This window comes from Nocardia sp. GCM10030253 (assembly GCF_042675075.1).
GTDB lineage: Bacteria > Actinomycetota > Actinomycetes > Mycobacteriales > Mycobacteriaceae > Nocardia.
This window is the reverse complement of sequence record NZ_JBHTDL010000006.1, coordinates 566,282-621,210: the sequence shown is the minus strand read 5'-3', so window position 1 is coordinate 621,210 and position 54,929 is coordinate 566,282. Positions and strand designations below refer to the sequence as shown.

At 65.3% G+C, this 54,929-nt stretch carries 50 protein-coding genes and 1 tRNA gene (1 of these 51 cut by a window edge); 30 read left to right on the top strand and 21 right to left on the bottom strand.

The window, feature by feature from the left end; all coding sequences use genetic code 11:
* The first annotated feature begins 33 nt into the window (after positions 1–33).
* Positions 34–8,598: an SDR family NAD(P)-dependent oxidoreductase gene (locus ACFQZZ_RS15215; RefSeq protein ID WP_378679991.1), complete on the top strand. Its 8,565-nt coding sequence runs from the start codon at positions 34–36 to the stop codon at positions 8,596–8,598.
* Between the two features lie 44 nt (positions 8,599–8,642).
* Here ACFQZZ_RS15215 and ACFQZZ_RS15210 read toward each other — a convergent pair whose 3' ends face one another.
* Together ACFQZZ_RS15210 and ACFQZZ_RS15205 are read right to left on the bottom strand one after the other, a co-directional pair.
* Complete coding sequence (locus ACFQZZ_RS15210) at positions 8,643–9,401, bottom strand: thioesterase II family protein (RefSeq protein WP_378679988.1); 759 nt, start codon at positions 9,399–9,401, stop codon at positions 8,643–8,645.
* 28 nt (positions 9,402–9,429) lie between these two features.
* Positions 9,430–10,299: a class I SAM-dependent methyltransferase gene (locus ACFQZZ_RS15205; RefSeq protein ID WP_378679985.1), complete on the bottom strand. Its 870-nt coding sequence runs from the start codon at positions 10,297–10,299 to the stop codon at positions 9,430–9,432.
* Positions 10,300–10,685: 386 nt separating this feature from the next.
* Between ACFQZZ_RS15205 and ACFQZZ_RS15200 the strand changes: the two genes are divergently transcribed.
* Both ACFQZZ_RS15200 and ACFQZZ_RS15195 read left to right on the top strand, forming a co-directional pair.
* The gene (locus ACFQZZ_RS15200) at positions 10,686–11,807 is read left to right on the top strand and encodes a serine hydrolase domain-containing protein (protein ID WP_378679983.1); all 1,122 of its coding nucleotides are present in this window, start codon (positions 10,686–10,688) and stop codon (positions 11,805–11,807) included.
* Positions 11,808–11,854: 47 nt separating this feature from the next.
* Positions 11,855–12,862 (top strand): hypothetical protein, encoded by a 1,008-nt coding sequence (locus tag ACFQZZ_RS15195; protein WP_378679980.1) that lies wholly within the window; start codon positions 11,855–11,857, stop codon positions 12,860–12,862.
* Between the two features lie 206 nt (positions 12,863–13,068).
* On the opposite strand, the gene ACFQZZ_RS15190 is transcribed toward ACFQZZ_RS15195, so the two are convergent.
* Both ACFQZZ_RS15190 and ACFQZZ_RS15185 read right to left on the bottom strand, forming a co-directional pair.
* Positions 13,069–13,314, bottom strand: coding sequence for a hypothetical protein (locus ACFQZZ_RS15190; RefSeq protein WP_378679978.1), 246 nt, complete (start codon positions 13,312–13,314; stop codon positions 13,069–13,071).
* The gene (locus ACFQZZ_RS15185; protein ID WP_378679975.1) at positions 13,311–13,565 is read right to left on the bottom strand and encodes a hypothetical protein; all 255 of its coding nucleotides are present in this window, start codon (positions 13,563–13,565) and stop codon (positions 13,311–13,313) included. Before ACFQZZ_RS15185 ends, ACFQZZ_RS15190 begins: the two co-directional genes overlap by 4 nt.
* Before the next feature lie 1,000 nt (positions 13,566–14,565).
* Between ACFQZZ_RS15185 and ACFQZZ_RS15180 the strand changes: the two genes are divergently transcribed.
* From ACFQZZ_RS15180 to ACFQZZ_RS15160, 5 genes are all read left to right on the top strand, one after another.
* A complete protein-coding gene (locus ACFQZZ_RS15180) occupies positions 14,566–15,456 on the top strand; it encodes a helix-turn-helix domain-containing protein (protein ID WP_378679973.1) in 891 nt (296 codons plus the stop codon).
* A complete protein-coding gene (locus tag ACFQZZ_RS15175) occupies positions 15,453–15,659 on the top strand; it encodes a DUF397 domain-containing protein (protein WP_378679970.1) in 207 nt (68 codons plus the stop codon). Before ACFQZZ_RS15180 ends, ACFQZZ_RS15175 begins: the two co-directional genes overlap by 4 nt.
* 96 nt (positions 15,660–15,755) lie before the next feature.
* Positions 15,756–15,962 carry a DUF397 domain-containing protein gene (locus ACFQZZ_RS15170; protein WP_378679968.1) on the top strand — a complete coding sequence of 69 codons (207 nt, stop codon included), beginning with the start codon at positions 15,756–15,758 and terminating at the stop codon, positions 15,960–15,962.
* A 90-nt stretch (positions 15,963–16,052) separates the two neighbouring features.
* On the top strand, positions 16,053–16,259 hold the full coding sequence (locus tag ACFQZZ_RS15165) for a DUF397 domain-containing protein (protein WP_378679965.1): 207 nt from the start codon (positions 16,053–16,055) through the stop codon (positions 16,257–16,259).
* A gap of 99 nt (positions 16,260–16,358) precedes the next feature.
* Positions 16,359–16,565, top strand: a complete 207-nt coding sequence (locus ACFQZZ_RS15160; protein ID WP_378679962.1) for a DUF397 domain-containing protein — start codon at positions 16,359–16,361, stop codon at positions 16,563–16,565.
* A gap of 138 nt (positions 16,566–16,703) precedes the next feature.
* On the opposite strand, the gene ACFQZZ_RS15155 is transcribed toward ACFQZZ_RS15160, so the two are convergent.
* Genes ACFQZZ_RS15155 through ACFQZZ_RS15145 form a run of 3 tightly spaced genes read right to left on the bottom strand, consistent with a single transcriptional unit; the run spans position 16,704 to position 17,624 of the window.
* Positions 16,704–17,081, bottom strand: a complete 378-nt coding sequence (locus ACFQZZ_RS15155; protein ID WP_378679959.1) for a RidA family protein — start codon at positions 17,079–17,081, stop codon at positions 16,704–16,706.
* Positions 17,082–17,112: 31 nt separating this feature from the next.
* Positions 17,113–17,364, bottom strand: a complete 252-nt coding sequence (locus tag ACFQZZ_RS15150) for a hypothetical protein (RefSeq protein ID WP_378679957.1) — start codon at positions 17,362–17,364, stop codon at positions 17,113–17,115.
* Positions 17,361–17,624, bottom strand: coding sequence for a hypothetical protein (locus tag ACFQZZ_RS15145; RefSeq protein ID WP_378679955.1), 264 nt, complete (start codon positions 17,622–17,624; stop codon positions 17,361–17,363). Before ACFQZZ_RS15145 ends, ACFQZZ_RS15150 begins: the two co-directional genes overlap by 4 nt.
* Before the next feature lie 160 nt (positions 17,625–17,784).
* On the opposite strand from ACFQZZ_RS15145, the gene ACFQZZ_RS15140 reads away from it, so the two are divergent.
* The 6 genes from ACFQZZ_RS15140 to ACFQZZ_RS15115 all read left to right on the top strand — a co-directional run bounded on the left by ACFQZZ_RS15140 (position 17,785) and on the right by ACFQZZ_RS15115 (position 24,331).
* Positions 17,785–18,957: a hypothetical protein gene (locus ACFQZZ_RS15140; protein WP_378679952.1), complete on the top strand. Its 1,173-nt coding sequence runs from the start codon at positions 17,785–17,787 to the stop codon at positions 18,955–18,957.
* Between the two features lie 48 nt (positions 18,958–19,005).
* Complete coding sequence (locus ACFQZZ_RS15135) at positions 19,006–19,509, top strand: SUKH-4 family immunity protein (protein ID WP_378679949.1); 504 nt, start codon at positions 19,006–19,008, stop codon at positions 19,507–19,509.
* A 62-nt stretch (positions 19,510–19,571) separates the two neighbouring features.
* A complete protein-coding gene (locus tag ACFQZZ_RS15130) occupies positions 19,572–22,085 on the top strand; it encodes an MmpS family transport accessory protein (protein WP_378680558.1) in 2,514 nt (837 codons plus the stop codon).
* Positions 22,086–22,136: 51 nt separating this feature from the next.
* Positions 22,137–22,946: a DUF6585 family protein gene (locus ACFQZZ_RS15125; protein ID WP_378679947.1), complete on the top strand. Its 810-nt coding sequence runs from the start codon at positions 22,137–22,139 to the stop codon at positions 22,944–22,946.
* A 26-nt stretch (positions 22,947–22,972) separates the two neighbouring features.
* Positions 22,973–23,452 (top strand): hypothetical protein, encoded by a 480-nt coding sequence (locus ACFQZZ_RS15120; RefSeq protein ID WP_378679944.1) that lies wholly within the window; start codon positions 22,973–22,975, stop codon positions 23,450–23,452.
* Between the two features lie 72 nt (positions 23,453–23,524).
* Positions 23,525–24,331 carry an N-acetylmuramoyl-L-alanine amidase gene (locus ACFQZZ_RS15115; protein ID WP_378679942.1) on the top strand — a complete coding sequence of 269 codons (807 nt, stop codon included), beginning with the start codon at positions 23,525–23,527 and terminating at the stop codon, positions 24,329–24,331.
* Positions 24,332–24,468: 137 nt separating this feature from the next.
* On the opposite strand, the gene ACFQZZ_RS15110 is transcribed toward ACFQZZ_RS15115, so the two are convergent.
* Positions 24,469–25,377, bottom strand: a complete 909-nt coding sequence (locus tag ACFQZZ_RS15110; RefSeq protein ID WP_378679939.1) for a LysR family transcriptional regulator ArgP — start codon at positions 25,375–25,377, stop codon at positions 24,469–24,471.
* Between the two features lie 71 nt (positions 25,378–25,448).
* Here ACFQZZ_RS15110 and ACFQZZ_RS15105 point away from each other — a divergent pair, with 71 nt between their 5' ends.
* On the top strand, positions 25,449–26,072 hold the full coding sequence (locus tag ACFQZZ_RS15105) for a LysE/ArgO family amino acid transporter (RefSeq protein ID WP_378679936.1): 624 nt from the start codon (positions 25,449–25,451) through the stop codon (positions 26,070–26,072).
* Between the two features lie 14 nt (positions 26,073–26,086).
* Here the strand turns inward: ACFQZZ_RS15105 and ACFQZZ_RS15100 are convergent, their stop codons facing one another.
* Entirely contained in the window at positions 26,087–27,568 is a 1,482-nt protein-coding gene (locus ACFQZZ_RS15100; RefSeq protein WP_378679933.1) for a carotenoid oxygenase family protein, read from the bottom strand.
* A gap of 70 nt (positions 27,569–27,638) precedes the next feature.
* Between ACFQZZ_RS15100 and ACFQZZ_RS15095 the strand changes: the two genes are divergently transcribed.
* A complete protein-coding gene (locus ACFQZZ_RS15095) occupies positions 27,639–28,268 on the top strand; it encodes a TetR/AcrR family transcriptional regulator (RefSeq protein ID WP_378679931.1) in 630 nt (209 codons plus the stop codon).
* 21 nt (positions 28,269–28,289) lie between these two features.
* Here the strand turns inward: ACFQZZ_RS15095 and ACFQZZ_RS15090 are convergent, their stop codons facing one another.
* Positions 28,290–29,846: an AMP-binding protein gene (locus ACFQZZ_RS15090; RefSeq protein WP_378679928.1), complete on the bottom strand. Its 1,557-nt coding sequence runs from the start codon at positions 29,844–29,846 to the stop codon at positions 28,290–28,292.
* Positions 29,847–30,199: 353 nt separating this feature from the next.
* Here ACFQZZ_RS15090 and ACFQZZ_RS15085 point away from each other — a divergent pair, with 353 nt between their 5' ends.
* The gene (locus tag ACFQZZ_RS15085) at positions 30,200–32,455 is read left to right on the top strand and encodes an MMPL family transporter (RefSeq protein WP_378679925.1); all 2,256 of its coding nucleotides are present in this window, start codon (positions 30,200–30,202) and stop codon (positions 32,453–32,455) included.
* Entirely contained in the window at positions 32,452–33,132 is a 681-nt protein-coding gene (locus tag ACFQZZ_RS15080) for a TetR/AcrR family transcriptional regulator (protein ID WP_378679922.1), read from the top strand. Before ACFQZZ_RS15085 ends, ACFQZZ_RS15080 begins: the two co-directional genes overlap by 4 nt.
* 580 nt (positions 33,133–33,712) lie before the next feature.
* Here the strand turns inward: ACFQZZ_RS15080 and ACFQZZ_RS15075 are convergent.
* The 6 genes from ACFQZZ_RS15075 to ACFQZZ_RS15050 form a co-directional block, all read right to left on the bottom strand.
* The gene (locus ACFQZZ_RS15075) at positions 33,713–34,327 is read right to left on the bottom strand and encodes an MspA family porin (RefSeq protein WP_378679920.1); all 615 of its coding nucleotides are present in this window, start codon (positions 34,325–34,327) and stop codon (positions 33,713–33,715) included.
* Between the two features lie 127 nt (positions 34,328–34,454).
* The gene (locus tag ACFQZZ_RS15070) at positions 34,455–34,910 is read right to left on the bottom strand and encodes a hypothetical protein (protein ID WP_378679918.1); all 456 of its coding nucleotides are present in this window, start codon (positions 34,908–34,910) and stop codon (positions 34,455–34,457) included.
* Positions 34,911–34,930: 20 nt separating this feature from the next.
* Positions 34,931–36,022: a DUF6745 domain-containing protein gene (locus ACFQZZ_RS15065; RefSeq protein WP_378679916.1), complete on the bottom strand. Its 1,092-nt coding sequence runs from the start codon at positions 36,020–36,022 to the stop codon at positions 34,931–34,933.
* Between the two features lie 374 nt (positions 36,023–36,396).
* The gene (locus tag ACFQZZ_RS15060) at positions 36,397–36,786 is read right to left on the bottom strand and encodes a hypothetical protein (RefSeq protein WP_378679913.1); all 390 of its coding nucleotides are present in this window, start codon (positions 36,784–36,786) and stop codon (positions 36,397–36,399) included.
* 21 nt (positions 36,787–36,807) lie between these two features.
* Positions 36,808–38,574, bottom strand: a complete 1,767-nt coding sequence (locus tag ACFQZZ_RS15055) for a hypothetical protein (RefSeq protein WP_378679910.1) — start codon at positions 38,572–38,574, stop codon at positions 36,808–36,810.
* Positions 38,575–38,781: 207 nt separating this feature from the next.
* On the bottom strand, positions 38,782–39,522 hold the full coding sequence (locus ACFQZZ_RS15050; RefSeq protein ID WP_378679907.1) for a glucose 1-dehydrogenase: 741 nt from the start codon (positions 39,520–39,522) through the stop codon (positions 38,782–38,784).
* A gap of 156 nt (positions 39,523–39,678) precedes the next feature.
* On the opposite strand from ACFQZZ_RS15050, the gene ACFQZZ_RS15045 reads away from it, so the two are divergent.
* The gene (locus ACFQZZ_RS15045; protein WP_378679904.1) at positions 39,679–40,137 is read left to right on the top strand and encodes a MaoC family dehydratase; all 459 of its coding nucleotides are present in this window, start codon (positions 39,679–39,681) and stop codon (positions 40,135–40,137) included.
* A 101-nt stretch (positions 40,138–40,238) separates the two neighbouring features.
* Positions 40,239–41,174, top strand: coding sequence for an alpha/beta fold hydrolase (locus tag ACFQZZ_RS15040; protein ID WP_378679901.1), 936 nt, complete (start codon positions 40,239–40,241; stop codon positions 41,172–41,174).
* Positions 41,175–41,357: 183 nt separating this feature from the next.
* Here the strand turns inward: ACFQZZ_RS15040 and ACFQZZ_RS15035 are convergent, their stop codons facing one another.
* On the bottom strand, positions 41,358–42,755 hold the full coding sequence (locus ACFQZZ_RS15035; protein WP_378679899.1) for a wax ester/triacylglycerol synthase family O-acyltransferase: 1,398 nt from the start codon (positions 42,753–42,755) through the stop codon (positions 41,358–41,360).
* A 268-nt stretch (positions 42,756–43,023) separates the two neighbouring features.
* Between ACFQZZ_RS15035 and ACFQZZ_RS15030 the strand changes: the two genes are divergently transcribed.
* The 3 genes from ACFQZZ_RS15030 (at position 43,024) to ACFQZZ_RS15020 (ending at position 47,003) form a co-directional block, all read left to right on the top strand.
* On the top strand, positions 43,024–43,926 hold the full coding sequence (locus ACFQZZ_RS15030; RefSeq protein ID WP_378679896.1) for a metal-dependent hydrolase: 903 nt from the start codon (positions 43,024–43,026) through the stop codon (positions 43,924–43,926).
* Positions 43,927–43,990: 64 nt separating this feature from the next.
* Positions 43,991–45,097 carry a PDR/VanB family oxidoreductase gene (locus ACFQZZ_RS15025; RefSeq protein ID WP_378679893.1) on the top strand — a complete coding sequence of 369 codons (1,107 nt, stop codon included), beginning with the start codon at positions 43,991–43,993 and terminating at the stop codon, positions 45,095–45,097.
* Between the two features lie 127 nt (positions 45,098–45,224).
* Positions 45,225–47,003 carry an SDR family oxidoreductase gene (locus ACFQZZ_RS15020; RefSeq protein WP_378679890.1) on the top strand — a complete coding sequence of 593 codons (1,779 nt, stop codon included), beginning with the start codon at positions 45,225–45,227 and terminating at the stop codon, positions 47,001–47,003.
* 3 nt (positions 47,004–47,006) lie between these two features.
* On the opposite strand, the gene ACFQZZ_RS15015 is transcribed toward ACFQZZ_RS15020, so the two are convergent.
* Positions 47,007–47,474 carry a hypothetical protein gene (locus ACFQZZ_RS15015; RefSeq protein ID WP_378679887.1) on the bottom strand — a complete coding sequence of 156 codons (468 nt, stop codon included), beginning with the start codon at positions 47,472–47,474 and terminating at the stop codon, positions 47,007–47,009.
* Between the two features lie 829 nt (positions 47,475–48,303).
* Here ACFQZZ_RS15015 and ACFQZZ_RS15010 point away from each other — a divergent pair.
* Together ACFQZZ_RS15010 and ACFQZZ_RS15005 are read left to right on the top strand one after the other, a co-directional pair.
* Entirely contained in the window at positions 48,304–49,299 is a 996-nt protein-coding gene (locus ACFQZZ_RS15010) for a zinc-binding dehydrogenase (RefSeq protein ID WP_378679884.1), read from the top strand.
* Positions 49,300–49,520: 221 nt separating this feature from the next.
* Positions 49,521–49,667 (top strand): hypothetical protein, encoded by a 147-nt coding sequence (locus ACFQZZ_RS15005; protein WP_378679881.1) that lies wholly within the window; start codon positions 49,521–49,523, stop codon positions 49,665–49,667.
* A gap of 28 nt (positions 49,668–49,695) precedes the next feature.
* On the opposite strand, the gene ACFQZZ_RS15000 is transcribed toward ACFQZZ_RS15005, so the two are convergent.
* Positions 49,696–50,127, bottom strand: a complete 432-nt coding sequence (locus ACFQZZ_RS15000) for a nitroreductase family deazaflavin-dependent oxidoreductase (RefSeq protein ID WP_378679878.1) — start codon at positions 50,125–50,127, stop codon at positions 49,696–49,698.
* 121 nt (positions 50,128–50,248) lie between these two features.
* Here ACFQZZ_RS15000 and ACFQZZ_RS14995 point away from each other — a divergent pair.
* From ACFQZZ_RS14995 to ACFQZZ_RS14985, 3 genes are all read left to right on the top strand, one after another.
* A tRNA-Ile gene (locus ACFQZZ_RS14995) sits at positions 50,249–50,322 on the top strand.
* A 97-nt stretch (positions 50,323–50,419) separates the two neighbouring features.
* The gene (locus ACFQZZ_RS14990) at positions 50,420–51,352 is read left to right on the top strand and encodes a tyrosine-type recombinase/integrase (RefSeq protein ID WP_378679876.1); all 933 of its coding nucleotides are present in this window, start codon (positions 50,420–50,422) and stop codon (positions 51,350–51,352) included.
* 70 nt (positions 51,353–51,422) lie between these two features.
* Positions 51,423–51,866, top strand: a complete 444-nt coding sequence (locus ACFQZZ_RS14985) for an HD domain-containing protein (RefSeq protein WP_378679873.1) — start codon at positions 51,423–51,425, stop codon at positions 51,864–51,866.
* Positions 51,867–51,949: 83 nt separating this feature from the next.
* Here ACFQZZ_RS14985 and ACFQZZ_RS14980 read toward each other — a convergent pair whose 3' ends face one another.
* The gene (locus tag ACFQZZ_RS14980; protein WP_378679870.1) at positions 51,950–52,429 is read right to left on the bottom strand and encodes an NUDIX hydrolase; all 480 of its coding nucleotides are present in this window, start codon (positions 52,427–52,429) and stop codon (positions 51,950–51,952) included.
* 221 nt (positions 52,430–52,650) lie between these two features.
* On the opposite strand from ACFQZZ_RS14980, the gene ACFQZZ_RS14975 reads away from it, so the two are divergent.
* Positions 52,651–53,307 (top strand): HAD family hydrolase, encoded by a 657-nt coding sequence (locus tag ACFQZZ_RS14975; protein ID WP_378679864.1) that lies wholly within the window; start codon positions 52,651–52,653, stop codon positions 53,305–53,307.
* Here the strand turns inward: ACFQZZ_RS14975 and ACFQZZ_RS14970 are convergent.
* On the bottom strand, positions 53,304–54,386 hold the full coding sequence (locus tag ACFQZZ_RS14970) for a hypothetical protein (RefSeq protein WP_378679861.1): 1,083 nt from the start codon (positions 54,384–54,386) through the stop codon (positions 53,304–53,306). The genes ACFQZZ_RS14975 and ACFQZZ_RS14970 overlap by 4 nt on opposite strands.
* Before the next feature lie 348 nt (positions 54,387–54,734).
* On the opposite strand from ACFQZZ_RS14970, the gene ACFQZZ_RS14965 reads away from it, so the two are divergent.
* Positions 54,735–54,929 carry the 5' portion of a helix-turn-helix domain-containing protein gene (locus tag ACFQZZ_RS14965; protein WP_378679858.1) on the top strand. The gene runs 30 nt beyond the window's last position, so 195 of the gene's 225 nt are visible here — the first part of the coding sequence; it begins with the start codon at positions 54,735–54,737; its stop codon lies off the right edge, out of view.

Genomic DNA, 54,929 nt, shown 5'->3' with positions numbered 1-54,929 from the left:
GCGCAGACTCTCGACGACGAGGCCGCTGTAGCGGTGGCGTTGGCGCGTCGTGACCGTGCCGATGCGTCCGCGGTGGCGGGTGGGATCGCCGGATTGTTCGTGGCCGGTGCCGAGGTGAATTGGGCCGGTTTCTACGCCGGGACGGGGGCGCGGCGAATCGACCTGCCCACCTATGCCTTCCAGCACCGGCGCTATTGGATACCAGAAGGTTCCGCCGGCAAGGGTGACGCCCGGTCGATGGGGCTCGTCGCGACCGGTCATCCGCTGGTGTCGGCGGTGGTGTCGCAACCGGATTCCGATGTGGTCGCCGTCAGCGGCAGATTGTCGGTGCAGACGCAGCCCTGGTTGGCCGACCACCGGGTCATGGACACCGTGTTGTTCCCCGGCACCGGTCTCGTCGAACTCGCCATGCACGCCGGTGAGCGGGTGGGCTGTTCGAGCCTGGACGAGCTGATTCTGCGTGCCCCGCTGGTGTTGCCGGAGTCCGGTGGTGTCGCGGTGCAGGTGGTGATCGGCGGTGCGGACGAGGGGCGTCGTGGGGTGCGGATATTCTCCCGCCCCGACGACGATGCCGATTCGGTGGCGTCGTGGACTTTGCATGCCGAAGGCGTCCTCGTGCCGGGAGCCGACGGCGCACCGGCGGACCTGGCGCAGTGGCCGCCCGCCGACGCCACCGCGGTCCCGATCGAGGACCTCTACGACTCTCTCGATGCGCAGGGCTATCACTACGGTCCGGTCTTCCAGGCACTGCGGGCGGTGTGGCGCGGATCGGACGGCCTCTATGCCGAGGTCGAGTTGCCCGAGGCGGCGCGAGGCGACGCGGGGCGGTTCGGTGTGCATCCGGCGTTGCTGGATGCGGCTTTGCACGCCTTGCGTTTTGCCGATGATGCCGCGGCGGACGGTGCTGGGCTGGCGTTGCCGTTCGAGTGGTCGGGTGTGACGGTGCATGCGGCGGGAGCCGATGCGTTGCGGGTCCGGCTGACCCGTATCGGTGAGCGTGGGGTTGCGCTGGATCTGGCGGATTCGACCGGTGCCGCGGTGGCGACGGTGCGGCACTTGGCATCCCGGCCGATCGATCCCGCGCAGCTCACCGCAGGCACTCCGATTTCTCGTACCGCTGTGTTCGATGTGAGCTGGGCGCCGATCTCGATGACCGAGGGCGACGTTGCCGCGATGGCCTGGGCGGATCTCGGTGACCTGGGTGAGCAGGTCCCGCAGGTGGTAGTGCTGGACTGCCCGGCGGGCAATGATCCCGCCACCGTTCATGCCGCTACTCATGGTGTGTTGCAGGTGCTGCAGTCATGGTTCGCCGAGCCTCGGTTCGGCGAGTCGGTGCTGGTGGTTCGGACCGCCGACGCGGTGTCGGTGGCCGGAGAGGACATTTCGAATCTGGCCGGTGCCGCGGTGGGCGGTCTGGTTCGTTCGGCACAGGCCGAGGGTGTCGGCCGGATCGTGTTGGTGGATACCGATTCCGAGCTCGACGGTCTGCTGGGCGGGATTCTGGCGTCAGAGGAACCGCAGGTGGCGGTGCGTGATGGGCAGGTGTACAGAGCGCGACTCGGGCGAGTCGTCTCGACCACCGCTGCGGCGACCGGTTCCTTCGATCCGGACGACACTGTCCTGATCACCGGCGCCGGCGGCTACCTTGGTGGGCTGTTCGCCCGGCACCTGGTGAACGCCCATGGCGTGCGCCGTCTGCTGTTGCTCAGCAGGCGCGGTGAATCCGGCCCCGGCGCAACAGCACTGCGAGAAGAGTTGCGGCGGATCGGTGCCGAGGTCGAATTCGTCGGATGCGATGTCGCCGACCGCGGCGCGCTGGCTGCGGTGCTGGCCACTGTTCCTGCCGCACAACCGCTTACGGGCGTCTTCCACCTCGCCGGTCTGCTCGATGACGGTGCGATCGCGTCGCTGAGTCCGGAGCGGATGGACGCGGTGCTGGCCCCGAAGGTCGACGCCGCGCTGCATCTGCACGAGCTGACCGCCGACCTGCCTTTGAAGGCATTCGTGCTGTTCAGCTCGGTCGCCGGTGCGTTCGGTAGCCCCGGCCAGGGCAACTACGCCGCGGCCAACGCCTGCCTCGACGCGCTGGCCGCGCACCGCAGGGCATCCGGGCTGCCCGGTATATCTATGGCCTGGGGTCTGTGGAGCACGGACGGGGGTATGGCCGCGCAGCTCAGCGACGTCGACCGGCGCCGGATGTCCCGGTCGGGCCTGCTGCCGCTGTCGGCGGACCAGGGTCTGGCCCTGTTCGACGCCGCGACGGAAATGGACACGGCGGCCCTCGTCCTCACCCGGGTGGATCTGGATGCCATGCGCTCTGCGGGATTCGCCACGCCCGCACTGTTTTCCGCACTGATCCCGCAGCGCCGCAGAGCAGCCTCCGGTGCGTCCGCGGCGTTGCGTGCTCGGCTGTCGAGCACTCCCGACAGCGAGCGTTTCGATGTGCTGCTCGAGATCGTGCGCGGTCAGATCGCCACCGTCCTCGGCCACGAGCACACGAACGCGGTGGCAGCGGACCGGGCCTTCAACGAGCTGGGCTTCGATTCGATCACCGCTGTCGAATTCCGTAATGCGCTGAAGGCCGCCACCGGTCTCCCGCTGCCCGCGACCTTGGTGTTCGACTACCCCACGCCCCAGGCTTTGGCGCGGTATCTGGCCGACGAGTTCGCCGGGACGAGCCGCGATGTCGAGGTCACCGCCGTCAGGGCTGTCGACGGCGACCCGATCGCCGTGGTCGGCATGGCCTGCCGTTACCCCGGAGGGGTGACGTCTCCGGAAGAACTCTGGGAACTCGTGCGCACCGGCCGGGACGCGGTATCGACGTTCCCGGTCGATCGCGGCTGGGACCTCAACGGCATCTACGATCCGGAACCCGGCCGCGCGGGTAGGTCCTACACTCGAGAGGGCGGATTCCTGCACACGGCTGCCGATTTCGACGCGGACTTCTTCGGGATCAGTCCCAACGAAGCCGTGATGACAGATCCGCAGCAGCGGCAACTGCTGGAAACCACGTGGGAGGCGTTGGAGCGCGCAGGTGTGGATCCGGCGGTGCTGCGCGGTAGTTCGACCGGTGTCTTCACCGGCGTCATGTACCACGACTACGCCCAGGGGACCGGTAACAGCGCGGCCGGCAGCCTGGTGTCCGGTCGCATCGCCTACACCCTCGGGTTGGAGGGCCCGGCCGTGTCGGTGGATACGGCGTGCTCGTCGTCGCTGGTGACAATGCACTTGGCGGCGCAGTCGCTGCGGTCGGGGGAGTGCGATCTGGCCTTGGCCGGTGGCGTGACGGTGATGGCGACTCCGGAAACTCTGGTGGAGTTCAGCAGGCAGCGGGGTTTGTCTCCGGATGGTCGGTGTAAGTCCTTCGCGGATGCGGCCGATGGTGTCGGCTGGTCCGAGGGGGCCGGAATGTTGGTGCTGGAGCGGTTGTCCGACGCGCGTCGCAATGGCCATGACGTGCTTGCGGTGATCGCTGGTTCGGCGGTGAATCAGGATGGTGCGTCGAATGGTTTGACCGCGCCGAATGGTCCGTCGCAGCGGCGGGTGATTCGCCAAGCGCTGGCGAATGCGGGGGTTTCGCCGGTCGATGTCGATGTGGTGGAAGCCCACGGCACCGGTACGACTCTGGGCGATCCGATTGAAGCCCAGGCCCTTTTGGCTACCTATGGGCAGGGTCGTGATGCGGATCGTCCGCTGTGGCTGGGGTCGTTGAAGTCGAATATCGGTCATGCTCAGGCGGCGGCTGGTGTCGGTGGTGTGATCAAGATGGTCATGGCGATGCGTCACGGACTGTTGCCGAAGACGCTGCATGTCGATGCGCCCAGCACGAAAGTTGATTGGTCCGAAGGGCATATCCGTTTGCTGACCGAGCCGGTGGCGTGGCCGGAGGTGGATCGGGCGCGTCGTGCGGGTGTGTCCTCGTTCGGTATCAGCGGTACGAATGCGCACGTCATCATCGAACAGGCCCCGGTGCCGACGGTGGACCCGGCTCCGGTGGTCAAAACCCTTCCGGCGGGCGGGTTGCTGCCATGGGCGGTCTCGGCCCGCAGCGCCGATGCTCTCACCGCTCAGGCCGCCCGCCTGGCATCGCATGTGGGCGAACACGATCCGATCGATATCGGCTTCTCGCTGGCATCGACGCGCAGTGTCTTCGAACATCGTGCTGTTGTGGTGGCCGGGGACCGTGAGGGGCTGCTGGCAGGTGTCCGGACCTTCGCGGCCGGTGCGCAGGCACCCGGTGTGCTGACCGGCCGTGTGCTGGCGGGTTCGACGGGTGTGGTGTTCTCGGGTCAGGGTGCCCAGTGGGCCGGCATGGCCACGGAGCTGTGCGCGGCCTTCCCGGTCTTCGGCAACCACTTCGATGCGATCGTCGCCGAGCTCGATCCGCTGCTGGAACAGCCCGTTTCGCTGAGCACGGCATTGGCGAACGACGATCTGGTCGATCGGACCGTGTTCGCGCAGGCGGGTCTGTTCGCCTTCGAGGTGGCGCTGTTCCGGCTGCTCGAATCGTGGGGCGTACGCGCGGATGTCGTAGCCGGTCACTCGATCGGTGAGGTCGCTGCCGCGCACGTGGCCGGAGTGCTGTCGCTGACGGACTCCTGTGTGCTGGTGGCTGCGCGTGGTCGCATGATGCAGGCGCTGCCTTCCGGTGGCGCGATGGTCGCCGTGGGTGCCTCCGAGGCCGATGTGCGGCCGCTGCTGACCGGTGAGGTGTCGATCGCGGCGGTGAACGGCCCGTCGTCGGTGGTGCTCTCGGGTGTCGAAGCCGCTGTCGTGGCTGTCGCCGACGGTTGTGCCGAACGTGGTTGGCGGACACACCGATTGCGGGTTTCGCATGCTTTCCATTCCGCCTCGATGGAGCCGATGTTGGCCGAATTCGCTACGGCGATAGAAGGTTTGACGTTCGCGCGCCCGCGTACCCCGCTGGTGTCGACGGTGACCGGCGCCCGGGTCGCCGACGAGATGTCGGATCCGGCGTACTGGGTCGGTCAGGTCCGGGACACGGTGCGGTTCGCCGATGCCGTTGCGGCAATGACGGATCTGGGTGTAGCCAGGTTCGCCGAGGTCGGCCCCGACGCGGTGCTGACCCCGATGATCGACCAAACCCTGGACACCGCAACGACTATCGCGCTGTCCAAACGAAACACAGCGGACTCCGAGACCGTGCTGACCGGCCTCGCTCGACTGCACGTCTCGGGTGCGACGGTGGATTGGACGACCTACTACACCGGCACCGGCGGCGTGCGGATCGACCTGCCGACCTACGGCTTCCAGCACCGCCGCTTCTGGTCCACCGGCCCGCTGCACACCGGCGAGGCGCACGCACTCGGCCTGCGGTCCACCGACCACCCGATGCTGGGTGCCCTGGTGGCACAGCCGGAGAGCGGCGGCGTCCGATTCACCGGCCACCTGTCCACGAACACCCATCCCTGGCTGGCCGATCACGACGTGCTCGGCACGGTGCTGCTGCCGGGCACCGGATTCGTCGAACTGGCCGCCCACGTCGGCGACCAGGTCGACTGCCCGGAGCTTGCGGAACTCACCCTGCTGGCGCCACTGGTGTTCCAGGGGCAGGGCGGCGTCGACATCCAAGTGATCCTCGGTGACGGCGACGACGCCGGTCGTCGGCGGCTCGACATCTACTCCCGGCGGGACGACGACGATCCGTCGGTGCCGTGGACGCACCACGCGCAGGGCACGGTGAGCCCGAGCCGGGAAACCGAAACACCGGACGGCTGGACGGACTTCGCGCAGTGGCCACCGGCCGGTGCCACGGACATCGAGTTGGCCGGCGCCTACGACGTACTCGCCGATCACGGCTACAACTACGGGCCCGCCTTCCGCGGACTGGAAGCCATGTGGCGACGCGGTGAGGACCTCTTCGCCGAGGTCGCGCTGCCCGAGCCGACCGCTACCCAGGGCTACGGCATGCATCCGGCGTTGCTGGACGCGGCCATGCACGCGCTGTCCTTCGGTCTCCCGCAGGGCGTGGACGAGCAGGCCGAGCGGCCGACCCTGGTGCCGTTCGTCTGGTCGTCGGTGCGGGTGCACGCCGACGGGGCCCGGCGGGTGCGGGTTCGATTGTCCTGGCTGAACCAGGGCGAGGTCGCCCTGGCCATGGCCGATACCGGTGGGGCGCCACTGTTGTCCGTCGGGTCGCTCGCGCTGCGCCCGATGTCGCTCGAACTGCTCTCGGCCGCAACCCGATCCGCGCCGGACGGGCGGTACGAGCTCAGCTGGCGGCCCGGTCCGGAACTGCGCTCGGCGGGTTCGTGGGCCGAGTGGGGGTCGTCTGCGTCGGCCTCGGTCGTCCTGTTCCGCCCCCCGGTCGACGGCGACGACGTGCCGGTCCGGTTGCGCACCGCGCTGCACCGCACGCTCGGCGTCGTCCAGGAGTTCCTGCGCGAGGATCGCTACGCGGCAAGCACTTTGGCTGTCGTCACCGACGCTGCGGCCGACCCGGCCACGGCTGCGGTGTGGGGCCTGGTGCGCGCGGCGCAGGCGGAGCATCCCGGGCGGATCGTGCTCGTCGAGGCCGCGGCCGAGACCACCCCGGATCACCTTGCCGCCGCGGCGATGTCGGGTGAACCGGAACTGGCCGTCCGGGCGGACGGGACACGGGTGCCGCGGCTCGTGCGGGCCGCGCTGCCCGAGTCGGACCCGCGGGCACCCTGGGATCCGGAACGGACGGTACTGATCACCGGTGGCACCGGTGGCATCGGTCGTCACCTCGCCAGGCACCTGGTGAGCGAGCACGGTGTGCGGCACCTGCTGCTGGCAGGCCGCCGCGGACCGGATGCCGCCGCGGATCTCATCGCGGAATTGACCGACCTCGGTGCCAGGGTGCGGGTGGCCGCCTGCGACGTCGCGGACCGAAATGCGTTGCGAGCACTGCTCGCTTCGGTTCCGGCCGAGCATCCGCTGGGTGCGGTCGTGCACGTGGCGGGCGTTGCCAACAACGGGATGGTCGAGACCCTGACACCGGAGCAGATCGACTACTCCCTCGGCGCCAAGGCCGACGCGGCCTGGTATCTGCACGAGCTCACCCGGGCCGCCGGGCTATCCGCCTTCGTGCTGATCTCCTCGGTGGCGGGGTCCATCCTGCCCGCCGGCCAGGGCGGATACGCGGCGGCCAACGTGTTCCTCGACGCGCTCGCCACCCACCGGCACGCCGAAGGTCTGCCGGCCACCGCGCTCGCCTACGGTCTGTGGGATATCGAAACGGGCCTGTCGCAGTGGCTCAGCGAGGCCGACCGGCAGCGCATGCGCCGCCAGGGCCTGCCGCCACTGGCCGCGGGTAAGGCGCTCGAATTGTTCGATACCGCAGTAGCTTCGGAGACTCCGGCGAGCATCCTTACCGAGATCGACCTGCCCGCCCTGCGGGCTCGGGACGCGGTGCCCGCACTGCTGCGCGACCTGGCCAAGCGAGCCGGGCGGCGGCAGAGCGCCGGGGCCCAGGACACGGGCGCACTGCGCCGGCAACTGGCCCAGCTCCCGGAGTCCGAGCAGGAAGAGTGGCTCCGTAAGCACATTCTCGAGACCGCGGCCAGGCTGCTGGGTCATGAGAGCGTCGATGCTCTCGACCCGGAGCGTGATTTCCTCGAATCGGGATTCGACTCACTGGCAGCCATGGAGCTGCGGACCACGCTCAACGCGTCCACCGGTCTGACGCTGCCGACGGCCGCGATCTTCGACCACAAGACGCCGGCGGCGCTGGCACGATACCTGCGGACGGAGCTCACCGCGACCGCACGACGCGGCGATGCGCCGGCCGGCGAGGACGACTCGCTGTACGGGATGTTCCGGGGCGCGGTGGAGAGCGGCCGGTTCGTCCAGGCCTTCGACCTGTTGCGGGTGACGGCGGAGCTGCGCGAACAGTTCACCGCCGCACCGGAACCGGACCGGCTGCCGGTGCCGACGCGACTCGCAGCGGGACCCGCTCTGCCGCGGTTCATCTGCCTCACACCGCCATTGGCGACCGGCGGCGCGCATCAGTACGCCCGGATCGCCTCGCACCTGGGCACCTCCCGGGACATCGTGGCGGTGTCGCCCATCGGCTGCCGGACGGGCGAACCGTTGCCGGCGACGCCGACAGCGGCCTTGGAAGCCATCGCGCGCAGCGTCCTCGAGGCGGCGCAGGGAGAACCGTTCGTGCTGCTCGGATACTCCTCGGGCGGCCTGCTGGCCTACCTCGTCACCGAGTACCTTGAAGCGGCTGGTGGCCCAGCACCCGCCGCGATGGTCATGTTGGACACCTACAAGGTGAACGACGATGGCGAATGGCTGCTTCGGGCGATGGCTGGACACATGGTGTCGGCGGAGGCCACGTTCGGTCGCTTCGACCAGGCCCGGCTGACCGGCATGGGCCGGTATGTGCAGTTCCTACAGGAGATGGTGCCCGGCTCCGTCGCCACGCCGACGTTGTTCATCCAGTGCGCCCAGACCTTCCTGGGGACTTCATCGGATCGCGTGGACTGGCAGGCCGAACCGTGGGATTCGACACATACCGTTGTTTCGGTGCAGGCTGACCACTTCACGATCCTGGAGGACGGCTCAGCGGATGTCGCCGAAGCGATCGAGGCCTGGCTCGAGAGCTAGGAACAACGACCGGGTGGGCGACTTGCTCACCCGGTCGTTCCGGCCTAGCTCGACAGCGCTCGAGCGCAATGATCGCGGATCAGCAGGCCTATCGGTCCGCAATTCGAATCGATGAAGAAATGACCGCCTGGAAATGATTTCGCGAAGAAGCTTCCCGAGGTGTGCGAGCCCCATACCTCGATTTCCGCGAGACTCGCATCGGGGTCACTATCGCCGACAAGCGCGACGATAGGGCTGCTGACCATCGCGTCCGTACTGCACTCGTAGGTCTCGATGGCCCGGTAGTCGTTCCTGACGATCGACAGGATCAGCTCTCGAAATTCGGGATCCTCGAGCAACGCCCGTGGTGTACCGCCGAACCGCAGTAGGTGCTCACCGAGTTCTCGATCGCTCAGCAGGTGCATTCGCAGCTCAGGTAGCGGCGCCGAAGGCGCGCGGCGACCGGAAGCGAACAGGACCCTCGCGGTCGCTCCCAATTCGTGCTCGAGCCGCCCGCATGCCTCGAAAGCTACGACAGATCCCATACTGTGCCCGAACAAGGAGAAATCCTGGGCGCCCCCGACTGCTTCTATCAGCTCGGGCAGCAGGCCGTCGACGAGGTCGGAGATATTCCCCACGAGCGGTTCACGTCGTCTATCCTGTCGCCCCGGATACTGAACAGCGAGAACCTCATATTCTGCCCCAACGCATTCGGCCAATGGCCCGAAGGATATGGCGGAACCGCCCGCATGCGGAAAGCAGACCAATTTATGAGATCCATCCCTCGGTGCGGGGGACAGGGGACGTAGCCAGCTATTACCCATAGGGTGGAGAGCCTTTCGTTACGGCGAGCTAGAGGCTCGATGGTGTGTGCTCGAGCCGCACCACCGCACTCCAAGGCTTCCACGAATTTTCGATCGGCTTGCGGGGATCCGGCTGTGGGAAGAGCGTGAACGGCTTCATGAACCAGGGCAGCCGGTTGAACCGGTGTGCCGCCGAGGCCAGAAGTTCCACCTCGTCGACCGTCCAGCCGAGGTCGGCGAAAAAGCTCAGCGGATCGACCGGACCGAACCGCCATGGGGCGTTGGCCAGCAGTTCGGTGGTGGATTTGTTAATTCGCTTCACAAGCGCCTGGTTATTGACATCCATTGCCCACCAGGCGATTTCAGGACGAGCCAGCGCGGCGGCCAAGCTGGTGACATCGTCGTCGGTGAGGTAGTAGACCAGCCCCTCGGTGAGCACCAGCGCCCGCTGCGCACCCGCGAGGGCCTCGTCCAGGAACCGCCGCCGCGCCTCGGGATCGGCAAGATCCACCGCCGTGCGGGTGAGCGCGCACTGCGGCGACTCCCCGGCCAGCAGCGTGTTCTTCTCGGCGACCAGTTCGGGGAGATCGGCCTCTATCCAAGGGAATTCGGAGGGCAGATCCAGCCGATACGGCCGGGTATCCATACCCGCGGCCATATTGATCACCAGATCGCAGCCCTGCGCGATGGTCTTCAGGATCAGGTCGTCGATGAGTTTGGTCCGGGTGACGAGGTTCCAGCCATTGAGCATCAAGCGCGGTGTGTGGGCGGCTATGGCGCGGCCCCGCTCCCCGGCGACTCGGTCGGCGAGGGGATCGTGGAAAAGGGCATCGGGGCGGGCAGATTCGACGGCGCGGTAGGCGGCCACCCAGCGGGCGGTGTCGGAAACGTTCGTAATGAGTTCAACGGTCTCGGCCACCAGTGCAGTCTCGCACAGCAAACGAAACCGGGCTCACCGCGGGCCGACGCGACGTACTGTGGATTGTTTCGCATGCCACAGGGGTTTTTATGAACGCACGGTACGCGGTCAGGTGGGCAGCCGAGCACGGGTTGCCGCGGCCGGGGTTGCGTGCGCTGCACCGCTAGGGCGACCCGTTCGCCCGGCTGCGGATTTCGCCGCGCAGGTCCTGTCGACAGCCGGTAGGGCCAGCACTACCGGAAAGAGGGGGGCTTGCCACATAGGAGAGATACCCGAGCTTCTCGTAGCGTGACTGAGTCCGCAGCAGATAAGGAATCACCTTGCGCATAAGGGTATGCCGTCGATCGTCGGCCACCGCGGTGGTAACCGGAGCATTGGTGGCCATCATGGCAGCGTCTTGCGGTTCCACGGGAACCGATCGGGCCGAGCCGGCCTCTGCCGATGCCGGACGGGCGAAGGTCACCGAGGCCCTGAACCAATTGATCTCAGGAGACCACCTCCCCGGCGCCCAAGTCGTGGTCACCGATCACGGCCGGGTCTGGACCGCGACCGCGGGAGTAGGCGACCTCGAAAAGGGCACACCCTTCCAGGACGACGCTCGAGTGCGGATCGGCAGCAACACCAAGACATTCGTGGCGACAGTCACGCTGCAGTTGGTGGCCGAGGGCAAGGTCGAATTGGATGCGCCGGTGGAACGGTATCTACCGGGAGTGGTGCACGGGCCGGGTATCGACGGGAATCGGATCACGATCCGAAATCTGTTGCAGCACACCAGTGGACTACCCGAATACGCGGCGGAGTTCGGAGCGACCCCCAAGCCAGGACAGCTCGAGATCCACACCGAGCAAGCACGGTGGGGGAAAACGGATATGGCCGAAGTGGTGCGCAACGCGCTGACCGCGCCCGCCGATTTCGAACCCGGAGCACAGTGGGCATATTCCAACACCAACTACGCGCTCGCGGGGATGGTTATCGAGAAGATCACCGGAGGTTCGGTCGGCGCGGAGATCACCCGCCGCGTCATCGAGCCGCTCGGCTTGCGCGACACCTATTATCCGGACTCTGACGAAACCGATATCCGCGGTCCACATCCCATCGGCTACAGCGAGGTCGGCGGCGAACCGGTCGACTACACAAGCCAGAACGTGTCGTCGGCTGGTGCAGCGGGAGCGATGGTCGGGACCGGCGCGGACCTCAACCAGTTCTTCACCGCACTGCTGGACGGAAAACTGCTGCCACCCGCTCAGCTGGCGGAGATGAAACACACTGTCCCCGTGAAAGTTTCGGGGCCGCCGATCGGCTACGGGCTCGGCCTCATGCACCGCCGACTGTTCTGCGGCAAAGACAGTTGGGGCCACGGCGGCGACATCGACGGATTCGAGACCCGCGGTGGCGTCACCGGCGACGGCCGCTCGGTCACTGTGAGCGTCAACCAGGTCCCCGAAACACCAGAAGCCACAGACGACATCATGAAGGTCGTCGACGCCGCCCTCTGTTCTACGACCTGAACTGCGGTCACCTCGCGATGGGCACTATCGGATCATCACGAGATCGATTGGCGGCCAACAGCTACGGCTCGCCCGAACGACCGAGTTCGAAGATGGCTATCCGGCGCGTCGTGAGGATAACCAACCGGGCGATCTCGCTGGGCATCGGCAGTTGCGGATGTATGCGGGCCGTCCGGCCAGCCGAAGGAATCTCCTTGCCAAGTCCCGCAACCCCGTCGCGATCCACAGGTATCTCCGGTCGCGCAGTCGCCATGCTCGCCGCCCTCGCCGTTGCCCTCGTCGCCGCCTTCGTTGTCGCCCCGCGCACGCTGGCGGCGAGCAGCTCGAGCAGTGGCTCCGTCGATGAGCGCAACCTCCGCGAAGCCCTCCGCGCGGCGTTCGTCGAGTATTGGAGTTCTGGCGACCGGGATTTCTCCCCGGGCTTGGCGAGGGTTGTCGATTACTGGTTCCGTTACCACGTGGCCAAGGCCGTGATCGCGGCAATCTTGCTGATCGTGCTCGTTGCGCTCGGCGTTCTTCTCTGGAAGGCATTCCTGGGGGCTGGCGGTCTCGGGGTGCGAAGGAGGGCCGCCCTCGCGTCGGCCGTTCTTGTCACGATGCTCGCGCTGTTCTCGTTGGTGATGGTGATGGCCAACGTCCAGGGTGCAGTAGCGCCCTTCGCCTCACTGTTTCCGATGCTGACGGTCGGCGCAACCGACGGAGAACTCGCCGATACGCTCGATCAAGTCAGGCAGCGACTGGCCGACTCCCTGAGTGCGGGTGGCCAAACCCCGCCTGCCCTCGAAGTGATGATCAGCGACTTTTCTCGATATCACGTGGCGATGGCCGTGGTTGCCGCGATCGTGGCGGTCGTCCTCATCGGCATGAGCGTGGTGTTGTGGAAGAGGTTTGCGAGAACGGAGTCGTCCGACAGGCGAACCAGGCGTGTGTTGGGGTCGTTCGGTGTTCTCGCCGCGTTGTTGTCGCTGGCCGTGATCGTTGTCGTGGTGGCGAACACGACCACCGCAGCAGACCCGGCGCCGGCACTCTTGGCCTTCTTCGACGGCGGATGGTGATGCACCGCATGTACCGAAACGATTCCTCGAATCCCGCGCCGCGGCCCGACGCAATGCCGGGGGCAGGGTGACCGGTATTCGGTGATCAGCCCGGCCACCCAGACAATTCGCCCAGTCGAGGCAGCTCGAACGGATTCACGCAGTCGCCGAGCACGCTCGATCTCGTAACGTTGGCGCTGATCAAGTCCGTCGCCGCCGAAGGTCACCTATCTGGGCTCGTGGCGCGTCGTTGCTGAGGGTTCCAGAAATAACCGCTCATTGGGCAACCGTGCCAACCCGGTCGTGTCGCCGGGGATCACGTGCACCGCATCGACGTAATGGCGTGCTCGGTGGTCTTCCACGAATCGCAAGGCCGCAGTCAGGCACGCGACGAAATCCAGCCGCACGCCGTGCAGGAACACGCTCAGGTGGACATCCGCCTCGTCCGGCATCGGGGAACCGATTGCGCTCATGGTGTTTCCGTGTCTCGGACGCTGGCGGGGCGTACCGGGATCGCTTCGAGTTCGTCGAGGTTGTCGTGCAGTTCCGGCCAGCCGTTCTCGTCGACGGCGCACAGGGTTCCGTCCGACTGGTGGACGATGGGCGGACTGTCGGTGGGGGCGATCGCGAGTTTGTGGGCGGTGTCCTCGTGGAAGACCGCGAGTAGCGCCCGCACGTGTGGGGCGATCGCGCCGGGTGACGGGTGAGGGATCATGTCGCACATCGGTTTACGTCCTCGCCGAGGCAAGTGCGATCAGTCCGGGCGATCGCTGGCCTGCTGTCGTTGTCAGGCATGTGACACCGCCCGCACTCGGCCCGGTCCCACGCACGCGCGGACAGATTCGATGACGAGGAGGCCGGAGGGGCGGAAGGTGTCACGTGGTGGTTCGATCCATTGCCTGATGGCTCCGGATTGCGTGGTCGGTGACGGCAGCGCTACTGTTCCGCCGTTTCGGATGACAGATACGTTGTGCCGGAACAGATCAGCGAACAGCGGCACATCGTCGGGTACGTCGGGTCGGATCAAGAAGGTCCATCTGTTGGACCGTGGGTGCGACAGGATCGGGCCGATGGCGGCTCCGCGTCGACTCATGTCGTGTTTGACTGATTGGCCCAGCGGTGCGGGCATTGTGAGCCCTCCGACGTGTGTGGCTTTCATGATGATGCGACCCAAGCTCGGCGGATCGATGGTCGCGGGCAGATCGCATATCCGCCTGTAGAAGAGGCAGCGGGATATCGGGGAATCACCAAACGGTATGTGGTCCATCGGGATTGGCCTCTGCTCAGTTCGACAGTGGGTTAGGTGTGCCTGGTACTACGGACTCGAAAGTCCAGCGCAGACTTGGATCTGTGGTGATGGGCGGGCCTACCCACTCCCGCAGCGCTGTTGCGAAGCGATCGACCACGTCGGCCTTTGCGCCCACATAGGCGATAGGTGGACCGATAAGCGGGTCTCGTTGGGGGAGCTCGTTGTTCGGCATCTGCCGACCTCCGGGGCATCGATTGTGGCTTGGGTGCGCCCGCCTCTGACAAACTCCTGATGAGGGTAGAGAGCTATCTCTCTGGGCGCGTCTCCCAGAACACACCCAAGCCGTCAAAACTGGAATCCTCAAACACGTGAATCCGATTGATAGATGCCGTACTTTTACTGCGGATGCTGCCGGGCGGATGCTGCCAGTTGACGGCTTCCAAAAATCGGGTCACTCGACAGCGAGGCTAATGACGTGAGCGCTACAGGAAGCACCCTGGCGCGGCGGGCTCTTGGCCGTGAACTCCGAAGACTCCGCACGGCCAAGGAGATGACCCAGGCCGAAGCGGCGAGGGTGGGGGAGACGTCCCCGCAATCAATCGGCCGCATTGAGGAAGGTCAGTCGACGCGCGTAACCAACATGATGGTTAACGCCCTGTGTGACGCGTTCGGTGCCACCGACGCGGAGCGGAAAACCCTTCTGGGCCTGGTGCAAGAAGTGCGCGCAGCCCGTGAGCGCGGCGGGGGCTGGTGGAGGGCTTACGCGGATCAGATCGCGACGGACTTTGATCACTATCTAGCTCTAGAAGAATCGGCGTGCCGGTTGACTGCCTGGAAGATAGCGATCCTTCCTGGACTACTTCAGACTCCTGAGTATCGACGTGAGATTGCCTGGGCAGAATCACCCGATGTGCCGTCCGATGTGGTTGAGAAGCGAATCGAGTGGGCTACGCGAAGGCAAACACGTCTCGAAGATCCTCACTTTACGGTCGATGTCATCTTGTCGGAGTCGGTGCTCCGTGATCAGGTGGGAGGACCGGCCGTGATGACCGGACAAATGCGCCACCTCGTCAAAGTGTCTGATCTGCCTAATGTTTCAGTGCGTGTGGTGCGGTTCAGTGCGCGGAGCATCCTCGGGTCATATGTCGGCTCCTTCAGCCTCCTGGAGTTCCCGGAGTTGCCGCAGTCCAAGCTTGCGGAGCCGCCGATCGTCTATGTGGAGGAGTACGCGGGCGATCTGTACCTGGAACGGGAAGCCGAGGTGGAACGTTATCGCCATGCGCTGCGAGAGATAGACCGGGTAGCGTTGGATCGAGGCAAGTCCAGGAGCCTGATCCTGGCTGTTGCAAAGGAGTATGCCGAGTGAACATCGACCTGTCCGGGGCCGAGTGGTTCAAGTCGAGCCGGAGCGGTTCAACAAAGGATTGCGTGGAGGTAGCGCACCTGGATGGCGGACTGGTCGGCGTCCGGGACTCCAAGAACCCGACCGGCCCAGCGCTCGTCTTCACCCCCAGCGAATGGGACGCCTTCACCGCAGGAGTGCATGACGGCGAGTTCGACCAGCCGTAAGTGCGATACCAAGACAGCCGCAGCTTCCACACTGCACGATGCTTCGTAGAGACATACGGACAGAGCACTTCTGAGCAAAGTAACGGAGTATCAATCGTGAACGTGAATCTTGCTGGTGCCAAGTGGTTCAAGGGCAGCCGCAGCTCCAGCGGTAAGGACTGCGTCGAGGTGGCGCACCTGGCTGGCGGACTGGTCGGTGTGCGGGACAGTAAGAACCCGACTGGCCCTGCGCTTGTCTTCACCCCTGGCGAGTGGGATGCCTTCACCGCTGGCATGCAAGACGGCGAGTTCGACCGCCCGTAACCGCGATACCAAGACCGACATCCGACGCACGAGCCTAGATGGAGTCAGAACCCGAGAAGCTGATACGACGGGTGACGAAGGAGTATGAGCGTGAGCACTGACCTGTCCGGAGTCCCGTGGTCCAAGAGTAGCCACAGTGACACCGGGGGACAGTGCGTTGAGGTCGCACACCTTGACGGGGGCATGGTCGGCATGCGTGACTCGAAGAACCCGACTGGTCCGACGTTGGTCTTCGCGCCTGGCGAGTGGGATGCCTTCACCGCTGGCGTACATGACGGTGAGTTCGGCCGTCCGTAACCGCAATACGAAGACAACCCGCAGTTTCCATACCGCACGGTGCTTCGCTGAGACCTGCCGACGCACAACGCTGCTGAGGAAAGCAAAGGAGTGCTAATTGTGAACGTGAACCTTGCTGGTGCCGAGTGGTTCAAGTCGAGCCGCAGTAGTTCAACAAAGGATTGTGTGGAGGTAGCGCACCTGGATGGCGGACTGGTCGGCCTCCGGGACTCCAAGAACCCGACCGGCCCGGCGCTAGTCTTCACCCCCAACGAGTGGGATGCCTTCACCGCAGGCGTAAATGACGGTGAGTTCGACCGCCCGTAGCGCGCAGAGACTAGAACGGCCCCAGAGCCGCCAGGGATGCTGGGGCCCGTTCGCGTCAGTCGGGTGTCTACCCGACTCCTGGATCTGGACTGCCTTCCGTGATGGAATCAGTTGAAATACACATGGGCACTTGATGATCTACGGTTTGCGCGCGATCGCCTCTATCTCCACCTTGAACCCCAGAAGGTTGGTGACGAGGGTGGCGCGGGCGGGATACGGCTCGGTGAAGTACTGCTGATAGATCTCGTTGAACGTGGCGAAGTCCGCCGGGTCGACGATATAGGCCGTGACCTTGAGGACATCGGAGAATCCGCAGTCGGCCGCTTCCAGGCAGCTACGCAGGTTGCGCAGCGTCTGGTGGGTTTGCTCGGCGAAGTCCTCGGAGACGAGGTTGCCGTCACTGTCGAACGGTGCCTGGCCCGCCGTGAAAATCAGGTCTCCGCTGACGATTACGCTCGAATAGGGCGATTTCGGTATGGCGAGACCAGCGGGTTGCAGGGCTTCGCGGTTCGGCATGGACGGATTCCTTTCGGGAGGGGTTCTCGGTTCACCGTGCATCGGCGACGGGATTGTCACATGGTGAGGTGTCATCCCGGCCAGCAGCTTTGACCTGCAGGGCCGGACACCTGGATGAGGAAGCCGAACCCGCAGCCAGCATGATGCCGGTGCCGGTGATCTGAAAGATTTGAACAGCCTTGAACTTCGCGTCGCGTGAAGCTGGGTCACCATGGACCGCGTCGCAGTAGTCCATGACTCCTCCGGTGGATGCATAACCACCCACGAAGATGGCTGGCTTCACCACACGTACCGTAGTTTGCCTCCAGCGCTGGAGATCTCACGGCCAGGAACTGGTGCACCATTGCCCACCAAAGCAGATGTGATTTGCCGGTGCCGGAGTCTCCGGTCAGGCAATGTGGCAGGCCTTTTCTTGATCCGGTCGCCCCAGGCGAGGGTGTTGATGGCGGCTTCTTCGGCGGTGGGGTTGGCGTCGAAGTCGAACGCGCGCAACGATTTGTCGCGCGGGAAGCCAGCGGCGCGGATGCGGCGTTCGGTGTCCACAACACCGGGGAAGGGGAGACCCTAGTTTTCCCGGCTTGCCGTAGTCACCGTGCGCCGAAACACTGGAGAGTTCCTGTTCTGGGGGGACGTTGCGATGGCTGCCGATGCTTCTGCTTGCTGTTGAACGCTTCTCGGAACCCGGTGGCGGTGGGAGGCACCGATGACGGGCTTGGCATGGGGTCGGTCAGCGTCGGCCAGGTGGTCGGTCGGCGCGACTATGGCGGCCCTGGTTGTCATGGCCGCGCTACTCGGCGGTTGCTTGTTCGGTGCGGATGATTCGGCGTCGGCCGACGACCGGGCACTGCAGAACGACAGAGACCTCGTCGGTGCCTGCTCGAGTCCGCGCACGTACTTCCCGCAGGCCGACGCCTATACGGGCAACGCACCACATCCGATCATGGCGTTTTCGACCAGCGATACGGGTTCGGTCAATGAGGTGCAGACGTTGTCCTGGTCCTCGAATCGACCACAGCAGTGGCTCGCGGTGGACCCGCCTCGATATCAGCTGGTCGCGTGTCTCGGCAAAGCCGAAGCCGATGAGTTCTTGCAGAACTGCTCGTTCGATTCCGGCACCGTACCGCTGCACCGTGGCCGCTACCAGGTCACCGTGTTCGAGGCCAGGACCGGCAAGGAGGTCGCCCGCGAGCAGATGCGCGGGGCCGGCCTCGACGGGAGCAACCGCACGTGTCCGAGCATCGTCTGGCTGAACAGCAGTCGACCGATGCTCTACACCGAACCGGATCTCGCCGAATTCCACAGTGTGCTCGGTAAATACGTCGACCGAACGATGGGTGCCGATGCCTCGCCCACCGCGCCGCAACCGCCCCGACCGGTGACCGACCTCAGCGGACTGTGCGGCAAGGTGGGACCTGCGCTGCCCGACGCCATCAAATCGGTGCCGCTGAAAGACACCGAATCCCCTGGCCCACACCAGACGTGCGTCTGGGAGCCGCGCGGCGCTGATCGGCTGCGCTTGCGAATGAGGGCCGAAGCCCACGCAGGCTATGGCGCACCGGGATCCGGCTCGGTGGAGAACGCACGAAAGAACTACGACATCTCAACCGAGACGATGGGCCAATACGCACTCGCCCCCGGACTCGAGCCGGTGCCCGGTCTCGGTGACCTCGCCACTGTCGCGCACCAGGACGGCAGTCTTCGGGTGGGGACCGGGAGCAACGTCCAGATCTATCCCGGCACCGATGCCCATCTGATCGTGCTGGTTCGGAACGTGACGATCGATATCAGCTGGTCCGGCGCCAACCTCGGCTACGAGACCGCGAAGGCCGAGGTGATTGCATTGGCACACCAGGTCATCGCACAGCTGCCGAGATGAGCGGTTCGTCATATGTCTCGGACTCGTGCAGCAGGAAGGGATTTCATCATGACGGATTTGTCGGCTGAAGAGATTCGCGAGGTGTGGGACGGCGAGCTGCAGCCGGTTCTGCCGGAACTGATTCCGACTCGCGTGCCATCGGCCACCCGGGAATTCTTGACGACCGTCGGGCTGCCGACAACCTCGCTGCTGGCCATCAGCTTCATCAGAGATGACCGGTTGTCCACCCTCGTGCGACGCGATGGGGCCGAGTATCTGGTGTTCGCGCAGGACACCACCAACAGTGTGTTCGGGGTGGATCTCGAATCCGAGCGAGTGTATCGAATCGACCGGGGGCGCACGGTTTTCTACAACTCGGATCTCGCCCTGTTCGTGTACTTCCATGGCTTGCTCCGCCAGAACGTGCTGAGCCTGTCCGAGGTGGATGAGGAACTGCTCTTCAACGCGATCAATAGTGTCCGGGAACCGCTCGCTGAACGCGATCCGGAGGCGTTGTCCGATGACGCGCCCTGGGAATGGTTCCTGTCGGAGCTGGAAACGGAGTGGGAATGATCCAGGTCACGATTCCAGGCGACAGGAGGCGCCGGCATCGCCACCTGAGCGCTGTCTTGGCAGTGGTTCTCGCGCTGCTGTTCAGCGGCTTCGGGGCCACGCCCAGTTATGGCGATCCGACTCCTGCCCCCTACAGCGGTGTCGAGCCCAGGAAAGTCCTTCCTGGCGACCCCATGCACATTCCGATCCTTTTCTACCGGTTCCGGCACACCGAGGACCTGCCCAGCAAGCTCGCCAAAGATGAGCAGGCCAAGACCACGGTCACCTGGAATCGCAATGTCGCGGCTTTCCGGTTCTCGGTCGACGGGACGGTCTATGTCGTGGTCGCTCCCAGTATTTCCCGATTCGACAACGCCACCACCATCGCCTTCATCGATATCTATCGTCTCGACAACGCGAACACCGGTCAGTGGGCGCTGGTCGACCCGCATCTCAGACCACTGGTGGATGCACAGGGCAGGTCGGTCGATTGGCGGACCTCGTGGTATCCGAGCGATCAGTGGGATGTGCGGAAGATCCCGGCCATCGAGGCCGAACGAAAGAGCCCCGGGCTGCATTCCGAACGGATGGCCGAGCTCTATTTGAACGAGGTGGTCAAGAAGAACAATCCCGCGGCAACCACATCCGATATCGGGCTGTCGGAGCGGATCCCGTGCGAAGGACCGACCAAGTGCCTGGCAGGCCTACGAGATGGTTCCTTGTTTCCCGGACTTCGGGACATGCGCTACCTCACCGAGGAGAAGAGCAAGCGGCCCGAATACGCAGCGCAGAATGAACTGAGTAGTTCGTACGACACATGGGTGCGGCGCGACATGCCCACCGGGCCGGACGCCTCGGCGCAAATGGGCTTCCGGGACTTCACCGTACCCGGCGACAAACCTGCCCAAGGGCCAACAGCCAAGGCACTCGAGCCTGGGAGCGATCCCGGTGGCATCGACTTCTCGACACTGCAACTGCGATACCTCGCCGAAGGGAAAGGCGGCACACTGGAATACGCGTTCGACGCGACCACGGCCACCAGCCCCGACCACAAGATTCCCGAAGGACGGAACGCGGTGGCCCGAGCCTCGGATGCGTTCTTCGTATGGCTGAGCCTCTCCCCCTCCACCTTCTGGGTGAATCTGAATCCCGCGGAGCCCGACCGAATCATCGATGACCAGCTCGGCACAACCGACGTCGGACGCATTCTGCTGCAGGCGGATTTCCAGATGAAGAAACTCATCGGCAGCCTGATTCATCCCGACAGCGCTCTCGGACAGCAGTTCTGGGGGAGCACCGACCTCACCGCCGGCAGTTGCATCTCCCATCGGCAGTGGATCGTCCCCGAGCCGGCCGGTGTGTACGAGCAAGATGGCGGCTTGTACATCGTCGACGCGCCGCTGGACGTCAAATCGGAGACCGAATACTTTCAGGGACAAGCCGATTCGTCCTGCGTCGTGCCGGACATCGGTCTCGAGAGCGCGTTCCGGAATCTGATCTTGCCCAAGGTCAAGGAGGCGATCAACGACGCACCCGAATTCGCCGAATTGCGACAGGTGTACCTGAGCCGAGTGGCTGCCGAGTGGTACCGCCAGCGGCACGCTTCGGGAGGGACGTTGTCGACCTTGATCGACAGCGGTGACGTGCGCAACTGGCCGGCTTTGCGACCGTGGTCCCCGCGAGATGTGTTCAACCAGTATGTCGATTCGTACAACAAGCATGAATTCAACGTCACCAGGCAGGTCGAGCGCGGTGACTACATTTACGAAACGACATATACCTATGGTGGCGTCGACTTCAGCGAGGTACCGCTGAACCAGCTCACCGAATCGGCACTCGCGCAAGCGCACCCAGATCTCACCGATGTCATCGGCAAGTCTTTCCAGAGTTCGGTTCCCGACCGACGCGGGAAGATCTGGCTCGGCGGATCCAGCGAACCACTTCAGGAGCAGAACGCAGCCGCAGCGGGGTCTCCGTCCGACCTCGGCAGCCTCGTCATGTCGGCTGTTGCCGCAACGATCCTCGTGGCCTTCCTGGTCGGCTTCTACCTCCGGTCGCGCCGACGCCGGGTCGCACCCGCAGGGTTCCACTACGCCACGCTTCCACCACCGACCCAGCCATGGTCCACCTACACCCCCGCACCTCAGCGCACACCACCACCGCCTCCGACGACGAAGCGGCCGAACTGGCCATGGGTGCTGCTTCTGGTGGTCCTGCTGCTGGTCGGTGGTGGCATCACCGCATTCGTGGTCAGCCGACCGGCGAACGACCCGGCAGGACCTGCCCCGACAATCGCGCCGACGACGGTGAAAACCCCCGATACGACGAGAACGATGCGATACGAAGTCATCTCGACTTCAGGAAGGGTAGGACGAGTACTTTACATCGACGACAACGGCGTACAACAAGCACTCGACGTTGCCTCACCATGGTCGAAAGACCTGACGACACAGCAGGGCGACCACCTCATCACCCTCACAGGACAAAACGGCCAAGACGGTGACGTCACTTGCCGAATCACGGTCGATGGAACAGTTCGAGTAGAGAAATCATCAAGAGCACCGAACGCCCACGCAATCTGTTCCCTGGATTCGTGAGCACAGCGTGGGACAGCCGCCACACCGTGCGGCGGCTGGGGAGGGTTTGATATGGGTAAGGATCGTGCCACGACCTGGCTCGAGGTCGATAAGGCACCTGATGAGGTCCAGCGTGCTGCGGCAAAGGCGGGATTGGGCTCGCGGTACATCGAATACCGAGCAGGGATCAGTCGTGGTCTCGCGACCGCGTTCAAGGTTATCTGTTTCGGTTTGTACGTGTTTGTGATGGCAGCATTTCTGCGTTATTCCCTCCGGGACGGAAATGTGTACCTTATTCTGCTTTTCGGCAGCCTACTGGTCGTCACCGCAGTCTATATGTGCGTGATTGCGCGGGCACTGATGGCGGTCGGCGACAAGGTCTACCTTTTCGATTCCGGGCTCGTGCACCGCAGTAGGGCTGGACGCGTCCGAATATTTCAGTGGCCAACGATCGCGGTGTATCGGGACATCTCCCGAACGGTTCGTGGCGGGCAGACGATGTGGGTCGATTACAAATTCACGTTACGCCGACCCGATGGTCAGTCGTTGGTGGTGAACCACAATATGTATTGGGACATCGAGAAGCTCGGCGGGCACATCGAAAACGCAGTCACTCATGCCCAGTTGCCGGTCGCGGCGGAGGCAGTGTCCGGGGGCGAGCCGGTTGACTTCGGGCGGTTCAGGATCGACACGCACGGGATTACCGACCGGAAGGGCCTCGTGCCGTGGAGCGAAGTCGATGCCATTCATATGGCGAACGGCCAGGTCGGTGTGTGGCGCCGCCGCAAGCGACGGCAGACCAAGGAATGGATCAGGAAGGTCCCTAACGTGCATGTGTTTGTGGCGCTGGCCCAGACCATGCTGCTCGCGTCGCGCGGCTGAATCGCGGACAGAGACAGGACACGCTCATGCGCGAACTTCTTTCTCTCCTGGTCGCCGCGTCGATATTGGCGATCCTGATTATCGGCTTCGTCGCCGGTATGAACCCCTTCCTGCTCTTCGGACTGGCGGTCGTCGCGGCGATCGTGATCAAGCTGGTGCGTGGGGGGCGTCAGATGTCTCGTGTGCACCGGTTCGCTCAGCACCGCGCGGCGGGCCGATACAGCGAGGCGGCGGAGATCGCTCGGGCAATGATCTCTCGGCTGGCGCCCATGGACGAGCTGCGACTGGACAATCTGCACGTCGAGAAACAACGTGCCGTGTTGTACAGCTGGTATCTGCAACTGTCGTATGTGCTGTACGAGGCGGGCGATCGCGAGGCCGTCACGCACGCTGCCGAAGCGGTTCGCGGCCGTACGGAGCTGTTCGGGCCGTGGCACCCCGAAACCATCGCGGCCCAGCACTACTACGAGCGTGCCAAGAAAGCATTCACAGAAACGGCGGAATAGGGGACGGCCGAGGACGTCGAATGCGATCGGCACGGTCCGGCTCGACCCCACTATTTGTGGCACTGTGGCGTCGTGGGACATCGATACTGGAAGGTCGCTGCCGGGATCTGCGCATGGGGCATGGTGCTCGGCGGATGTGCGCATGATTCGGTGAGTTCGCAGCCGAGCAAGCGGGCATCCAGCGGAGTGCCGGAGCCGACCGGTTCTTCGTCGTCCTCGGCGGTTCCCATCGCCGACGACCGTGTTGTGGTGCTGGATCCTGGTCACAACGGTGGCAATGCCGCGCATCCTGAGGTGATCAATCAGCCGGTCCCGGATGGCAGGGGCAGAACCAAGCCGTGCAACACGACAGGGACTTCGGCGAACGATGGGTACACAGAACACGAATTCAACTGGGATGTAGCGACATTGGTGCGTGATGCGCTCATCGCCCGCGGTATTCGTGTTGTGATGACCCGGCCCGACGATGCCGGTATCGGGCCGTGCATCGACGAACGCGCCGCTATCGGAAACCGCAGTGGAGCAGCGGCTGTCGTGTCGATTCACGCGGATGGCGCCGCCCCTGGCGCACACGGCTTCCATGTCGCCTACTCCTCGCCGCCGCTGAACCCCGCCCAGGGTGAACCGTCGATTCGGCTGGCAACGACGTTGCGCGACACCATGGCGGGGTTCGGCTTCGTCACCTCGACCTATGTCGGCTCCGACGGGCTGAATCCCCGTGCGGACCTGGCAGGCCTCAACTTCTCGGAACGCCCGACGGCGCTGGTGGAGTGCGGAAATATGCGTGATCCCGGCGACGCCGCGCTGCTGGCATCGCCCGATGGGCGAGCGAAATTTGCCGAAGCCATCGCCGTTGCGATAGCCACGTATCTCGGTTGATGCCGCCAACTCCAGCTGAATCACACTGGCGTGCAAGCTCTCCCATGGCAGTGCAACGGCTGCGGCGATAGCCGCCGGTGATAGCGGTCAGCGCAGCGCTGCAGCGGCGGACCCGGCAATCGCGGCAGCGATACCGATCAGCGCAACGCCGTAGCGGCCGCCGCGGCGATCGCCGCGGCTGTACCGCTGAGCGCGGGGGAGTCGAGCCGCCACTGCTGCCAGTACAACGGCACATCGATGAAGGCATCGCCATCGATCGTCACCAAGCGACCCGCGGCCTCATCAGCACTGACCTGCAAGTCCGGCAGCATCCCCCAACCGAGCCCGAGCCGGACCGCTTCGGCGAAACCAGCCGACGACGGAACATAGTGGCGTGGCGGGTCGAGCGGCTGTCGACTGCGGCGCCGTAGCTGCCGGTCTTGTAGGTCGTCTTTGCGATCGAACAGCACGACCGGGGCCGCCGCGTAGGCCTTGGCGGTGGCCCCGTCGCCGAACCAGGTCTGCGCGAACTCCGGACTGGCCATCGGGCGGTATCGCATAGCGCCGAGCTTGTCGACTTTGCAACCCTGCACCGGTGCGGCGGTGGAGGTGATCGCCGCCATGACCGTGCCGTCACGCAGCAGCCGGGTGGTGTGTTCCTCGTCTTCGCGGTGGATCTCGAAGCACACCCCGGACGGGACCCTGGACAACGCGGGCATGACCCAACTCTCCAGCGAATCGGCGTTGACCGCGATGGGGACCCGGACCGGTCGGGCTGCGGGCCGGTCTGATTCACCAGCATCCTGGGCGGTATCACCCAACTCCCGACCCGCATCCCCGGCGAGCAGATCGATCTGCCGGGCCAGCCGCAGTACCGCCAGCCCGGATTCGGTGGCGCGCACGGGTTTTGTGCGCTGCAGCAGAATTCGGCCCGCCGCATCCTCGAGCGCCTTGATCCGCTGGCTGATCGCCGAGGGTGTGACCCGCAGGCTGCGCGCGGCCGCCTCGAAGGTGCCTTCGGTGACCGCCGCGTTGAGCGCGCGGAGTTGGTCGAGCTGTAGATCCATTAAGAAATCGTAAAGGTACATGAGAATCTTTAGCTGGTCTTGTGTTGGTTACCCGCCTAACGTCGGCGGACGTGACGGCATCATCGGCGGCTCTCGCAGCCATTTCGGGTCTGGGTTTCGGGCTGTCGCTCATCGTGGCGATCGGCGCGCAGAATGCCTTCGTACTGCGACAAGGGCTGCGCGGCCAACATGTTTTCGCCGTGGTCGCGGTGTGTGCGGTGTCGGATGTACTGCTGATCGCCGCGGGTATCGGCGGCTTCGGGATTGTCGTCACCTCTGTTCCCGCGGTGGTGGTGATCGCGCGCTACGGCGGCGCCGCCTTCCTGGCCGGATACGGTGTACTCGCGGCGCGCAGGGCACTGTCGAACGGAGCGCTCGATGCGGCATCCACTGGCGCTTCGGTCGCGCTCGGCGCCACCATCGCGACCTGCATGGCGCTGACCTGGCTCAACCCGCATGTCTATCTGGACACCGTGGTGCTGCTCGGCTCCTTTGCCAGCACCTACGCCACCCCGGACCGCTGGTTCCTCGGTGTCGGCGCGATGCTCGGCAGCGTCATCTGGTTCACCGCCCTCGGCTACGGCGCCCGACTGCTCGGCCCGCTGTTCGCCCGTCCTATCGCCTGGAAAATCTTGGATTCGGTGATCGCGCTGGTGATGTTCGGCCTGGCCTTGGGGTTGGTGCTCACCGGTTGATCCCGGCGCTACGCCTACCGACCGGGTAGGTCGTCCGGTTGCGGAATCGGGGACCCCGCCGCAGCGATCCGGCGGGTGAAGGTGCCGTGAAAGCCCCACGGCACGTGGTGCTCGAGCCACGCCGTGGCCAATGGACCGCGCTCGAGATCGCGGGCGTCGAGAATCACCAACTGAGAACGGTTTTCGACGAGAGCGTGGTTGAGGAAGAGCAGCCAACCGTCGTCTTCGGCGGCGTCGGGGGATCGGGGCACGAACAGTGGTTCGCCGACCGAACTTATCCCGAAGTCGCAGCGGGTGGTGGCGCCGTTCGCGTGGTCCACCTTCACGATGGAGTCGAGCAGGCTCGGTGCGTGCGGGCTCTTGGCGGCGAGGTAGCTGTAGCGGTGTCGGCGGGTCGAACGCCGCCAGTCGTATTGGGGGAACTCGCCGGAGATGTCGGTGAGTTCACGTTCGATCACGGTGCCCGCCTGGGTGATTCGATACTGCATGAGACGCGATGTCGGGAACTGTGGAACGTCGGGTGAGTCGATGTTGACGGTGCCGGTCATCCGGCGGAACTCGCTCCACTCGGTATCGAAACGCACCAGCTCGACGACGACATCGTCACCGTCGTCATAAGCGTTGGTCAGATGGACGTGCAGCAGGGCCTCGTGCTCGATGATGCGCGGCTTACCACCTGCTTTCGGCACCAGCAGGAATCGAGTGCCCTTGGACCGTTTGAACTGCAAAGAGTCGATGAAGGAGTGGGTGGCCATGGCGATCTTGCCGATTTCCGGCAGCAACGGGTCGAGCACGAACACCAGATACCGCTGGGTGAGGGCGAAGTCGTGGTTCCATGGCAGGTCGAGCATCGGCACCGAGGCGAGTCGGTGCAGTCTGCCGCCGCGGTCCACCCGGTAGGTGCGAATCCGCGGAGTCGGCAGCAGGTCGAGGCCGAAGTTGTACATATCGCCAGTCACCGGATCCCATTTCGGGTGCGCGGAGAACGCTCCGAGAAATCCCAGTCTGCCGCCGAAGTCGTAGGGCCCCAACGTCTCCAAGCTGTCGGGGTCGATCCGGTGTGGATTCCCCAGCTCCCACAATGCCAGCAGCCCGCCCGCGCAATCGACGATATTGGTGTTGGCGACGTTGGCGGGCAGCCTACCGATATTCGCCAGCGGCCCACCCGGGATCTGGCCGCCGACACCGCGATAGCGAATTCGATCGGAGGCCTGGCCGTGCTCGAAATGCCGGGTGCGGACGTACCTGTTGCGGTAGTGCACCGATGTACCGTCGAGCACGAACTGGGAGACCATGCCGTCGCCATCGAAGATGCTGTGCAGCAATGTTTTTCCGACCTGGTGCCGCCCGGGGCCGATTCGGTAGAGGGTGCCGGTCAGCTCGGCGGGGAGGGTGCCGTCGAGCTGTTCGACGCGGTAGTCGAGTTCGTCGGTCAGCGGCGCGTAGGCCCGCCGATACAGGTCGGCTGCTGGCATTGTCACTTCGTCGATGGCCATGATTCTCCCTTGAACCCGCATTCTGAAGACGGCTGTCATCCAATTTAGACGGTGCTCTAAGATTCCGTCAATGACGAGGTCTGGCGCGGTGCGCGGCTACGGCGGTGTCAGCGCCGCGGACCGGAGAGCCGAGCGCCGGGTTCGCCTGCTGACCGTCGGCAGGAGCATGTGGGGCGAATCCGGGCTGACCGCGGTGACGGTGCGCGGCGTATGCAAGGCGGCCGGGCTCACCGACCGCTACTTCTACGAGCACTTCGCCAACCGTACGGAGCTGGTGCTCGCCATCGCCGACGAGGTCCGCGACCAACTGCTCGCGACGATGGTGCAGGCCGGTGTCGCCGCCGAGGGCAGCGCCACCGACCAATTGGAAAGCGCCCTGCGTGCTTTCCTCGATGCGGTCGCGAGCGATCCGAACATCCTCCGGATCGTCTCCAGCGACCCCGTCGGAGTGGACGGCTTGGCCGAACGGCGACACGAGGTGCTCGGCATGATCGCCGAACTGGTCGTTCAATACGCGCCCGACGCGCTCGGTGGACAACCCGACCCGGACGGGCTGCGCCGGGCGGCGTTATTCATCACCGGTGGGGTGAATCAACTCATCGAAGGCTGGCTCGACGGTCGGGTCGACATGACCTCCGCGGCACTCGCCGCCGAATGCGCGCGGCTGTGCGTCGCCGTTCTCCGCGTGCCCGCTGAATAGCGGACTGCGCTGTCGGGGAGGTCAAGCCGGGTACGTCTGCTGTAACTGTCGCTTGTAGATCTTGCCGGAGTCGTCGCGCGGCAGCGAAGTGACGATGCGCAGGGTGGTGGGGATTTTGTAGTCGGCAAGCTGTCCGGCCAAGCCTGCTCGGACACTTTCTTCGCTGAGGGCGCCGCCGGGTCGGGCAACGACATGGGCCGCGACGGCTTCGCCGAGGTCACCGGTGTGCGGAATGCCGAAGACGGCAACATCTTCGACGTCGTCGTTGGTCATGATGGCGGCCTCGATTTCGGCGGGGTAGATATTGACTCCGCCGGAGATGATGATCTCGCTGGACCGCCCGGTCAGGTAGAGATAGCCGTCGTTGTCGAGGTAGCCGGTGTCGCCGACGGTGAGGTAGTCGGGCACGGGGCCGGTCAGGGCATCGCCGCGATTGAGGTAGGTGAAGCTTGGCCAGTAGTCGGCCCCGCGGACGAACACCTGCCCGATTTCGCCTGCGGGGAGCGGATTCCCGTCTTCGGTGGCGACGACCACACCGGACCCGTCGACGCCGCGGCCGACGCTGCCGGGATGTTCGAGCCATTCGGCGGCGGTGATCCAGGTGATGGTGCCTGCCTCGGTGCAGCCGTAGAACTCGATCAGGGCATCGCCGAACCAGTCGATCGCCGCACGTTTGACGGCCGGCGGGCACGGCGCGGCGGAATGGATGAGGTGGGTGAGGCTGGAAACGTCGTAGCGGTGGCGTACCTCGGCGGGCAGCGAAAGCAGCCTGGACAGCATCGTCGGCACCACTTTGGCCTGGGTGATGCGGCGCCGGTCGACGAGTTGGAGGAACCGCTCGGCGTGCCAGCGGGGCATGATCGTGATGTTGGTGCCCATGCGCAGCGCGAGCACGGCGATCGCATTGGGGCTGGTGTGATACATCGGTCCGGCAACCAGCATCTGCCCGCCGGGCGCGAGACCCATGCGCGGCGCGGTGCCGCCCGCTATGGACAGCAGTTGATGCGGTGTCATGCGTTCGCGGAGTACACCTTTCGGTGTCCCGGTGGTGCCGGAGGTGTAGATGAGGCCCATCGAATCCGCGATGGCACCGTCGAGATGGCCGAGCGGGTCCGGCTGGGCCCGGATCCATTCCTCGAGGGTGGGGTGCCGGTGCGTGAGCTCCGCGTGCGCTCGGTCGAGCCCGGCTTCGTCGAGAAGTTCGGCAGGCATGGCCACTTCGACGACCTGCGGGTCGACACCGGCCTCGGCAAGGGAGTCTTCGATGATGGTGACGAACTCGGTGTGGGCGATGATCAGGCGAGCTCCGCTGTCTGCGAGCACATGCGCGACCTCGCGGGCCTGCCACCGAGTATTGATGGGCACGGGATTCGCCCCACAGGTGGCGATGGCCAGCGAGACTTCGAGGAACTCGATGTCGTTGCGCAGCATGACCGCAATGCGGTCACCGCGGGCGACCTCGGCGGCGGCGAGCGCTGCCGCGAGCCGCCCGGCGCGCCGATGCGACTCCGGTTGGTCCCGTGTCCGAGTGCCGCAGCTGATGGTGGGGATTGTTGAACCGGCCGAAGCGTCGTTCATAAACCGCAGTCTGCCATGCGGATTCGGTGGGACGGGCAGGTCAGGACCGGCGTGGTCTACGCGCGGGCGTGATGCGGCGGAAAGCCAAGGGCTCCAGCACGACAGACGCCCGTGCGGCTGCGACCGCACCGGTCGGGAGGCGCGCTGTACTGGTTTCGGCTGCCGCACGGTCTGCCGCGCTTCCCGGCCTGCCTGATCCGACCGGTCGACTCGGACGCGCCGACGGGTGCCGTGTCCGGCTGGGGCGTGATGTGTGTCACTGAATTGTTGCTGAGCGACTCTGTTCGTTCTGAGTTAACGGCGTTACGCTAACTCTGTTATTGCTTCGGGTGGTCGAACAAGGGGAGTTACTCATGCTCATTCGGATCGCCCACACGGCCACCCGGCATCCGCGCACGATACTGCTCGCCGCCGCGCTGCTCGCGGTGCTCTGCGGGGTATTCGGCGCCTCGGTGACCTCGCACATGAAGACGGGCGGCTTCGTTTCCGACAACGCCGAATCGACGCAGGTATTGCGGCTGATCGCCGACAATTTCGGCGGCGCCGAACCCAATATGATCCTGCTGGTCCGCACCGAAGCGGGCGCCGACAGCCCGGCCGCCCGCGCTGCGGGCGCCAGGCTGGTCGACTCCCTGCGCGCCCGCGGTGACGTGATCGGGGTCCAGTCCTATTGGAACGCGCCACCGCCGCTCGCCTCCGCGCTGCGCAGCAAGGACGGCAAGAGCGCATTGGTGCTCGGCTACATCACCGGTGACGAGACCGCTGCCCAGAAGGTGGCAGGCGAAATCTCCGAGCAGCTCACCGGGACCACCGATGGCGTCACCGTCGATCAGGGCGGCCTCAGCTCCGTCTACCACGATGTGAACCAGCAGATCACCCACGATCTCGCGGTCGCCGAGGGTGTGGCGATTCCGCTGTCGTTCATCGTGCTGGTGCTGGTGTTCGGCAGCCTGGTCGCCGCGCTGCTGCCGCTGGCGGTCGGCATCTTCGCGATCCTCACCACGCTGGCGATCTTGCGCACGCTGACGGTATTCACCGATGTGTCGATCTTCGCGCTGAACATGACGACGGCACTTGGTCTGGCCCTCGCGATCGACTACAGCCTGTTCATCGTGAGCCGCTACCGCGAGGAACTGGCCAATGGCATGGAGGTGGAAGCGGCGGTGGTCCGCGCGGTGCAGACCGCGGGCCGCACGGTGCTCTACTCAGCGGTGACCGTCGCGCTGTCGGTGGCGGCGCTCGGTGTGTTCGACCTGTACTTCCTGAAATCCTTTGCCTACGCGGGCGTCGCGGTCGTCGCCGCGGCCGCGGCTGCCTCGATCCTGATCCTGCCCGCCGCCTTGATGCTGCTCGGACAGCGGGTCAACGCGGGCGATCTCCGAAAGCCGTTGGGGCGCCTACTCGGCCGGACTCCGCGTGCCGAGCTCGCACCCGAGGAGACGTTCTGGTACCGGGTGGTGACCCGGGTGATGCGCCATGCCGCCCCGGTCGCCATCGCGATCATCGTGCTGCTGCTCGCGGTCGGGTTCCCGTTCCTTTCGGTGAAATTCGGCTACCCGGATGATCGAGTACTCAATGCCAACGCGTCCGCGACCAGTCGCGAGGTCGGCGACGCGCTGCGCAATGACTTCAATGCCAATGCGGCCACCAACACCACCATCGTGCTGGACGGATACCGCGGCAGCCCCGCCGCGATCGGCGACTATGCCGCCGGACTGTCCAAGGTGGAGGGTGTGGCCGGTGTCCTCTCCGGCGCCGGCGTGTACGCGGGCGGCATGAAGGTATCGGCCGGCCCGCCGACGATGTCGAACGACACCGGCGCATTCCTCACTGTCGCAACGACGGTCGACCCCTTCAACTCCGCGGGCAAGGCGCAATTGGCGCAGCTGCGCGCCGTCCCGAGTCCGGCGCCCGCGCTCTTCGGCGGCGCCGCGGCGGTCAATGTCGACGCGCTCGACGCGCTCGGCGCTCGACTCCCGCTGGCCGGCGCGTTGATCGTGCTCACCACCTTCGTTGTCCTGTTCCTGTTCACCGGAAGTATCCTGCTGCCACTGAAAGCGCTTGTCCTCAATACGCTTTCGCTGACAGCGGCATTCGGCGCGATGGTCTGGATCTTCCAGGAGGGGCACCTGTCGAGCCTGCTCGGGAGCTCCGCGACGGGATATCTGGTACCGACGATGCCGATCCTGATGTTCTGCTTGGCCTTCGGGATGTCCATGGATTACGAGGTTTTCCTGCTGTCGCGTATCCGTGAGGAATGGCTTGCTTCGGGCCGCACCGCGGCCGACAACGTGCGATCGGTCGCGATCGGCGTCGCGCGAACCGGCCGAATCTTCACCGCCGCAGCGGTATTGATGGCCATCGTGATGGCGGCCATGGTCACCTCGAAGGTATCGTTCATCCAAATGACAGGCCTCGGGCTGACTTTGACGGTGCTCGCGGACGCGACACTGATCCGTGGCCTGCTCGCGCCCGCGCTGATGAAGCTGCTCGGAACCGCGAACTGGTGGGCGCCCGCCCCGCTGGTTCGGCTGCACGCCAAGATCGGGCTGAGCGAAGAGTCCGCTGTCCCCGAGTCCGACAGGACCGCACTAGCGGGCCGCCGATGAACTTTACCCGCAGGCAACGATCGGCACGCGGCTCCGGACAGGAGCTGCGTGCCGAAATCCTCACCGCCACCAAGGAATTGCTGGCGCGCACCGGCAGTGTCGAGGCGGTGTCGATCCGCGAAGTCGGCAAGATCGTCGGTGTCAGCGCACCCTCGATCTATCGGCACTTCTCGGACAAGGATCAACTCATCGGGGCCGTGGTGGCGCAGGTCTTCGAGGACCTGGAGGCGGTGATGCGCGCCGCGGGCGATCCCGCGGACTCGCCGATGGAACGCCTGCGCAACCAGGGCCTTGCCTACGTCCGGTTCGCCATCGAGCACCCCGAGCAGTACCGGCTGGCCACCGCCCCAGGTGAGAACGCCGGTGCGGTCGATCAGGTGCTCGGCAGCGGCGCCTTCACGCATTTCGCCGCCGCGGTGAGCGATTGTATGGCCGCCGGGCTGATCGAACCGGGCGACCCTATTCCAGTGGTGCTGGAGTTGTGGGCGAGCGCGCACGGCGTCGCCTCACTGCTGATCGCGAAACCGTACCTGCCATGGGGTGATCTGGAGACCGTCGCGGACCGAGTGCTCCGCGCGGCCTGCGTCGGTCGCGTCGTTATCGACAACGTCCTCGGCGAGGACGCGACACCAGCGGACGTCACCCAGTGGGTGGCCGAACAGCGTCAGCGTCGCTGATCACGCCGTCAGTCGGCCACTGACACCCGCCCGATTCGATCGCCGCGAGGGACGCGCTGCCGCGCCGCTCGGCCCGTATCGGCAGCGGTCGTCGCGATGGCGTGGTCCGCCATCCGCTCAGTCTTGCCCGCCGGTCGGACAGCCATCCAGCAATCAACTGGCGCGTCGTCGATGGCCCTGCAGCGCGATGTGCGTGTTCGGCTCGCCGGATACGCACATCGCAGGGCGAGGTGTTTCAGAGCCTCCGACTACCGGGCGGGAACGATCGGTGTGTTGCTGCCCGGACCTGGTGCGGGTGGAACGAGTGCGCCAGCAGGCGTATTCGCGCTGGGCGCAGCTTTTGCGGGCGGGGGAGCCAGGATGTGCAGTGGCAGCGGTGGCGCCTGCGGCGCAGGACCACGTGCGGGTGGCGGACCGGCGCTGTCACACGCGGGACCTGCTGCCGCGGTCTGGGCTTCGCCACACGCCGCCGCCGGACCGGCCGGGACGATCGGTTCCGCATAGGCGGTTGCCGCGGCAACGACGAGCGAAGCAGCCGCACCTGCCGGTGCAATCCAGTGGCGCCACCCACGCACTCGAATCACAGCCATATCGGGTCTCCGTAGACCGCGACCGAATTGTCGGCCGTAGCCGTTGATATCGAGACGATCGCGAACGAGCGCAGGCTGACCGCGCCGGCGCACGCATCGATCTTGATCTGCACCTGATCGACAGAGATCGAACCATGCACTCCGGCAAGCGCTTTCGTGCCGAGGGTGATGCTGCTGATAGTGCCGGGCTTGATCGTCGCCGAAATGTTCGGGAGGACGAGCGCGCTGCCGCCGACCGCGAGGCCGGGTTGCGGGACGACGGTCACCATTGCGTTCGGCCCGATCGCCGCCGACAGCCCGAGGGACAAACCATTGGTCACATCGGCTTGGCAACCGATCTGATAGCCCAGCTGCACGGTCCCCGAGTTCACCGCCGCCCGGCCCTCGCCGCTGATGTCGGCGGCGGCCGACAAGCTGACGAACCCCTCACGGGTAAAAGGCGTCGCGGCCAGATTGGGCACGCGTTGCACGTCTTCCGCGGTCTTGCTGATCTGCAGGTCCCAGCCGTCTTCGGTGCTGATGGACCGAGACTTGTCAGCTAGTTGGTCAGCGGTTGCGGTGGCGGCAGTCATGCCGAACGCCGCCACCGCAGCGATGCTCAGCATCGCTGTAGTCGAGCCCTTCAATGAAATCCCTTACCGCTAGTCACAGTCGGATGTCATAGTACGGGCGCGCCGACACGCCGAGGCATCGGGCAGATGCCCCCATTGCTGGGTAGTCGCTGCTCCCGGATCAATCGGCGACCAAGTAGTTCTGTGCGCGTCCGTGTTCGCGTTGGCGACGGATGACGTAGCGGCCCGGAGCTATTGCGCTGGCACCGTGCTCGGGATGGATGAGGTAGGCGAACGCCGATGCCTCGAGCATGCCGATCGCCAGGCCGGTGGTGTCTCGAATGAAGGCGGTCCAGCGGCATGTCAGCTGGTCGGCGACCAGGGAGTGGGGATTGCCGCCCGACGCGCTGCGCAGCAGCTCCAGTCCGTCGGCCGGAACGTCGCGCCAGAAGCTGTAGCCGAGTGGCGTGACGGCGTTCTGGACGAGGGCGAACGGGATGACAATCAGGTCGCCTTGAGCCTGGATGCCATCGGTGACCGGGGTGGTCAGTTCTCGTTCGAGGTGGTCGAGTACGTCCAACCCGGTGCGGGCGGTGAGCTCGGCGAGGGTGAGCGTAGTGGTCGATGGAAAAGTCATGGAATCACCTTGGGGGATAGTCAGGTTCGGCGGATGAGCTGCGCGTATTGCGCGCCGCTCAGTCCATAGGTCCAGGCGGCGGCAGCTACCGGGTTGTCGATCCAATGCGGGACATTGAGCCCATAGCGACGGCGTCGACCGTCGCGCTCGACCGAGCCGTTTACCGCGAGCAGCACACGAACACTGCGGCCCCACTCGGGGGGAGAGTCGTAGAGCTGTAGTGCCGAGCCGGGATTGCCGGGATCGTCGGCCTCGCCGATGAGTGTCAGCTGTGCTTCCTCGAGGTAGGCGTCCCAGCCGATCCGCTCGATGGCGCAGCGGCGGATCTCGATATTGCGTTCCTTGCCGATGCGTTCGGCGGTGGGGTCGAGCACAACCCACTCGGGGACGATGGTCCCGTGGTGCACGAAGACCTCGGTGCCGTCGACGAAACAGAGGGCGGGCAGGTCCGAATGATGAAGCCTGCGTTCATGGTGGCGGCCGTTGGGCGTCGGTTCGGTGTGCAGGGCGGTTGGCCGCTCCGCCATGACGCACACCTGGCCGACCGCCCACCACCAACCGGTGGACCGTGCCAATGCGGATTGCACATCGAGCAATGCCAGGTCGTCGCCACGGAAGACGGCAAGGCCCGAACGTCGGAACGCGTCGTAATAGCCGATGCGATGCGCTTCCTGCTGGCCGTACCAGGGGACACCCAACGTGTCGCGTGCGTTGTACGGCAGCAGGGTGCGAATCGCGGTAGCGACACCGTCGAACAACGTGGTCCGCAGCGAATCACGAACCGTCGCATCGAGCATCACCTCGATGGGTACGCCACTACGCACGGATACCTCGGTCGACTGGAATCGGATTTGCCCCATGTGGAGCTGTGCTCTCCAGAGCTCGCGCCCGGGCCCGATGCGTTCGTCCATGCGATATCGCGACGTGGACAGCAAGGCCGCGATCCGTCCCGACGGTGGCAGCCGGTCCGCCGCCCGCGGCGACCAGGGATCGGGCTCGAGCCCGAGTTCCGCTGCGGCGTGCAGTGCGGCGGATGGTGAAGGGACCCAGACGAATTCGGGTTCGGGCGCGCCGACGAGCCGATACAGCTCGGTAACAGCGGCTTCCGCCATCGGTCGATCGGAGGGTTCGGCGCAAAGCCCATACCGAAGCCATTCGTCACGCAGCAGAGCTGCCGAAATTACGCGTTCGGATGGTGGGATTCTGCTACCGAGAAAAGATTTGCGGCGTTGTGCCGCATGCGGAGTCGACACGGCGCTCACCTGACGGCGGCGGTGTCCGCCTTTCCTGTAGTCATGGTTACCGATGGTGACACGGGTGCGTCGCAAGCGCAACCGTCGCCGGGTGCGTCGCCATCGCGGCGGTGGCCGCACAATGGCCTCTGACCCGGACGATCGCGAGTCCGATCACTGGACGAAACTGCTTGTAGGACAAGCGGATAACTCAACCCGCGGCGGGGTCTGGGTACCCGCCGGTTCGCCAGGCGTCAGGCGGTGAGATCGCGCAGTTGGCCGAGTAGCCCAACGATCTTCGACACCGTGTCGAGATCGCGCAGCGACTCCGGGATCCGGCGCAGCAGCCGGGTCCACCTCCCGGCGGCCTGCTCGATATTCGGCTCCGGCCCGTCGAGGGCCTCGACGACATCATCGACATCGCCGGGCTCCGCGTCCGATCCTTCGATGGCGGCGAGGCTGGCGCGCAGTTCGGCCAGCTCGGCGCGCAGCTGTTCGAGCGTGCTCGCGATTTTGTCCTGATCCGATCCGCCGAAGCTGATCGCGCCGTGCACCGACCCGGTATTGCCGGAACCGCCGATATTGCCCGCGACCACCTGGCCGCCTCTTATCGAGACTCCCGCGTCGGGTTGCTTATCCGGCATTGCTGACACCTCTGTCCTGTTCTATTTGCCGGGACCGGCGCTGCCCGGTCCCACGGTGCCGACATTGCCTTGGCCGCCGACATTGCCCGCGATGACATTGCAGTTGTTGAGCACGGTGGAGTTGTTGATCTGCGCCACCAGACCGTCGAAGGTCCCGGTGGACAGACCCTTGGTCTCGAGGAACCGGTGTACCGCGTCGAAGATGCGCCGATCCAAGATCTTGAGGTAGCGATCGCAGTCGGATTCTTCGAAGAAATTGGTGAACTCGTCGCCAGCCGCGACTTCACGCAGGCTGGCGACCGCGCCGAATACTCGACTTGCCTGCAGTGGTGTGCGCCAGCGGCCTTTGCCGATGCCGGCCATGTCGCGCACACCGCGCACCAGGTCCGCGATTCGGGCGGGCACGGTGACCGGCAGCACCGCCAGCTCGCACGCCGCCTGCCAGAGGGCACGCAGTTCGGGTACGCGTGGTGGCTCGTCGACCATCCGGTACTGCTGCGCCACGGGCGGGAGCACGTAAGCGTTCCACTCCAGGACCAAAGTCCGGTTGTCACACCCGACGTGCAGATATCCCGACACGGCCAGCTGACGTTCCCATGCCTCCACTCGATAGCAGCGCAGGTAGCGCAGCCACTCCGGTGAACTATCGATCAGGCCGACCCAATCCTTCACGGTCAGTGTCGGATTCGTGCCGGAGTCCAACTGGCCGAGCAACGGCCCCGCCGCCGGGTAGTGCATCATGTGGCGTGCCGAGAGGGTGGCCCAGTGCACCATTTCGAGTCCGCTGAACCGCCAGCCCGGCGTCAGCGTCTGCGGAGTGCGCAGGGACTCGAGCTCGGCGGCCACGAAATCCTGTAGTTCCGCGGGGCTGAAGACCGGCACCGCGGCGTCCTTGCCGTTGTCGCCCGCCGTGAGCAGCGGGAGTGCTATCGACCAGTTCTGGACTCGCACCCCCGCGCCGACGAACGGCTTGTGGCCGCGGTACACGACGATTTCGCTGGCATTGGGCGTCTGTGCCCGTCGTGACTCGTCCGCGGCGATCCGCTCCAGCCGGGCGGCGTAGGGGCCGCAGGCCCAGGAAACGAAGTTTCTCGGCGCGGCGTTCGGTTGATAGATGCCATAGCCGAACCATCCGTCCACCGTGCGCCTGCGCAGGTACGCCTGGGCCGCGAGGAGCGAAAACATGACCAGCGACAGCAGAATCGCCAGCATGTAATACGCGGCGACATCAGAGCCCGACGACCAGCTCTGAGAGTCGCTGCCGAAATTCTCCGCGGCGACCGCGAGCAGCACGAACGGCAGTGTGATCAACGCGATGGTGACGCTGTTGAGGACCAGCCACAGCCCCGCGGTCAGGCACCAGCGCTGCCATCGGTAAACCAGCCAGACCCTTTCGCCCGACTTCGGTCGTGCCAGCCGTGCCACTACCAGCGCGCCGAGCCGCCACGCGATCGCGGAGGCGAGCCAGCCGAATACGAGCAGAGCACTCGTCACCAACATGCCGAACAGCAGCAGGAGCAGACCCACGCTGGTCATTCGGCGGCGAGCCTGTGCGGCCGCCGCTTCGCGGAGCACGGGCTCGGCGCGGACGCCGGGCGACGGTGGAATGGATCGTTTCGGCTCTGCCAGGTACTCCTCGACGAGGACATCGGCGAGATCGTCATCGAGGTGCACCGCGGACGCGAGGTATCGAGTGGCCTCGTCGGCCGGGTCGATCACCGGAATCGCCACGTCGGTCTCCCCACCGCGAATTCGACTTCGGACGCTCGAACGGGGATCCACGATCATTCGAAACCCCTTGGAGTGCACAGGGTATCAACATCACGGTGGTTCCGTGGCCGATGTCCGGTAGTCGGTTACCGTCCGAGCGTCATGCTGCGAGTGCCGCCATTCTGGTCGAGAGCACATGGGTCGATGCCACCACATGCGTCACGCGCCGCTACCGGGGATCGCCGCTGTGGCCAGTGGCTTCCATGCCCAGTAGCGCCATCGCGCTCAGAAGGTCTTGTGTGGGATACCGACGGTGAGTCCGCCATCGATGACGAATTCGGCGCCCGTCGAATACGAGGACTCGTCGCTGGCCAGGAAGGTCACCAGTGCCGAGACCTCGGCGGGTTCGGCGGCGCGACCCATCGGGATCTGCAGGAAGTCGGCGGGAATGCCCTCGGTCATCGGGGTGCGGATCAGGCCGGGGTGTACCGAGTTGACCCGAATTCCGTACTGCGCCAACTCGAGTGCGGTGGACTTGGTGAGGCCGCGGACGGCGAATTTCGTCGCGGTGTAGCCGTGCAGGCCGGGGCTGCCGCGCATGCCCTCCACGGAGGAGATATTGATGACCGAGCCGCCGCCTGCCTTGGTCATCGCGGGGGCGGCGGCCTGCATGCCGAGGAAGGTGCCGGTGAGGTTGATGTCGATGATCCGCTGCCATTCGGACAATTCGAAGTCGGCGAGCAGGTTGCCGTTGACGATGCCCGCGTTGTTCACCAGCACGTTCAGCGAACCGAATCGGTCGACTGCTTCGGTGACCGCGTCGCGCCACTGCTGCGGTTCGCGGACGTCGAGGTGGACGTAGGCGGCGTTGTCGCCGAGTTCCTTGGCGAGTGCGGTGCCTTCTTCGTCGAGGATGTCGCCGAACACCACGCGCGCGTCCTCGGCCAACAGGGCCCTGGCGTGTGCCGCACCCATGCCGCGCGCCCCACCACTGATCAACGCCACCTTGCCGGTCAACCGCGCCATCGCGGCACCTCCGTTTCTCGTATGTTGCCGAACACCGCCAACATACTGGAACGCGTTGCAGAAATGTGCCCGGTCGCGTTGCGCTGTCGAGCCGACCGGCGGTCGCTCGAACGGTGTTCCGGACCGATATTTCCGGTGGAACGTAGGGTTCGGCGTATGAGCGAGCCCACCTCTTTCACCATGGAGTCGCTGCGCAACGCCGCGGGCGTCGAACTCGGCGTGAGCCGCTGGATCGAGATCGGCCAGGACCGCATCGACGCGTTCGCCGAGGCGACCGAGGATCGGCAATGGATCCACGTCGATCCACGGCGCGCCGCGAACGGCCCCTTCGGCACGACTGTCGCCCACGGCTATCTCACCCTGTCACTGCTGCCGCCGATCATGGCCGACCTGATCCACATCACCGACGCGGCGGCGCGGCTCAACTACGGCCTGAACGCAGTGCGATTCCCCTCGCCCGTACCCGCGGGCTCACGCATCCGCGGCCGAGCCCGAATCGTGAGCGTCGAGGAGGTGCCCGGCGGCCTGCAGGCCGTCATGCGGGTGACGATCGAACGCGAGGGTGGCGACAAGCCGGCGTGTGTCGCCGAGTACATCGTTCGCGCCCTGGCCTGAAGCGGCGATTTCCGTCGGGAACGGTGCGCCGTACTGTGGCATCATCGATGTAGAACGCGTTCTAATTCTGTCCAGTGGGAACCGTCTGCAGGAGGCTCACGATGACGAACCCGGACCGCGATGCGGCGACGGCGATGCGACGTCTCGGGCGGCGCGCTCGGGTACCCGATATTGCCGAGGTACCGGGTGGGCGACTCGTGGAGCTACCGGGGCGGGGACGCACCTATGTGGTCGACATTCCTGGGCCGGAGGGTGCGCCGACGCTGGTGTTGCTGCACGCCACGGCCTGTACCGGGTACCTCACCTGGTTTCCCGCGCTCGACGCGCTGGCCGAGCGGTTCCGGGTGATCGTGTTCGATCAGCGCTGGCACGGCCGTGGTATTCGCTCCCAACGGTTCTCGGTCGAGGATTGCGCCGATGATGTCGTCGCTGTGCTCGACGCGGTGGGCGTGAAACGAGCCATCTGCGCCGGGTACTCCCTCGGCGGCGTCGTCGGATTGCTTGCCGCGCACCGGCATCCGGATCGGGTAAAAGGTCTGGTGCTGTGCGCCACGCCGTATCGGTTCCAGGAGAAGTTACGTGAGCGGGCCTTTCATCAGGCATTCGGAGCGCTGGCCGATGCGTTCGGCCCCTACGCCTTTCAGCGGGCCGAGTTGTATCACGAACGGCTGCCGGAACTGCCGGAACATACCTGGGCGCCGGGACGGCTCGAGCGGTGGGCCCTGACGGAATTCCGCAGTACAAGCGGATGGGCGCTCGCGCAGGTCATCGCCGAGGTCGGCCGATTCGATTCCACTGCGTGGCTTTCCACCCTGAAGATGCCGACAGCTGTTGTCATTACGACCCGTGACCGGGCGATTCCGGTCTATCGGCAGTTGGAGATGGCGACCATGATTCCTGGTGCGAGCATCCATCTGGTGAAGGGCGGTCACGCGTCCTGTGTGCTCGAGGCCGACCGGTTCGTGCCGGTGCTGCTGGAGGCCTGCGCCGCTGTTGCTGCTCGAGTGGCGTCGAACCGGGCTGCGGCAGGGGAGTAATTCGCACGGCCGCGCGGCATTGGCATCGCGCGCCTTCGGAGGCGTGATTTCGCGCCGGGCAAAGGTCGGGCTGCACTCTGCCGGGCTGAGGAAAGGGCTGCGCCGCCGGGCTCGGGCGACGATGCCTCGGGAGCCGGGTTGGCAACCCTGTTCGGCGGCGATGGCGAACAGGGCGGCGGTGGATCAGTCCAGGGCGCGTGCCGCGGCGAGCAATTCGTCGACCACGTCGGGAACAGCGTCGGCGAGTACCGCGACGTCGGGCACCAGTTCCTTGCAGGCGATGAAGCCGAAATCCAGGTCATCGTTGTTGGACAGCACGGTGATTGTCAGTCCGGCGCCGTGGAAGACCGGGCCGAACGGATACATGCCGTCCACGCGCACGCCGAGGAAGTAAAGCGGCATCGGCGGGCCGGGGACGTTGGAGACCACCAGGTTGTGCACCACCGGGTGCCTTTCGGCCAGCTTCAACGACGAGTAGACGCGGGCGGCGAGCTGAAAGGTGTTCGGCGGGGCGTACTTCGACCAGTCCTGCAGGAAGTCGGCGCCGATGAGCTTGTATTCCTCTTTGGCACCGCGGTTGAACTCGGCCACCTGCATCAGACGTTCCACCGGATCGGCGATATCGGTGCCGAGGCGCGAGAACAGGGTGGAGACCTTGTTGATGCCTTCGGCGTGGCGGGAGTCGTCGTGCGTCGAGACCGGCACCGAGGCGATCAACGAGCGGTCGGGCAGTTCGTCGTGCTTCTCCAAGTACGTGCGCAGCACCCCGGCGACGATGGTCAGCACCACGTCGTTGACCTTGACCCCGAAGGCGGCCTTGATCTCCTTGATGGCATCGAGGTTCGTCTCGGTGAACGCGACCGCGCGGTGCGGGGTAATGGCCCGATTGAAGGGGGTCCGCGGTGCGGTCAGCGGTAAAGCCATGCCCGCCTTGTTCTCTCGGCGCCGCTGCACGAACCCGGCCACCATGCCGAGAGTCTTCGGCACCATGCCGACCAGGCCTGCCTTGTTCGGTAAGTTCACCAACGCTTCGGCGGCCAGCTTCCAATCGTTCGGCTTCGCCTCGGGCCGCCATTCCTCGGTCGGTTCGGGCCGCGTCGAACCGGGTTCCAGATCGCACAGGTGCATCATCATGTTGGTTCCGGTGATACCGTCCACGGCCGCGTGGTGGTACTTGCAGATCACCGCGACCTTGCCGTCGTCGAGGCCCTCGACCACGTTCATCTGCCACAGCGGACGGTCGCGGTCCATCGGCCTGCTCGCGATATCGCCGACGAGTTCGGCCAGTTGCTCGCGCCCGCCCGGGCTCGGTATGCCGATGCGCCGAATGTGGTAATCCAGGTCGAAGTCCGGGTCCTCGACCCAGACCGGATGGTCGAGATTGAAGGGCACCTCGTGTACCCGCCGTCGCATCTGTGGGACCAGCGGTAATCGCCTGCCTAGTTCTGCTTTGAATGTGTCGAATGAGTACTGCGTGCCCCCTGCGGTGGGATCCAGGATCAGCAGTGCACACACATGCAGGTGCTGAGTCCCGGTCTCGAGGTACAGGAAGCTGGCATCCAATCCGGTTAGTCGCTCCATAGCCAAACCCTACTAGAACGCGTTCTAGTTTTTCGGGTAACGGGAGGGAGGTGGGTCACAGTGGCGGCCTCTATTGTCAAGTGGGCTAACGCCGTTCGGATTCTAAGGCCGCCGAAATATTCGCCGGTGGATTTATTCGGGAGTGTCGGCCAGGATCTCGGCGCATATTGTGTGTTACCCGTGGTTCTAGATATGTGTATGATGGTTGCTACAGCCACGCAGGAAGGTGTGCAACGAGCGGTGTGGCTTGTGCGAAAAAGGAGTACCGATGAAGCTACTTCGCCGGGCTGAGCGGCGGCCGGACATCGATCCCGGTGAGGTCGCGCTGCATGCCCGCAATGTGCGATTCGACTGGGCCGACACGCCGCTGCACTGGATGCCTGTCGAGCCGATCGCGTCGCATCTGATCAACGCGCTGAACCTGCTGCTGCCCGAGGGCGAGCGCATGTTCTGTGCCGCGTACACCGAGGCGCTGCCGTTCGTGAAGGACGAAAAGCTCCGTGAGGCGATGCTCGGTTTCATCGGCCAGGAGTCGATGCACGCGGAAACCCACGACAAGGTGCTGCACGAGGTGCTCGCCGCCAATGGCATCGACCCGGGGCCGTACGTGCGCCAAGCCGAGTTCCTGTTTCGCAAGACGCTGGGCCCGAGGGACGTCGTGGGCGTGGCGCAGCGTCAGGTGATGGTGGAGCGACTCGCGGTCATTGCGTGCCTGGAACACTTCTTCGCCTACCTCGGTGACTGGGTGCTCAATGCGGACCTGGAGAAGTTCGAGGCCGACCCCCGGGTCGCGGATCTGTTCCGCTGGCATGGTGCCGAAGAGGTCGAACACCGGCATGTCGCGCACGACGTCGCGGTCTACTTCAACGCGGGCTACGTCCGGCGTGCGGCCGTCATGATGATGGTGTTCCCGATCTTCATCACCCTGGTGGTGCGCGGGACCAAATTCATGGTGCATCAGGATCCGGCGCTGCCCGACCTCGGCTACCCGCGGTTGATCAAAAGGGTCTTCGGATCGATGTGGCGGGGTGCGCTGCCCGGTGTGCCGTCACTGCTGTGGAGCGCGTTGACGACCTTCAAGCCGGGCTACAACCCGGAATCGGTCGGATCTACCGCGCAAGCGGTCGCCTACCTGGCCAAGTCTCCCGCCGCGCGTGCGATCGCCTCGTGAGCGAGCGAGCCATGGTCGCCGTGCTTCACGGAACGACGCGGTCGAGCTTGGGTCAGGCGGCGTCGTGAGTTACCTGCCTGCCCCGGGACAACTTCCGGCGGACCTGTTCGGCAAGCGCGATCGCGACCGGGCGGTCCGAGTGCTCGACGCGGTCGCTTCCGCGCGACTGCGCTGGAGCACGCTGATCAACCGCAGGGATCTCGCGCCGCGGATCGACGACCATCGACAGGCACTGGTGCTTACCGGCCGACGGATCGAGGCCCGCGATCAGGACGTGGTGAGTCTGCGATTGGAAGCGCCGGACGGTCGTGAACTTCCGCCGTGGCGTCCCGGCGCGCACCTGGATCTGGAACTGCCCTCGGGACGGCTGCGACAGTACTCGCTGTGCGGTGATCCGGCCGATACCCGTGCCTATCGGGTTGCGGTGCGCCGGATTCCGAATGGCGGCGGTGGTTCGATCGAGGTACACGACGAGCTACCGGTCGGCTCCCGCATTGTGGTGCGCGGGCCGCGCAACGCCTTTCCGTTCGCGGTGCCCGGCCACGGATCATCCGCCGCCCGTCTGCATTTCATCGCGGGCGGCATCGGGATCACGCCGATCCTGCCGATGGCACGGCTGGCGATGCGGCTCGGCATCGACTGGTCGATGGTGTACACCGGTCGCAACCGGGACACCATCCCGTTCCTCGACGAGATCGAAACATTCGGCGATCGGGTCACCGTCCGCACCGACGATGAGCACGGGTTGCCCGATGCCGCAACGCTATTGGCGGGCGTCGACGCCGATACCGCCGTGTACTGCTGCGGCCCGGTGCCGATGATCACCGTCGTCATCGACGCGGTGCGCGAAATGCCGGGTGTGGAGCTGCATTCCGAACGATTCTCACCGCCGCCGATCGTGAACGGCCAGCCCTTCGAAATCGAATTCGCCACTACCGGTGAGGTTGTCGAAGTGGCCGCGGACCGGTCCGCCCTCGACGCCATCCTGGAGAGCCGTCCGGACCGGCCGTACTCGTGCCGCCAGGGCTTCTGCCGCACCTGCAAGGTGCGAGTGCTTTCGGGTGCGCCAGATCATCGCGAAACCGTGCTCACGGCGGCCGATCACGAGGCGGGCGACATGCTCGTCTGCGTGTCGCGAGCGCAGGGTGGGCGATTGGTGCTCGACCTGTGAGCGTGAACCTGATGCGCGGTGGGCGGGCGCAGCGCGGCGATAAGTACAGCGCCGCCAGGCGCGACGGATCAGAGCGCCTGCGCGGCGCGGTCATGAGCACGAACCCGGGGAACAAGGAGAAACGTCAATGACGACGACCGAAATCGGCTCGGCGATCACGGAGCGGATCGTTCGCAGCGGCGAATTCGACATCGCGGTATACGAATACGGCGATCCAAGCGCGGAAACCATTGTGCTCGTACACGGTTGGCCGGACACCCATCATCTCTGGGATGCAGTTGTGCCCTTGCTGGCCACCCGGTTCCATGTCGTCACCTATGACACCCGCGGCCACGGCCGGTCCACGCGCACCCGGCGCACCGAGGACTACCGGCTCGACGCGCTCGCGACCGACTTCTTCGCGGTAGCCGACGCGGTCAGCCCCGACCGGCCGGTGCACGTGCTCGCGCACGACTGGGGCTCGGTACAGGTGTGGGAGGCGGTGTGCGAGCCGCAGGCGGCCGAGCGGGTGGCATCCTTCACCTCGGTGTCGGGTCCGAACCTCGATCACATCGGAAAGTGGATGCGCGCCAGGCTTTCCCGGCCGACGCCGCGCAATGTCTGGCAGCCGTTCAGCCAGCTGCTTTCCTCGGCTTACACGTTCTTCTTCATGACGCCGGGACTGCCGCGGGCGACCTTCGGGCTGCTCGGCACCGAGCAACGGTGGCAGCGGGTGGTGTCGATCATGAACGAGACCCCGGCCTCGAATGTCACCCTCGGCCCGACCTTCCGGAAGGACATCGTCGACGGACTGCTGATCTACCGGGCCAATATCGTGCAGCGCATGCTGTCGCCGCGCGAGCGGCACACCGAGGTGCCGGTGCAGCTGATCGTCGCCGGTCGAGACGTCGCCGTCCGACCCGCGGGCTACGACGACGAGCGCAAATGGGTGTCACGGCTATGGCGGCGCGACGTCCCGGCCGGGCACTGGATGCCGTTCTCACACCCCGAACTCCTCGCCACCGCGACCACCGAGCTCATCGACACGCTCAACGGCGCAGCGGTGCCGCGCGGGCTGCGTCGCGCCGAGGTCGGCCGCGGCAAGCAGCGGCGCTTCGAGGATCAGCTGGTGGTCATCACCGGCGGCGGCAGCGGCATCGGCCGCGAGACCGCGCTGGCCTTCGCCCGACTCGGCGCCGAGATCGTGCTGTCGGACATCAATCCGCTGGCCGCCAAGGAAACCGCGGAGCTGATCGGCGCCGAACACGGTGTGGCGCACGCCTATGAGCTGGATGTGTTGAACGAATCGGACGTGACCGCGCACGCCGCGGCCGTCATCGAGACGCACGGTGTGCCGGACATCCTGATCAACAATGCCGGAATCGGCCAGGCCGGTGGCTTCTTCGATACGCCGTCGGTGGAGTTCGATCGGGTGCTGCGGATCAATCTGGGCGGTGTGGTCAACGGCTGCCGTGCCTTCGGCTCCGCCATGGCCGAGCGCGGGCTCGGCGGGCATATCGTCAACCTGTCCAGCATGGCGGCCTACAGCCCGCAGCAGGGGTTCAGCGCGTACTCCACGAGCAAGTCGGCGGTGTTCATGTTCTCCGACTGCCTGCGCGCGGAACTGTGCGCCCGCAATATCTCCGTGCACACCATCTGCCCGGGCGTCGTGCACACCAATATCGTTGCCACCACCACTTTCTCGGGCGTCAGCGCCGAGGAAGAGAAGCGCAAGCAGGAGCAGTACGACAAGCTCTACCGGATGCGGCGCTACGGACCGGAGAAGGTCGCCGAGCGGATCGTACGGGCGGTGGAACGGGACCGCAGCATTGTCCCGGTCACTCCGGAGGCTCGGCTGCAGTACCAGTTCAGCAAGTTCGCGCCGGCCGTCGTCCGGTTCGTGGCCGCACGGGTGAAGCTCACCTGAGGTTTATCCGGGTACCCCTGGCGCCCGGAGTTCGGCTTCGATAGCCGCGACTCGCCGGGCGTCGATGCCCCACGGGTGGTCCACACCGACCTTGGTGTCGAGATCCCAGAGCACGCAGGTTTCGTCGGGTGCCGCGACCATGGACCAGGCCACCACGGTGCGGCCGAGCTGTTCGGCCATGGTGCCGTGCGCGTGCTTGTGGGGCGAGTCCTTCTGGGGCCCGACGCCGTCCGGGTAATGGTGCAGGAACCGCCCGTAGGCGGCAGTGCAGAATGCGGCATAGCGCTCGGTGCAGAGGATGAACCCGTGCCACGCCTCGTCTACCGCGTGCGACGGCATTCCGATCACCTGGCCGTCGCGCATCGCCGCCCCACAACAGCGCAGCCACTGCCGCAGGCCCGTCTCCACCAGGTCCCGTGGCTGCCACGGGCTGGTCTTGAAGACCGCCTCGGGCAAGTCGAGTGCGGCCACGATTCTGTCGACTTCGTGGAGATCGATTCGACGCCGTAGACGGTTTCGGGGGCGCAAAAGGACCACGATTCACTGTACGGCTTTTCGCACTCTGCCGAGATCTCGGCCGGTCGCCCGGTGGCGAAACCGGGCACGACAGTTCCACTGCTGGTGAAAGAAGGGGGCTCTGACCCGTTCACGTGGACGTCCTCGGCCGATACGATTCCCACATGGTGTCGATCGGCCTCGCGCTCATCGTTTTGTTCGTACTGGTGGCTGGGGTCGGCGGCTTTATCGCGGTCGTCATCCTCGTCATCGTCAAGGCTGCCAGCGCTCCGCCGGCGCGTGGCAGGCGTCCGAGGCGTCGGTCGCCGTGGATGGCGGGGGATTCGGGCGGCGGCAGTGATTCGGGCGGCGGCTGCGGTGGTGGAAGTAGCGACGGTGGCGGGAGCAGTTGTGGCGGCGGCAGTAGCTGCGGTGGCGGGAGCAGTTGTGGCGGCGGTGGCGGGAGCAGCTGTGGCGGCGGAGGTTCCTGACCGGCTCCGGCGTCGCCCGGTCGGTGGAATCGGGCTGTGACGGTGGCCGGGCGGACGGGTACCGGGTGATGGCGCTTGGTTCCGATCATGACGCCGCTGTCCTGTATTGCCTTGTGGCCCTGTCGATTCTGGTGATGGCGCACCGGCGCCTCCAGGTGACGTCCGAGCCGACCTCGTCGGGTGCGGACCATGGCCACCGCTGTCGAGTCATTCTGCGCTGAGCGTAATCGGCGGTCGGCGCATTGACCTGAACTGCGGTTCAGGTTTCATGCTGGTCCGTGAACCGATCAGACGATGAAGCGATGGAGGATGTCATGCGGGCTGTGCAGGCGACGGAGTTCGGTGGACCGGAAGTGCTCGAGGTGCGGGAAGTGCCGGAGCCGGTGGCCGGGCCGGGCGAGGTGGTCGTCGATGTCGCGGCCGCCGACGTGATGTTCCTCGACACCCAGCTGCGCGGCGGCTGGGGCACGGAATTCTTCAAGCTGGAACCACCGTATGTGCCGGGCGGCGCGATCGGTGGGGTGGTCTCGGCGATCGGCGCCGATGTGGATCGGGCCTGGCTCGGCAAGCGGGTTGCCACCGCGACCGCCGCGAGCGGCATCGGCGGCGGGCGGCCGATCGGCGGGTACGCCGAAAAGGCACTCGCCAAGGCGGACACTCTGGTCGCCGTGCCCGAGGGGCTGAGCGTAGTGCAGGCTGTCGCGCTCGCACATGACGGCAAGACCGCCCTCGCTGTGTTCGACAGGGCGCAGCTCCAGCCGGGGGAGTGGGTGCTGATCACCGCGGCGGGCGGCGGGTTGGGCACCCTGCTGATCCAATTCGCCCGCGCCGCAGGCGCACACGTGATCGCCGCGGCGCGCGGTACGGCGAAGCTCGAGCTGGCCACCCGGCTCGGTGCGGACGTCGTCGTCGACTACTCCGAGCCCGATTGGCAGGCCGACGCGCGTGCCGCGACCGGCGGGGCAGGCGCGAACGTCGTACTGGACGGTGCGGGCGGCGCCCTGGGCGGAGCTGCCGTCGAAGCAGCCGCGGACGGCGGCCGATTCATCGGATATGGCGCTGCCGCAGGAGGATTCGCAGAGCTGGATGATGCGGCTCTCGCGGCCCGCGACATCTCCGTGCTCGGGCTGTTCGATATCACCGGCGACGACACCGATTGGCACGCGCTGGCGGAGCGTGCCCAGTCCGCGGTAGTGGCGGGAAATGTGGAAGTGGTGATCGGCCAGACCTTTCCGCTGGAGGAGGCCGACCGTGCACACGCCGCCATCGCATCCCGCACCACGGTGGGGCGCACTTTGTTGACGGTGTGAGCCGGGACCGGAAGCCTGGGATCACCGGTCGGTGTTCCCAGGCCCGGTGATTCTTCGTGTGGCTGGTTGGGCAATTCGCACAGTCGGTTGGTACATCGCACAGCGAGCGGCGGTGGTTCACTGGGCAAGCTGACAAGTAAGGTGACCAAATAGACTGTGGCAGCACACAACTGGTCATAGGCGCCGATGCGCGACGCTCGGCCCAGCGCTACTGTGCCTGCGTGCAAACTCTGATTGTCGTTGTCGTTGTCGTCGCGGTGCTCGTCCTGGTCTCCGCGGTCGTGAGTTTCGCCAGCAGGCCGCCGATAGACGTGAGTCCTTGGGACAGAAGCGATTCCGACGGGGACTGGGGCGACGGCGACAGCTGAGGTCGCCGGAGGCGTCGACTGAGCCGGCTCAGTCGACCGGCGTCAGTACCACCACCGCGATCGGCCGCTTCGTGAGCTTCTGATACGCGCTGTAGCGCCCCTGATTCACCTTGTCCACGATTCCCCACCGCCGCGCATACTCCGGATCGTCCGGCAGCGTCGGCCGCGCAACAGCCTGCATCTTCCGCCGACCGACCTGAATCTCGCACTCCGGCTTCGCCTTCAGATTCGCCAACCACCCCGGCGGCCGAGGCGACCCGCCATTCGAAGCGGTCACCAGATAGTCGTCCCCATCCCGCCCATACGTCAGCGCCGACGTCCGTTTCTGCCCCGTCTTGCGCCCCACAGTTCGCAACAACAACGTCGGGTTCCCGAACAACAACCGATGCCCCACCACCCCGCCACTGTTCTCATAAACCCACTGATGCACCTTCAGCACATTCGCGAACACGCTGCCCATGGCCGACCCTCCAGAACGGTGGTGGTTTACGCCCCACCCTAACCACCCCTGGGTATCCGAGTGGTGCAAGCCGCGCCGCACGCGGTAGCATCCCCCACGCCCGCGCGATACCCGCGGAAGAGGGGCGGTAGCTCAGTCGGTTAGAGCCGTGGACTCATAATCCATTGGTCGTGGGTTCGAGCCCCACCCGCCCCACAAACACCCGCTGACCAGCGGGTTTTTGTTTTTCTGGAGAGGTTTCGATCTAGAACAGCGCTCTTCCACGAATAGATTACGGGCGTACCATCGCAGGATGGGGACCGCTTCGCTAGACGACATCCGTGAGTTGAAGGACGACTTCGCGACCGAGCTGAGGCGGAAGAACCGGGCCAAGAAGACGATCGATGTGTACCTCGTACACATCGGGTACTTCGCCGACTACCTGATCTCCAAGTCCCTCCCGACGGACGCGCCCGACATCACCAGGGACCACATCGGTGGGTACATCGAGACGTTGCTGGCTGGAAAGAATCGGCGGACGGGAGAGCCGCTCTCCCCGCAGTACGCGCGCAGTCAGTACCGAAGCCTTCAGCAGTTCTTCAAATACCTTGCGGCTGAAGAGATCATCGATGTCGACCCCTTCATCAAGCTGAGCCTGCCGGACGCGCCGGACAAGCTAGTTCCGGTGCCGACTGTCGAGGCGCTGCGAACGCTGCTCGAGGAGTGCTCCAGCACGGATTTTGTGTCGCGCCGAGACAATGCGATCATCCGTCTGTTTGCCGACACGGGCTGCCGCTGCGGCGAAGTCGCGAACCTCGCTGTTGACGATCTCGATTTCGAGGAGGACACCGCGCTGGTAGTTGGGAAGGGTGGTCGACCGCGATCGTCGCCCTTCGGCGACAAAACGCGGATCGCTCTGCGGCGCTATCTGCGTGCCCGCAGTCAACATCCGTTCGCGAAGAAGAGTGAGCGATTGTGGCTCGGCCGGCAAGGGCCGATGACCGATCACGGTATCCGACAGATGCTGGAGCGGCGTGCCCAAGCGGCCGGGATCGAGCACATTCACCCGCATATGCTTCGGCACTGGTTCGCCCACAACTGGCTCGCCAACGGCGGTCAAGAGCAGGACCTGATGATGCTGGCCGGATGGCGCTCGCGACAGATGCTCGACCGGTACGGCAAGTCTGTAGCAGACGAGCGAGCGAAGTCTGCCCACCGCCGCGCGCGACTCGGCGACAAGCTGTAAGAACGGACCTGACCATGGCTGAATTGCAGCCCCGTGCACGCCGTCGTGCATGGGCGATACCGTGAATGTCATGACTGACGATCTTGTCGCATGGGCCGAGCAGGTCGCCCGCGAGCAGCTTCGGGAGTCGCCTAGTCGGCTCAAGCACGTCGAGGGTGTCGCCCGGCAGTCGGAGCGGGTTGCTGATGCGGTCGACGACCCGGAATTGGTTGTCGCAGCGGCCTGGCTGTACGACATCGGGTACGGGCAGCGAATCGCCGCCGCAGGGTTCCATCCGGTTGACGGTGCGGAGCTTCGAGAGGCTCCGGGCGCGCCACGTCGGTTGTGTGCCCTGGTCGCCAACCATTCCTGCGCGCATGTCGAAGCGCCACCGGTCCGTGTCGCTGCCGTGGCCGGACGAGTGCACCGCGTTGCGAGACGCCTTGTGGTGGGCAGACATGACCACAACGCCGACAGGTGGCACGACCGACGTTCACCAACTTCTGGCCGAGGTGTGCGAGCGGTACGGACCTGACCACGTCGTCACTCGGTCGGCCACCGAGGCGGCGGCGGAGCTGCTGGAAGCAGTCGCTCGCATCGAGGCGTTGCGGCAAGCGGCTAGGTGAAGAACGGGCCGTCGGTCTGTTGGAGTCCGCGTTCGATTCGGAGGGCAATCGACGGGTGGATGTCCAACGTTGGGATGTCCTGCGGGGCGATCCACAGAACCTCTTTTGACTCTGAACTGGTGCGAAGGGTGCCACCAACGGGATCGGCGCTAAAGCAGATCGAGAATTCCTGTCGGACTTCGCCGTCGTCGTAGACGATGACATGGTCCGGGTTCGAGAAGATTCCGACCAGCCCGGAGACCTCGACGTCTACCCCCGTTTCCTCGCGAACCTCGCGAACCTCGCGAACGACGGCCGTGGTGACAGTTTCGCCCGCCTCGAGCCCGCCACCAGGTATCGAGTACTTGTCGTTGTCCGTACGCCGGATCATCAAGATCCGGCCCTCGTGATTTCGGACGAATGCGCTGACAGCCACCTTGATGCTGTTGGCCTCCGGCGCGTCCGGGTCGTGGAAGTAGTCGACGCGACTCATCCGCTTACCTTTCAGCCGTTGCATTCAGCCAGACGTGTTCGAAACTGGTCATGTAGGTCTCGAAAAGATCGCCTGCGGGCAGTTGACGCAGGTGCATCGCCGGGGCGTACGCCCCAGGCAAACCGTATGCGTGCATGAACCTACGACCGGATCATGTCTACAGACAAGTAGCCGATGAGCGTGTCGGTGGGTGGTCGGTGTGCACAGGTACGGTGGGGAGCGTGATTTCTGCTGTCGTCTTCGATGTTGGCGAAACGCTGGTCGACGAGACCCGCGAGTATGGAACGTGGGCAGACTGGCTCGGTGTGCCGAGGCACACTTTCGCCGCCGTATTTGGGGCGGTGATCGCCGCAGGCCTCGACTACCGGGAAACTTTCCAGGTCTTCCAGCCTGGATTCGACCTGGACCGGGAGCGCCAAGCGCGGGCTGATGCTGGAAAGCCGGAGTGGTTCGGCGAGGACGACCTGTATTCCGACGTCCGGCCGGCGCTAACCAAGTTGCGCGAGATGGGCGTTTGGGTCGGCATCGTCGGGAACCAGACGGTCCGCGCCGGAGGGCTGTTGCGTGGCCTCGATCTCCCGACTGACTTCATCGCGACCTCCGACGACTGGGGCATTCAGAAGCCTGCGCAGGGGTTCTTCGAAAAGACCATTGAGGCAGCGGGATTTCCGGCCGAGGAGATCGTGTACGTCGGCGACCGGATCGACAACGACGTGACTCCCGCTAAGAAGGCCGGCATGCGGACCGCCTACATCTTGCGCGGGCCGTGGGGCTGGATTCACCGCAACAAACAGGAGGTCGCGGACTTGTCCGATTGGCAAATCCGCGACCTGAACGAACTCTCGGGAATCGTTGCAGCCGAGAACGGTTCCAACTAACCGACGAACGAGCTGACGGTCGTATGCCAGTCGTACAACCGTTCATCGAGGCTGCGCACCGCCGGCAGAGAGTCCCACTGCCGCAACGATTGTCGAACAGTCTTGATCCGGTCCATCGCAGTCGCGTACCAGTTCCGGCCCACCGCATCGAGAGCTTCTTCGAGGAACTGGCACGCCCGTTCGGGATTGTTTTCGAGTATGGATGCCGCTGCGGCGTCCGAAAGGTAGATCGATCGCTGCTTGACCTCCTCCTCGGGTAGGTCGGACAGCACTTCCTCCAACGTCTCCCGCGCTTCCCGTCCGCGACCCGCGACCATCAGGGTGTTGCCTTTGAATCCCGCGAGACGGATCGGCGAGAACCAGTCCAGCCACGCTGGCGACGGCTGTGTCTCAGCGTCGTGTTCTTGATACGTCTCCTCGGCATGGTGGACCAGATTCAGCGCTCGGCGAGTATCACCGAACCTGGTCTCTACCTCTGCCTCGACCGCGTCAAGCCAGGCGACCATCTCAGCGTTCGCGCCGCCGCGGCGAGCAAACGCGCGTGCCGCCCGAATGCGTTCCCGAGCTTCCTCGGCTCGCGATGCGTCTCCTGAAAATGCGGGTGCGAACGCCATATGGGCGAGCGTGGCCGCGCCGAGGAGTGAGTCGCCGCCTTCGTGCGCGGCCTGGAGAGCGATTACGAAACTTGGTTGAGCGAGTTCCGGTTGTTGCAGGTCAAAGAACTCCAGCCGACCGGCGAGCAGGCTCGACTCCGAAAGCGCCTTGGCGAGAAGCGTTTTCGAGGCCCCCGTAAGTTGCGGAAGTAGTTCGAGGCCGAGCTGCGCATGCTCGGCCACCGATCGGTGGAGTCTGGCGGCAGGGACAGCCCAGTACAGATGACGGTGGGACACGGTGATGGTCATGAAGTCGGTGGCTACCGATGACGGCAGCGACGGGGGCGTGGCACCGAAGATCCGTTGACCTATCGCATGGTTCGCATCGGCACTGCCGACGCGTCCGCTCTGCGAGCTTGAAGCCTCGGGTGACCATGGCGGTGTAAATCCCAGCTCAGTTATGGGCCGCTTGAACAACGTTTCCAAGGCAGTTGCGTGCTCTGGGTGGGGCCACGGGGGCTCGGTTGACTCCCAGCGGCGAACGGTGCGGGATGAGACCTCAACACGGAGTCCGATCGTCCGTGCGGTCTCGGTAACGGCGTCGGCGAGAGCGGCCTGGGATCGGTAGCCAAGTGCCTGGCGTGCCGCCCGAAGTGCGGCGTTCCCTGAAGTCGACATACGCCCATTCTAGTCCTTAAGCCGGACATCAGTATCCATTGGGGCCATGAATCGGCCATTCAATGTCCCCTTGCGTGTCCTCGTGATGTCCCTTTATCGGCCAGATCATTCAGGTAGAGCAATTTCCCCCCGTTTCTACCAAAGGAGTGATCTCCGTTGACCATCAGTACGCAACAGCCGGTTGAGGCACCAAAAGATCTCATCAACCTCAGGACTGCCGCGGCGCTTGTCGCCGTGGATGTGAAGACCATCAAGAACTGGATCAAGGCCGGGGACCTTCAGGGCTTCCTTGTGAACGGCCGCATGTGGCGAGTACAGCGGGATGAGCTGCTGGGCCTTGTACGGCCTGCC

Excerpts from the sequence above, each read along its gene's own strand:
- ACFQZZ_RS15065 (WP_378679916.1), bottom strand. The coding sequence starts at position 36,022 with ATGGCGGAAGCCGCTGTTACCGAGCTGTATCGGCTCGTCGGCGCGCCC.
- ACFQZZ_RS15030 (WP_378679896.1), top strand. The coding sequence starts at position 43,024 with ATGAAGCTACTTCGCCGGGCTGAGCGGCGGCCGGACATCGATCCCGGT.
- ACFQZZ_RS15135 (WP_378679949.1), top strand. The coding sequence starts at position 19,006 with ATGACGGATTTGTCGGCTGAAGAGATTCGCGAGGTGTGGGACGGCGAG.
- ACFQZZ_RS15140 (WP_378679952.1), top strand. The coding sequence starts at position 17,785 with ATGACGGGCTTGGCATGGGGTCGGTCAGCGTCGGCCAGGTGGTCGGTC.
- ACFQZZ_RS15040 (WP_378679901.1), top strand. The coding sequence starts at position 40,239 with ATGACGAACCCGGACCGCGATGCGGCGACGGCGATGCGACGTCTCGGG.
- ACFQZZ_RS15185 (WP_378679975.1), bottom strand. The coding sequence starts at position 13,565 with ATGTGCGACATGATCCCTCACCCGTCACCCGGCGCGATCGCCCCACAC.
- ACFQZZ_RS15070 (WP_378679918.1), bottom strand. The coding sequence starts at position 34,910 with ATGACTTTTCCATCGACCACTACGCTCACCCTCGCCGAGCTCACCGCC.
- ACFQZZ_RS15110 (WP_378679939.1), bottom strand. The coding sequence starts at position 25,377 with ATGGATCTACAGCTCGACCAACTCCGCGCGCTCAACGCGGCGGTCACC.
- ACFQZZ_RS15055 (WP_378679910.1), bottom strand. The coding sequence starts at position 38,574 with ATGATCGTGGATCCCCGTTCGAGCGTCCGAAGTCGAATTCGCGGTGGG.
- ACFQZZ_RS15100 (WP_378679933.1), bottom strand. The coding sequence starts at position 27,568 with ATGGCCATCGACGAAGTGACAATGCCAGCAGCCGACCTGTATCGGCGG.
- ACFQZZ_RS15095 (WP_378679931.1), top strand. The coding sequence starts at position 27,639 with ATGACGAGGTCTGGCGCGGTGCGCGGCTACGGCGGTGTCAGCGCCGCG.
- ACFQZZ_RS15200 (WP_378679983.1), top strand. The coding sequence starts at position 10,686 with ATGGCAGCGTCTTGCGGTTCCACGGGAACCGATCGGGCCGAGCCGGCC.
- ACFQZZ_RS15050 (WP_378679907.1), bottom strand. The coding sequence starts at position 39,522 with ATGGCGCGGTTGACCGGCAAGGTGGCGTTGATCAGTGGTGGGGCGCGC.
- ACFQZZ_RS15020 (WP_378679890.1), top strand. The coding sequence starts at position 45,225 with ATGACGACGACCGAAATCGGCTCGGCGATCACGGAGCGGATCGTTCGC.
- ACFQZZ_RS15190 (WP_378679978.1), bottom strand. The coding sequence starts at position 13,314 with ATGAGCGCAATCGGTTCCCCGATGCCGGACGAGGCGGATGTCCACCTG.
- ACFQZZ_RS15045 (WP_378679904.1), top strand. The coding sequence starts at position 39,679 with ATGAGCGAGCCCACCTCTTTCACCATGGAGTCGCTGCGCAACGCCGCG.
- ACFQZZ_RS15155 (WP_378679959.1), bottom strand. The coding sequence starts at position 17,081 with ATGCCGAACCGCGAAGCCCTGCAACCCGCTGGTCTCGCCATACCGAAA.
- ACFQZZ_RS15075 (WP_378679920.1), bottom strand. The coding sequence starts at position 34,327 with ATGCTGAGCATCGCTGCGGTGGCGGCGTTCGGCATGACTGCCGCCACC.
- ACFQZZ_RS14990 (WP_378679876.1), top strand. The coding sequence starts at position 50,420 with ATGGGGACCGCTTCGCTAGACGACATCCGTGAGTTGAAGGACGACTTC.
- ACFQZZ_RS15090 (WP_378679928.1), bottom strand. The coding sequence starts at position 29,846 with ATGAACGACGCTTCGGCCGGTTCAACAATCCCCACCATCAGCTGCGGC.
- ACFQZZ_RS15035 (WP_378679899.1), bottom strand. The coding sequence starts at position 42,755 with ATGGAGCGACTAACCGGATTGGATGCCAGCTTCCTGTACCTCGAGACC.
- ACFQZZ_RS15010 (WP_378679884.1), top strand. The coding sequence starts at position 48,304 with ATGCGGGCTGTGCAGGCGACGGAGTTCGGTGGACCGGAAGTGCTCGAG.
- ACFQZZ_RS15000 (WP_378679878.1), bottom strand. The coding sequence starts at position 50,127 with ATGGGCAGCGTGTTCGCGAATGTGCTGAAGGTGCATCAGTGGGTTTAT.
- ACFQZZ_RS15080 (WP_378679922.1), top strand. The coding sequence starts at position 32,452 with ATGAACTTTACCCGCAGGCAACGATCGGCACGCGGCTCCGGACAGGAG.
- ACFQZZ_RS15085 (WP_378679925.1), top strand. The coding sequence starts at position 30,200 with ATGCTCATTCGGATCGCCCACACGGCCACCCGGCATCCGCGCACGATA.
- ACFQZZ_RS15210 (WP_378679988.1), bottom strand. The coding sequence starts at position 9,401 with ATGGGTAATAGCTGGCTACGTCCCCTGTCCCCCGCACCGAGGGATGGA.
- ACFQZZ_RS15125 (WP_378679947.1), top strand. The coding sequence starts at position 22,137 with ATGGGTAAGGATCGTGCCACGACCTGGCTCGAGGTCGATAAGGCACCT.
- ACFQZZ_RS15060 (WP_378679913.1), bottom strand. The coding sequence starts at position 36,786 with ATGCCGGATAAGCAACCCGACGCGGGAGTCTCGATAAGAGGCGGCCAG.
- ACFQZZ_RS15120 (WP_378679944.1), top strand. The coding sequence starts at position 22,973 with ATGCGCGAACTTCTTTCTCTCCTGGTCGCCGCGTCGATATTGGCGATC.
- ACFQZZ_RS14985 (WP_378679873.1), top strand. The coding sequence starts at position 51,423 with ATGACTGACGATCTTGTCGCATGGGCCGAGCAGGTCGCCCGCGAGCAG.
- ACFQZZ_RS14980 (WP_378679870.1), bottom strand. The coding sequence starts at position 52,429 with ATGAGTCGCGTCGACTACTTCCACGACCCGGACGCGCCGGAGGCCAAC.